General features: G+C 55.3%; 48 protein-coding genes and 3 tRNA genes (2 of these 51 cut by a window edge). 15 read left to right on the plus strand and 36 right to left on the minus strand.

Annotated features, from left to right (window positions below):
- Positions 1-668, minus strand: partial view of a D-alanyl-D-alanine carboxypeptidase family protein gene (locus CBW42_RS07165; RefSeq protein ID WP_087019182.1) — the 5' portion only. Its footprint begins 628 nt before the window's first position; only the first 668 of its 1,296 coding nucleotides appear in the window; the start codon lies at positions 666-668; its stop codon lies beyond the left edge, outside the window.
- A gap of 146 nt (positions 669-814) precedes the next feature.
- Here CBW42_RS07165 and CBW42_RS07170 point away from each other — a divergent pair, with 146 nt between their 5' ends.
- The 4 genes from CBW42_RS07170 to CBW42_RS07185 all read left to right on the plus strand — a co-directional run bounded on the left by CBW42_RS07170 (position 815) and on the right by CBW42_RS07185 (position 5,764).
- Complete coding sequence (locus tag CBW42_RS07170; protein WP_087019184.1) at positions 815-1,081, plus strand: DUF1294 domain-containing protein; 267 nt, start codon at positions 815-817, stop codon at positions 1,079-1,081.
- Positions 1,082-1,239: 158 nt separating this feature from the next.
- Positions 1,240-2,397, plus strand: a complete 1,158-nt coding sequence (locus tag CBW42_RS07175; RefSeq protein ID WP_087019186.1) for a cation diffusion facilitator family transporter — start codon at positions 1,240-1,242, stop codon at positions 2,395-2,397.
- A gap of 74 nt (positions 2,398-2,471) precedes the next feature.
- Positions 2,472-3,740, plus strand: coding sequence for a dihydroorotase (locus tag CBW42_RS07180; RefSeq protein ID WP_205703620.1), 1,269 nt, complete (start codon positions 2,472-2,474; stop codon positions 3,738-3,740).
- A 365-nt stretch (positions 3,741-4,105) separates the two neighbouring features.
- Positions 4,106-5,764 (plus strand): solute:sodium symporter family transporter, encoded by a 1,659-nt coding sequence (locus tag CBW42_RS07185; RefSeq protein WP_087019188.1) that lies wholly within the window; start codon positions 4,106-4,108, stop codon positions 5,762-5,764.
- 152 nt (positions 5,765-5,916) lie between these two features.
- On the opposite strand, the gene rlmH is transcribed toward CBW42_RS07185, so the two are convergent.
- The 17 genes from rlmH to CBW42_RS07270 form a co-directional block, all read right to left on the minus strand.
- Positions 5,917-6,399, minus strand: coding sequence for a 23S rRNA (pseudouridine(1915)-N(3))-methyltransferase RlmH (rlmH, locus tag CBW42_RS07190; RefSeq protein ID WP_087019190.1), 483 nt, complete (start codon positions 6,397-6,399; stop codon positions 5,917-5,919).
- Positions 6,381-7,187: an MBL fold metallo-hydrolase gene (locus CBW42_RS07195; RefSeq protein ID WP_165761098.1), complete on the minus strand. Its 807-nt coding sequence runs from the start codon at positions 7,185-7,187 to the stop codon at positions 6,381-6,383. Before CBW42_RS07195 ends, rlmH begins: the two co-directional genes overlap by 19 nt.
- A 61-nt stretch (positions 7,188-7,248) precedes the next feature.
- On the minus strand, positions 7,249-8,517 hold the full coding sequence (murA, locus tag CBW42_RS07200) for a UDP-N-acetylglucosamine 1-carboxyvinyltransferase (protein ID WP_087019196.1): 1,269 nt from the start codon (positions 8,515-8,517) through the stop codon (positions 7,249-7,251).
- A gap of 230 nt (positions 8,518-8,747) precedes the next feature.
- On the minus strand, positions 8,748-9,863 hold the full coding sequence (locus CBW42_RS07205) for a hypothetical protein (RefSeq protein ID WP_087019199.1): 1,116 nt from the start codon (positions 9,861-9,863) through the stop codon (positions 8,748-8,750).
- Positions 9,860-11,473, minus strand: coding sequence for a hypothetical protein (locus CBW42_RS07210; protein WP_087019201.1), 1,614 nt, complete (start codon positions 11,471-11,473; stop codon positions 9,860-9,862). Before CBW42_RS07210 ends, CBW42_RS07205 begins: the two co-directional genes overlap by 4 nt.
- Positions 11,470-12,480: a hypothetical protein gene (locus CBW42_RS07215; protein ID WP_087019204.1), complete on the minus strand. Its 1,011-nt coding sequence runs from the start codon at positions 12,478-12,480 to the stop codon at positions 11,470-11,472. The genes CBW42_RS07210 and CBW42_RS07215 overlap by 4 nt, the downstream gene beginning before the upstream one ends.
- A 49-nt stretch (positions 12,481-12,529) precedes the next feature.
- Positions 12,530-13,066 carry an NUDIX hydrolase gene (locus tag CBW42_RS07220; protein WP_087019207.1) on the minus strand — a complete coding sequence of 179 codons (537 nt, stop codon included), beginning with the start codon at positions 13,064-13,066 and terminating at the stop codon, positions 12,530-12,532.
- A 312-nt stretch (positions 13,067-13,378) separates the two neighbouring features.
- Positions 13,379-14,818 (minus strand): glycogen synthase GlgA, encoded by a 1,440-nt coding sequence (gene glgA / locus CBW42_RS07225; protein WP_087019210.1) that lies wholly within the window; start codon positions 14,816-14,818, stop codon positions 13,379-13,381.
- Positions 14,819-15,025: 207 nt separating this feature from the next.
- Positions 15,026-16,156 carry a glucose-1-phosphate adenylyltransferase subunit GlgD gene (glgD, locus tag CBW42_RS07230; RefSeq protein WP_087019212.1) on the minus strand — a complete coding sequence of 377 codons (1,131 nt, stop codon included), beginning with the start codon at positions 16,154-16,156 and terminating at the stop codon, positions 15,026-15,028.
- Positions 16,157-16,167: 11 nt separating this feature from the next.
- Positions 16,168-17,379: a glucose-1-phosphate adenylyltransferase gene (locus CBW42_RS07235; RefSeq protein WP_087019215.1), complete on the minus strand. Its 1,212-nt coding sequence runs from the start codon at positions 17,377-17,379 to the stop codon at positions 16,168-16,170.
- A 139-nt stretch (positions 17,380-17,518) separates the two neighbouring features.
- Positions 17,519-19,399 (minus strand): 1,4-alpha-glucan branching protein GlgB, encoded by a 1,881-nt coding sequence (gene glgB, locus CBW42_RS07240; protein WP_165761099.1) that lies wholly within the window; start codon positions 19,397-19,399, stop codon positions 17,519-17,521.
- 201 nt (positions 19,400-19,600) lie between these two features.
- Positions 19,601-20,845 (minus strand): competence/damage-inducible protein A, encoded by a 1,245-nt coding sequence (locus tag CBW42_RS07245; protein WP_087019221.1) that lies wholly within the window; start codon positions 20,843-20,845, stop codon positions 19,601-19,603.
- A 198-nt stretch (positions 20,846-21,043) separates the two neighbouring features.
- On the minus strand, positions 21,044-21,622 hold the full coding sequence (locus CBW42_RS07250; protein ID WP_087019224.1) for a hypothetical protein: 579 nt from the start codon (positions 21,620-21,622) through the stop codon (positions 21,044-21,046).
- A 13-nt stretch (positions 21,623-21,635) separates the two neighbouring features.
- Entirely contained in the window at positions 21,636-22,538 is a 903-nt protein-coding gene (locus CBW42_RS07255) for a hypothetical protein (protein ID WP_087019227.1), read from the minus strand.
- Positions 22,539-22,863: 325 nt separating this feature from the next.
- Positions 22,864-24,027 (minus strand): tRNA uracil 4-sulfurtransferase ThiI, encoded by a 1,164-nt coding sequence (thiI, locus tag CBW42_RS07260; RefSeq protein WP_087019231.1) that lies wholly within the window; start codon positions 24,025-24,027, stop codon positions 22,864-22,866.
- Between the two features lie 118 nt (positions 24,028-24,145).
- The gene (locus CBW42_RS07265; protein WP_087019234.1) at positions 24,146-24,454 is read right to left on the minus strand and encodes a hypothetical protein; all 309 of its coding nucleotides are present in this window, start codon (positions 24,452-24,454) and stop codon (positions 24,146-24,148) included.
- Positions 24,455-24,997: 543 nt separating this feature from the next.
- Positions 24,998-26,125 (minus strand): cysteine desulfurase family protein, encoded by a 1,128-nt coding sequence (locus CBW42_RS07270; RefSeq protein ID WP_087019237.1) that lies wholly within the window; start codon positions 26,123-26,125, stop codon positions 24,998-25,000.
- 515 nt (positions 26,126-26,640) lie between these two features.
- Between CBW42_RS07270 and CBW42_RS15350 the strand changes: the two genes are divergently transcribed.
- A complete protein-coding gene (locus CBW42_RS15350; protein WP_407922957.1) occupies positions 26,641-26,754 on the plus strand; it encodes a hypothetical protein in 114 nt (37 codons plus the stop codon).
- A gap of 222 nt (positions 26,755-26,976) precedes the next feature.
- On the opposite strand, the gene rpsT is transcribed toward CBW42_RS15350, so the two are convergent.
- A complete protein-coding gene (gene rpsT / locus CBW42_RS07275) occupies positions 26,977-27,240 on the minus strand; it encodes a 30S ribosomal protein S20 (RefSeq protein ID WP_087019240.1) in 264 nt (87 codons plus the stop codon).
- 155 nt (positions 27,241-27,395) lie between these two features.
- Between rpsT and gpr the strand changes: the two genes are divergently transcribed.
- The 5 genes from gpr to CBW42_RS07300 all read left to right on the plus strand — a co-directional run bounded on the left by gpr (position 27,396) and on the right by CBW42_RS07300 (position 33,274).
- On the plus strand, positions 27,396-28,268 hold the full coding sequence (gene gpr / locus CBW42_RS07280) for a GPR endopeptidase (RefSeq protein WP_087019243.1): 873 nt from the start codon (positions 27,396-27,398) through the stop codon (positions 28,266-28,268).
- Positions 28,269-28,338: 70 nt separating this feature from the next.
- A complete protein-coding gene (gene spoIIP / locus CBW42_RS07285; protein WP_087019246.1) occupies positions 28,339-29,502 on the plus strand; it encodes a stage II sporulation protein P in 1,164 nt (387 codons plus the stop codon).
- A gap of 255 nt (positions 29,503-29,757) precedes the next feature.
- Complete coding sequence (locus tag CBW42_RS07290) at positions 29,758-31,218, plus strand: spore germination protein (RefSeq protein ID WP_133058279.1); 1,461 nt, start codon at positions 29,758-29,760, stop codon at positions 31,216-31,218.
- Positions 31,215-32,216 (plus strand): Ger(x)C family spore germination protein, encoded by a 1,002-nt coding sequence (locus tag CBW42_RS07295; protein WP_087019253.1) that lies wholly within the window; start codon positions 31,215-31,217, stop codon positions 32,214-32,216. Before CBW42_RS07290 ends, CBW42_RS07295 begins: the two co-directional genes overlap by 4 nt.
- Entirely contained in the window at positions 32,213-33,274 is a 1,062-nt protein-coding gene (locus CBW42_RS07300; RefSeq protein ID WP_087019256.1) for a GerAB/ArcD/ProY family transporter, read from the plus strand. Before CBW42_RS07295 ends, CBW42_RS07300 begins: the two co-directional genes overlap by 4 nt.
- Before the next feature lie 209 nt (positions 33,275-33,483).
- On the opposite strand, the gene CBW42_RS07305 is transcribed toward CBW42_RS07300, so the two are convergent.
- The 3 genes from CBW42_RS07305 to CBW42_RS07315 form a co-directional block, all read right to left on the minus strand.
- Positions 33,484-33,569, minus strand: a tRNA-Leu gene (locus tag CBW42_RS07305).
- A 124-nt stretch (positions 33,570-33,693) separates the two neighbouring features.
- Positions 33,694-33,779, minus strand: a tRNA-Leu gene (locus tag CBW42_RS07310).
- A 4-nt stretch (positions 33,780-33,783) separates the two neighbouring features.
- A tRNA-Leu gene (locus tag CBW42_RS07315) sits at positions 33,784-33,866 on the minus strand.
- Positions 33,867-34,108: 242 nt separating this feature from the next.
- On the opposite strand from CBW42_RS07315, the gene CBW42_RS07320 reads away from it, so the two are divergent.
- On the plus strand, positions 34,109-34,534 hold the full coding sequence (locus tag CBW42_RS07320) for an RrF2 family transcriptional regulator (protein ID WP_087019259.1): 426 nt from the start codon (positions 34,109-34,111) through the stop codon (positions 34,532-34,534).
- Positions 34,535-34,555: 21 nt separating this feature from the next.
- Entirely contained in the window at positions 34,556-35,098 is a 543-nt protein-coding gene (locus tag CBW42_RS07325; RefSeq protein WP_087019262.1) for an NADH peroxidase, read from the plus strand.
- A 765-nt stretch (positions 35,099-35,863) separates the two neighbouring features.
- On the opposite strand, the gene CBW42_RS07335 is transcribed toward CBW42_RS07325, so the two are convergent.
- The 6 genes from CBW42_RS07335 to CBW42_RS07360 all read right to left on the minus strand — a co-directional run bounded on the left by CBW42_RS07335 (position 35,864) and on the right by CBW42_RS07360 (position 41,363).
- Positions 35,864-37,111 (minus strand): RCC1 domain-containing protein, encoded by a 1,248-nt coding sequence (locus CBW42_RS07335; protein ID WP_087019267.1) that lies wholly within the window; start codon positions 37,109-37,111, stop codon positions 35,864-35,866.
- 165 nt (positions 37,112-37,276) lie between these two features.
- Positions 37,277-37,678 (minus strand): VOC family protein, encoded by a 402-nt coding sequence (locus CBW42_RS07340; protein ID WP_087019270.1) that lies wholly within the window; start codon positions 37,676-37,678, stop codon positions 37,277-37,279.
- Between the two features lie 32 nt (positions 37,679-37,710).
- Positions 37,711-38,655, minus strand: a complete 945-nt coding sequence (gluQRS, locus tag CBW42_RS07345; RefSeq protein ID WP_087019273.1) for a tRNA glutamyl-Q(34) synthetase GluQRS — start codon at positions 38,653-38,655, stop codon at positions 37,711-37,713.
- Positions 38,656-38,737: 82 nt separating this feature from the next.
- Positions 38,738-39,163, minus strand: coding sequence for a NifB/NifX family molybdenum-iron cluster-binding protein (locus CBW42_RS07350; RefSeq protein WP_087019276.1), 426 nt, complete (start codon positions 39,161-39,163; stop codon positions 38,738-38,740).
- A 163-nt stretch (positions 39,164-39,326) separates the two neighbouring features.
- Complete coding sequence (ptsP, locus tag CBW42_RS07355; RefSeq protein WP_087019279.1) at positions 39,327-40,994, minus strand: phosphoenolpyruvate--protein phosphotransferase; 1,668 nt, start codon at positions 40,992-40,994, stop codon at positions 39,327-39,329.
- A gap of 111 nt (positions 40,995-41,105) precedes the next feature.
- Complete coding sequence (locus tag CBW42_RS07360; protein WP_087019281.1) at positions 41,106-41,363, minus strand: HPr family phosphocarrier protein; 258 nt, start codon at positions 41,361-41,363, stop codon at positions 41,106-41,108.
- A 598-nt stretch (positions 41,364-41,961) separates the two neighbouring features.
- Here CBW42_RS07360 and CBW42_RS07365 point away from each other — a divergent pair.
- A complete protein-coding gene (locus tag CBW42_RS07365) occupies positions 41,962-42,906 on the plus strand; it encodes a 4Fe-4S dicluster domain-containing protein (protein WP_087019284.1) in 945 nt (314 codons plus the stop codon).
- 57 nt (positions 42,907-42,963) lie between these two features.
- On the opposite strand, the gene CBW42_RS07370 is transcribed toward CBW42_RS07365, so the two are convergent.
- Positions 42,964-44,214, minus strand: coding sequence for a glycoside hydrolase family 3 protein (locus CBW42_RS07370; RefSeq protein WP_087019286.1), 1,251 nt, complete (start codon positions 44,212-44,214; stop codon positions 42,964-42,966).
- A 194-nt stretch (positions 44,215-44,408) separates the two neighbouring features.
- On the opposite strand from CBW42_RS07370, the gene CBW42_RS07375 reads away from it, so the two are divergent.
- Positions 44,409-45,257 carry a Cof-type HAD-IIB family hydrolase gene (locus tag CBW42_RS07375; protein ID WP_087019289.1) on the plus strand — a complete coding sequence of 283 codons (849 nt, stop codon included), beginning with the start codon at positions 44,409-44,411 and terminating at the stop codon, positions 45,255-45,257.
- A gap of 103 nt (positions 45,258-45,360) precedes the next feature.
- Here the strand turns inward: CBW42_RS07375 and CBW42_RS07380 are convergent, their stop codons facing one another.
- The 3 genes from CBW42_RS07380 to CBW42_RS07390 form a co-directional block, all read right to left on the minus strand.
- Complete coding sequence (locus CBW42_RS07380; RefSeq protein ID WP_087019801.1) at positions 45,361-45,849, minus strand: DUF5662 family protein; 489 nt, start codon at positions 45,847-45,849, stop codon at positions 45,361-45,363.
- 106 nt (positions 45,850-45,955) lie between these two features.
- Positions 45,956-46,285, minus strand: a complete 330-nt coding sequence (locus CBW42_RS07385; RefSeq protein WP_087019292.1) for a hypothetical protein — start codon at positions 46,283-46,285, stop codon at positions 45,956-45,958.
- Between the two features lie 27 nt (positions 46,286-46,312).
- The gene (locus tag CBW42_RS07390; protein WP_087019295.1) at positions 46,313-47,206 is read right to left on the minus strand and encodes a DUF445 domain-containing protein; all 894 of its coding nucleotides are present in this window, start codon (positions 47,204-47,206) and stop codon (positions 46,313-46,315) included.
- 479 nt (positions 47,207-47,685) lie between these two features.
- Here CBW42_RS07390 and glmS point away from each other — a divergent pair, with 479 nt between their 5' ends.
- Complete coding sequence (gene glmS / locus CBW42_RS07395) at positions 47,686-49,509, plus strand: glutamine--fructose-6-phosphate transaminase (isomerizing) (protein ID WP_087019297.1); 1,824 nt, start codon at positions 47,686-47,688, stop codon at positions 49,507-49,509.
- Between the two features lie 113 nt (positions 49,510-49,622).
- Here glmS and rpe read toward each other — a convergent pair whose 3' ends face one another.
- From rpe to CBW42_RS07415, 4 genes are all read right to left on the minus strand, one after another.
- Positions 49,623-50,300: a ribulose-phosphate 3-epimerase gene (gene rpe, locus CBW42_RS07400; protein ID WP_087019300.1), complete on the minus strand. Its 678-nt coding sequence runs from the start codon at positions 50,298-50,300 to the stop codon at positions 49,623-49,625.
- Positions 50,301-50,660: 360 nt separating this feature from the next.
- A complete protein-coding gene (locus tag CBW42_RS07405; RefSeq protein WP_087019303.1) occupies positions 50,661-54,392 on the minus strand; it encodes a phosphoribosylformylglycinamidine synthase in 3,732 nt (1,243 codons plus the stop codon).
- Between the two features lie 247 nt (positions 54,393-54,639).
- Positions 54,640-56,112, minus strand: a complete 1,473-nt coding sequence (locus CBW42_RS07410) for a S1C family serine protease (RefSeq protein WP_087019305.1) — start codon at positions 56,110-56,112, stop codon at positions 54,640-54,642.
- A 138-nt stretch (positions 56,113-56,250) separates the two neighbouring features.
- Positions 56,251-57,671: the 3' portion of a HAMP domain-containing sensor histidine kinase gene (locus CBW42_RS07415; protein ID WP_087019308.1), read on the minus strand. Its footprint extends 49 nt past the window's final position; only the last 1,421 of its 1,470 coding nucleotides appear in the window; the start codon falls outside the window, past its right edge; its stop codon occupies positions 56,251-56,253.

Below are 57,671 nucleotides of genomic sequence, written 5' to 3' on the forward strand. Positions count from 1 at the left end.
CGCGCGTCATATGTGGGGTCATCCTTCTTTATCATATTGACCTTTGTCCAGATCTGCCAGCCGGCTGAAATGACGTTGTCCGCCGGCAGCTCATAGTACACAGTGCCGGAATACTTTGCAAATTCCGGATACTGGTTGGCGGCACGCGTGATACGCGCCATATCCTCTGCACACGAGTAATGCCCCTCGGTATCCAGTCCGTTCGGGTTGACAAAGTGCGTATGCGTACAGCCCAGCTCTGCCGCTTTTGCGTTCATCCGATCCACAAACGCCGGCACACTCCCATCGAGATAGCAGGCGAGGATATTCGCGGCGTCATTGGCGGAATACACCAGCATACAATACATCAGCTCATCAATCGTCAACTGCTCTCCCGCTTCAAAGCCGACGCGGGTGGAATCCAGCTCTACGGAATTGATTGCGCCCGCAGATGCCACAGTTGATGCATTCAAATCGCCGTTTTCCATGATGAGCAGCGCCGTCATGGTCTTTGTAATCGATGCCATCGGGCGTTCGGTCTGTGCATCCAGTTCATACAGGAGCTGACCTGTTTCCGCGTCCATCAGGCACGCAGACGGAGATTCCAGCTTCGGAGGCGCCGCCAGCGCGCTCACACTGCCGCACAGCATGAAGGCGGCGAGCAGGCACGCGATGATTTTCTTACCCATTTTTGTTTTCCCACCTTAATTTCTCATAATTTGTATTCTTTTTTCAGTGTATTGGAAAAGCATACGTTTTCACTATACACGATTCGACTCCAAATAACAACCACAGCGGCAAATTTTACCTATTTTTTCATCATCAGGAGGCTTTTATGCTGTATTTCTGGCTGATTGCCATCAATCTTGCGGGCATCGCGGTGACGGCGCATGACAAATCCGCTGCACGCCGCGGCGCATGGCGCGTATCTGAACGCACGCTGTTCGCCCTGTGTATCCTCGGTGCATGCCCCGGCGTCTATCTGACCATGCGCATCATCCATCACAAAACCCGCCACAAGCGGTTTATGCTCGGTATCCCGCTTATTTTGCTTGTACAGTGTACAATCGCAGGTATTTTGTGGTATTATAGTATTTTGTAGCCACCCGGCACATTCCAACTGATTTCCCACCCTGACTTCAGAGGGGGCAAACAGCCGGACCATCCGTCCGGCTGTTTGCTGTGCGCGGGAGCGCACCCGACATTTCTTTTGCCAAGCTTTTCTTTCTGTAAAGAAAAGCGGAAGAGGAGGTTTGTATTTTGACTAATTTACTGATCCGGCTGTTTGTTCCGCGTGCGGAGCGCGCTTCGGAACAGACCATCCGCCTGCGGTACGGCCAGCTCGCAGGCATTGTCGGCATTGCAGCCAATGTGCTGCTCTGCCTCGTCAAGCTGCTGGCAGGCATCGTGACACACAGCATTTCCGTCATGGCGGATGCCGTCAACAACCTGACGGACGCACTGTCTTCCGTCATCTCGCTCATCAGCTTCCACCTGTCCGGCAAGGAGCCTGACAAGGAACATCCCTTCGGCTATGGCCGCACAGAATACATCGCCGGGCTGTTTGTCTCCATGCTGATTATCTTCGTCGGCTTCCAGTTCATCAAAAGCTCGGCAGACCGCATCCTGCATCCGTCTGCTGTCCTGTTCTCGTGGAGCAGCATTCTGTTGCTTGTCGTGTCCATGCTCGTCAAGCTGTGGCTCGGCCTGTTTAACCGCCGCATCGGCAAAGCCATTGATTCCCCTGTACTGATGGCAGCCATGCAGGACAGCCTGAACGATGTCATCACCACCGGTGTCGTTATCCTCGGCATGATTGCATCCCGCTTTACGACGCTGCCAATAGATGGCTATGTCGGCATTGTCGTCGCCGCCTTCATCCTGTACGCGGGCTATGGCCTAGCCAAGGATGCCCTTTCCCCGCTCATCGGCGAAAAGGCTGACCCGGAGCTGGTACAGGAAATTCAGGAGCTTGTCACATCTTATGACAGCATCCTCGGTGTTCATGACCTGATTGCCCACAATTACGGTGCAGGACGCTGGTTTGCATCTGTACACGCTGAAGTGCCGTCGGACGGTGACATGATCGCCATCCATGAAACCATCGATGCCATCGAACAGCAGGCACTCAAATCGCTGCATGTATTCCTCGTCATCCATATGGACCCCATTGAAATCAACAACGAGCGCGTACAGACGGTGCGCTGCCAGACGGAACAAGTCCTGCATGACATCGATCCCTCTCTGTCCATGCATGACTTCCGCATGGTCGACGGAGAACATCAGATCAATCTGATTTTCGATGTCGTTGTCGACCGCGATTTCGTGCCGGAAGAGCTGCGCACACGCATCCGCACGGAGCTGCACGCCATCGACCCGCGTTTCAATCCGGTCATTGTATTCGACCATACCATGTGACCGTGTTTCATGGTATACTAAACCTATCATGTATTCGCTGTAACCCTGACGACTTGTAACAAGGAGGATTTGCCATGCTGCTTATTCAAAACGGAACCCTGCTCGACCCGTATACCGATACCAACGCCCCATCTGACATTCTGATCGGCGACGACGGTATCATTCACCGCATCGCGCCGCATATTGAGGCTTTTGACGGCGTACAGGTTGTCGATGCATCCGGCTGCACCGTATCGCCCGGACTGGTCGATGTCCATGTCCATTTCCGTGATCCCGGTCAGACGGAAAAGGAGGATATCCACACCGGCGCCGCCGCCGCTGCCGCAGGCGGCTATACCACCGTGGTCTGCATGGCAAATACCCTCCCGACCTGCGACAATCTGTCCACGCTGGAATATGTACAGGACAAAACCGCAAAAGAACCAATTAACGTGCTTCAGGCCTGTGCCATCACGCGCGGGCTCGGCGGCAAGGAACTGACCGACTTTGAGACGCTGCACGCCGCAGGCGCGCCCGGCTTCACGGATGACGGCGTCAATCTGACCAGCGGAAGGCTGTGCATGGAAGCCATGCAGCGCGCCAAAGCGCTCGGCGTGCCGCTGTCGTTCCATGAGGAAGACCCCGCCTTTGTCCTCTCTCCCGGCGTCAACTACGGCAGTGAAGCTGCCAGAAAATTCGGCGTACTGGGCGCCATGCGCACCTCAGAGGAAGCCATGATCGCACGCGACATTGAACTCGCATTGCAGACCGGCGCACGCGTCGCATTCCAGCACATCAGCTCCGGCCGTTCGGTCGCACTCATCCGCGAGGGCAAGGCGCGCGGCGCAGACATCCATGCGGAAGCCACACCGCACCATCTCGGCATGACCGAGGACGATGTGCTCACCTTCGGCGTCAATGCGCGCATGAACCCGCCGCTGCGCACCGAATCCGACCGTCAGGCACTGATTGCCGGACTGGTAGACGGCACAATTGACATGATCGCCACCGACCACGCGCCGCACACAGCGGAGCAGAAAAACCGCCCATTCGGGCAGTCAATGTCCGGCATCACCGGTCTGGAAACCGCCTTTTCCGTCTGCAATTCTGCACTCGTTCAGACGGGCCGTGTCACGCCGATGCAGCTGATTCGCGCAATGAGCCAGAATCCGGCACAATTCTATGGTCTGACCGGCAAGGCGGTTGCAGAGGGCAACCGTGCCGAGCTGATGATTGCCGACTGGAATGCCGAAGCCGTCTATACTCAATATAAATCAAAATCGAGCAATACGCCGTTCACCGGCCTGCCGCTGTGCGGCAAAGTTTGCGGAATTGTCTGCGGCACGTACTGTACAGTGAACTGACATTCTTTTCTTCCCAAAGCGCTGTCCGATACCGGGCGGCGCTTTTCTTTTGTCCCCGAAGCACACTTTTCTTTCCGTTTTCCAGCACCGCAGCATATCGTTTTTGCTATTTTATTGCGCGATTTTGCTGTGTGATTTTTTTCACATTTGGCGATTTCTTTACAAAGCAAATTCGCGCAATTATGTGACAACCGCAGACATTGTCCCAGCACCTGCCGATTGTTATAATAGGCACACAAGGAGGAGAGAGCGGAAGGTACGGACAGATTGCATTAAGCTATAAAAATATTATAATTTTGCAATCCATATGTTGTATCTTAAAAAAGAAACGCAAAAAGAGATAAAGAAGGAAGAGTGAGAAAATTATGCTTTGGACGTTAATCACATTCGTCGGCTTCACCATTCTGGTTGCTGTCATCTCTTACCTGAAAACTTCGGGTGATGACCAGACAACAGCTGACGGCTATTTTCTGGCAGGCCGTGGCCTTCCGGGTTTCGTAATTGCAGGATCCTTGCTGCTGACTAACCTGTCGGCAGAGCAGCTGGTCGGCACAAATGGTCAGACCTGGCTGGTCGGCATGAGCCCGATGGCGTTTGAAATCGTCGCAGCTCCGTGCTGCATCATCCTTGCGCTGTATGCGGCGCCGCGCTACCTGAAGAGCGGTATCACCACGATCCCGCAGCTGATCGGTATGCGTTTTGGACGCAGCACCAAGCTGTGGTTCAGCATCGCGTACATCATCCTGTACCTCGTTGTACAGATTCCGGTTATCCTGTATTCCGGCTCTCTTGTATTTGAAAACATCTTCGGTGTTTCCTCCCTGTTCGGCATCACCAAGTTCCAGGCTGTTGTCGTTCTCTGTATCATCATCAGCGTCGTCGGTTCGATCTATGCGATCTTCGGCGGTCTGAAGGCAGTTGCCGTATCGGATACCGTAAACGGTGTCGGTCTGTTAATCGGCGGCTTCATGATCCCGTTCTTTGCCCTGAATGCACTGGGTCATGCATCCGGCGCTGACGGCCTCGCAATTGTCGACGGCTTCAAATACCTCATGCAGAACTATCCGGACAAGCTGAATTCCATTGGTTCCGCAACCGCATCCGCACCGGAAGTTCCGTGGCCGACCGTATTCACCGGCCTGCTGTTCCTCGGACTCCAGTCCTGGTGCACCCATCAGTCGTTCATTCAGCGCGTACTCGCTGCTGAAAACCTGAAGGAAGCACAGAAGGGCGCGCTGTATTGCGCATTCCTGAAGATCATCGGCTTCATGTATCTGGCTCTGCCGGGCGTCATCGCTTACGCACTGTTCGAGCTCCAGGGCGACCAGGTAACCATGATGGACGAAGCATATCCGCAGCTGGTATCTCAGGTCATCCCGGCTCCGCTCATGGGCTTCTTCGCAGCCGTTATGTTCGGCGCAATCCTGTCCTCGTTCAACTCCGTCCTGAACTCGGTTGACACCATGTTCACCATGGATATCTACAAGGAATTCATCAACAAGGACGCTTCGGAAGAGAAGCTGGTCAAGGTCGGCAAGAACATCGGCATCGTGTTCGCTGTCTGCACCACGATTGTCGGCCCGATGGTTTACTTCTTCCCGGCTGGCCTGAAGACCTTCCTCGATTCGTTTGTCATGCTGATCGGCCTGCCGGTTCTGTCCGCTGTTTTCGGTGGTTTCTTCTTCAAGTACCTGCCGAAATATGCCGCAAAGGTCATCATGATTTTCCACATCATCGCTTACGGTTCATTCCTGCTGATCGCTCCGCATTACTCTATCTTGGGCGGTCCGGATTCCGAAATCCATTACCTGTATGCCATCCTCATCCTGTGGCCGATTGAGCTGCTCATCATGGGCATCATGAACCACCTGAACAAGAAGAAGGGTGAAACTGCCTGGGAGCAGCCGGATGTCAAGGCTGTCGACCTGACGCCGTGGAAATACCGCTGGGTTGCCGCTGCTTTCATCATTGTCTGTGTTATCGTCGTTTACGCAGCATTCTCTCCGCTGGGTCTCGGCGCATAAAGCAGATAAGTTCAACATAAATCCGAACGAAGCCGCCGAACGGCGCTTCGCTCAACTCTCTCCCACAACACTCCAAGAAACGCCCGCCGGAATCAGGAACCGGCGGGCGTTTCGCATGCATACAAAAACGTCTCCCGACCGGGAGACGTTTGTTATTTATGATATTTTCCGCCCGCAGCAATGTTGAGGGCGCGATACAGCTGTTCCAGCACCATGACGCGCGCCAGATGATGTGGGAACGTCATGGGGGACATGGACAGCCGCAGCTGTGCGGCGCGCTTGAGCGCTTCATCCAGCCCACAGGAGCCGCCGATGAGCACACTGATGTGCGAAGTACCGCTGCCCATCCAGCCGCTGAGCTTTTGGGCAAACTGCTCGCTCGACAGTTCCCCGCCCTCGATGCACATTGCGATCACCGTGCTGCCCTGCGGGATTTTCGCACGAATCGCATCTGCTTCCTTTGTCAGCGCGACATCTATCTGCGCCTGGGACGGGCGTTCCGGCAGGCGCTGTTCTGCCAGCTCGATGATCTCCAGCCTGCAATAGCCTTTCAGACGCTTCTCATATTCCGCACACGCCTCACGGTAAAATTTCTCCTTGAGCTTGCCCACACAAATCAATCGAACAGAGAGCATTGTGTATCCTCCCCTGCCGCCAGCATGAGCGGCTGCTCCATCGCGCCGCGCGGCGCGACATATAATTCACACTCCGTGCCGTCCAGCACGCGCTGGGTGCAGCGCAGGGCGGTCAGCGGGTTGTTGTTCTTGTCACTCAGATGCGCGAGCACCAGCCGCTTTGCACCCGCCTGCGCGAGCGCTGCCGCGCCGCGCGCACAGTCCTCATTGGACAGGTGGCCGTATTTGCCGCGGATGCGCTGCTTGAGGTACATCGGGTACGGCCCGGTGCGCAGCATGTCCACATCGTGGTTGGATTCCAGCACGACGGTATCACAGCCGGAAATCGTGCTGCGGATGTGATCCGGCAGAAAGCCGACATCGGTCACATATCCCAGCCGGTGTCCGCCGCCGTCGATGCGATACGCGACCGGCTCCGCCGCGTCATGCGGGATGGGCATGGAACGCACCTGCAGCCCGTCTATCTCGAACTGTTCGCCGCCCGCAAAGGTGTGCAGGTTTTTCTCTGCCTGCGGCAGCTTTTGCAGGATGGCAGCTGCGGTGCCAAAGGTCGCATAGACCGGCAAATCATATTTTTTTGTAAATGTCGCCAGTCCCTTGATATGGTCGGTGTGCTCGTGCGTCAGCAGCACGGCGGACAAATCCTCAATCTCCATGTCGATGTCATGCAGCGCCTTTCCCAGCGCACGAACAGACACGCCCAGATCGATGAGTACCGACGTATCGCCCGCCTGCCATACCGCACAGTTGCCGGATGAACCGGATGCAACAGAATAATAAAAGCTCATAGTCTTCCCTCGATAAAAAAGGGAACTGCACATGCAGTCCCCTCTGGTGAATCGTGTGTTATCAATCCTCGACGCGCTCAATCTCGCCGCCGATGCCGCGCAGCTTGCCGACCAGGTCTTCATAGCCGCGCTCGACATAACCGATCTGTGAAACCGTCGTCGTGCCGTGTGCCGCAAGACCTGCGATGACCATCGCCGCGCCTGCGCGCAGGTCATGCGCAACAACATCCGTACCGTTCAGGTCGGGCACGCCGTCGATGACTGCCGTCTCCTTGAACACATTGATGTGCGCGCCCATCTTAATCATTTCCTCCGTATAACGGAAGCGGTTTGCCCACACGCCCTCGGTGACATGGCTCGAACCGTCCGCCAGACACATGACTGCCGCCATCTGCGGCTGCATGTCGGTCGGAAAGCCCGGATACGGCAGGGTCTTGAGATTGGTATGGCGCAGCGGACCCGTGCGTCTGACGCGGACAGAATCGTCATACATATCGATTTTCACGCCCATGTCTTCCAGCTTGCTGCTGATGCATTCCAGATGCTTCGGGATGACATTCTTAATGAGCACATCGCCGCCGCACGCCGCAACAGCCGCCATATATGTACCCGCCTCAATCTGATCCGGGATGATGGAATACGTGCCGCCATGCAGGCGCTCAACGCCATTTACAATAATTTTATCCGTGCCGGCGCCCTTGATATCCGCACCCATCTGGTTGAGGAAGTTCGCCAGATCGACAATATGCGGCTCCTTGGCGACATTTTCCATGACAGTCTGTCCCTTGGCAAAGACTGCCGCCAGCATGACGTTCATCGTTGCGCCGACGGTGACAACATCGAAATAAATATGATTTCCGACCAGACCTTCCGGCGCAATGGCAGAAATAAAGCCCTCGCTCTCCACACGGACAAAGCTGTTGAGCTTTTCAAAGCCCTTGACATGCTGGTCAACCGGGCGAATTCCGCCAAAGTTGCAGCCGCCCGGCATCGCCACACGGGCGCGGCCATAGCGTCCCAGCTCCGCGCCGATGAAATAATACGACGCGCGCAGCTTGGTCATATGCTCAAAGGTCTCCTCGCTTTCGAGGTTGACACCAGTGTTTTCCGTGCGGAAGGTGGTCGCATCGAGCTGCTCGATGTTGACGCCCATCTTTTCCAGAATCTCGAATTGCAGCATGACATCTACAATATTCGGTACATTTTCAATGATACACGGTCCATCGACCATCAGCGCTGCGGGCACAATCGCAACCGCCGCATTTTTCGCGCCGCTGATGGTGACCTCGCCTTCCAGCGGGTGACCTCCGTGGATGATATATTTCTCCAACGAAACCTTCTCCTTAAATACAAATACACATCAGGCTGAACGGTCGTTTCCAGCACTTCTCTGCTGCAAAACGGGTAAACCCGTCCAATATACATGTTTATTATGTTATCACAACTGTGCGCAGAACGCAAACGATTTTTCCCGGTCGGCGGATTTTCGCCCTTGCCGCCAGTTTTCCAGTCCTAGGCAAATGTGATTTGGTACGGATGCACAAACCCTGACACATAAAATCACTCCCGTTCATCCCAGGAAATATCCAAATCGCTGTCGGCGTCCGCACCGGTGCCGACCGTTTCGGTGGTTTCGGGAAGCGAGTCCGTTCCGGTTGCGCCGGTATCCGTACTTTGCTGTCCATCGTCGATAATTCCGTCGTCATAATCGACGTCATCCCAATTGACCGGCTCTGTGGTGTCCGTGCTGCCCGCGTCAATGTCCGCCGATGCGACGACGTCGCCTGTCAGGATATTGAGCACATAATCGCCGTTTTCCGTCGAAAACCGCCAGCACGGAACGGTTGTAAACCGCCCGCCGCTCTTGTCTGACAGCACATAAACCGGCTGTGCGCTGATGATCTGGGCAAACGATATATCTGACCCGAGCAGCTGGAACAGCGCCTGCTCCGCCGAATAGGTCTCAAGTGCGCGCACATTCATGCGCTGCGGGTCTCCGGTGCACCAGATCCCGGTGAGTGTCAGCTCATTGCCCGGCTCCAGCACCGCCGTCAACCCGCAGCCGAGCAGCTGTGTGCCCTCCAGCTCCTGCCGGATGGTGATCGAATAGCCGTTGTTACCGGAGCCTTCCCCGAGCGGTGTGCTCTCCATCCATTTTTCCGGAACGTCAATGCCCGCCTTCGCGAGCACGCGGCGCAGCAGCTTCTGTGCCTGTTCCGCGCTGGCGGGCTCCGGCTCACTGTACAGCCCGACCTGCGCGTCCAGTTCTCCCGACGACGCCCAGCTGACCGAACCGTTTTCGCCTGTCCACACCATGGTGTTGCCCTTTTCCGCACCGGAGGTGACCGTTCCGGTCAGCAGTGCGCGCGCCAGCGCCTCCTGTACTGCGCTGTCCGCATGCATCGTGTATACCTCCGGACAGTCATCCAGCACATGGTACACACTGGAGCCGCACAGGATGCCGCGTTCCGCGAGCATCGCGTCCATATGCGTGCGCGTCCGGTGCGACAGATATGCATCATAGCCCTTCACGCAGCCCAGCACCGCCAGCAGCACCACATTGCACACCAGCAGGATGGCGATACACGTCGTTCGGACGCGGCTCCATACGGGCACCCGTGTCTGCTCCTGTCTTCGTTTGAGGCGGTTCATCTTCGACAGATGGAACTGTTTCATGCTGCACCGCCTCCCTGAATCATGCGGTCAAAATCCGCTTGTACCACAACGATTTCCTCCGGTGAGAGGGTCGGCCCGAAATCAGGCAGATCATCCGCGTCGCCATAACGCAGCACATACCACTGCGGCGACACAGGCGTGCCTGTCGTATCATACCATGCCGTTCCCAGCCCGTCACCGGTCTGGTCGCCCGCAGGCACATCGTTCCAGCCGTCCTCACCGGCCGGGGTATCCTGCCAGCCGTCCGTCTGTTCGTCCTCTGCATTCCAGAGATCATCTGTTGCATCGTCGTACAGCTGCTCCCATGAGCTGTTGGTACCGACCGCCTGGTCGATATACCGCAGGCTGAGCACGGCGTCCTGCGCGGACGACAGGGATGCTGCCGCCTGCCTTTCCGGCATAACTGCAACCGTTTCCCCGGTCGACTGACAGGTGCGCAGCGCAAGATTTGCGTGCACCATCGCGTCGCCTTCAAATTCATAGCGCGCAAAATAGCCCGTGATGGCATTGTCCACCGGAACACCGCCGATCTGCATGCCATAGACCACGATATATCGTCCGGAATCCGGGTCAGTGTACGCCTTAATCAAGGCAGGCGACGCGCCGCAGTCAATCGCTTCCAACGCCGCGCCGGTCAGTTCATAGCCGGTCTGTATGCACTGCATCAGGCGGTCATGCCCGCGCGTGACGGGCAGGCGCACACCCGTGCCGTCATACCGCATCGAACCATCCTCCGCCATGCGCACCGTACTGCCGCCGGAGACATAAACCATCACGCCATCCGTGCCGTAGGCGTGTTCGAGCGCAACCTGTGCGTCCAACCCGAACGCCGTCAGCAGCTCCTCCATGCCGTCTCCGCCGCTGTACGGCTGGAACGACATAACATCAAAGGTCTCACCGCCCGGGAAATACAGCAGATCGGGAGAAACCACGGAGTCTTCCTGATCGGCTGCGAGCGCGCAGTCATTCGACTCGAACCGGCCGAGTGCCGCGGCAAACAGGCTGTCATCAACCGTTGTCTGTGCACACAGCAGCGTGCCGCTTTCGCTGTCGCGCAGCCAGAGTGTGTATCCATCCTCACCGAGGCAAAGCGCCGCTGTGCCCAGCGTACTGTCCGCCAGTGCGCCATTTACTTCACTGCCGAGCCATCCCGCCGCAATGTGCAGCGGGATGCTCCCGTTGTATTCCATCATCAGCAGCTGTCCGTGCAGCGCAGCGCGATACTGTGCGGAAGCCGCTATGACCGGCTCTCCCGCGTGTTCATACGCCTGCGCCCACACATCCGCTGTCTGTTCATATGCCGTTTTCAGGCCCTCTGTGTTGTACTGAATTCCATATAGGCCGTCTGTTCCGCGCGCGGCAAAGCGTACCGGCAGCGCACAGGCGCTGTTGTCGGTATCCCGTCCGCTGTGTGCGGAGGTGGACAGCCGCGTGCGCAGGCTGTCCCATGGGATGCTGTCGCGCGTCAGCACACAGGCCCACAGCGCACCTGCCTGCACCAGCACGCCCGTCGCGAGCAGCACCAGCACGATGCGCTGTAATCCCACATGATGCGCGTGCAGTGCACCGCGCATGCGGCGCACTGCGTTCCGAAGTCCGCGCCGGATCATAGGGCACGCTCCCTGTCTACCGGGCGCAGCACAGCTGCAAACGTGCCGTCACCCAGCGCGGTAAAGACGACATCCAGACGGCGTCCGGCGCGCGTAAACTGCCCATGCACCATGCTCTGGGTTTCATCCGGCATAGGCACGCCCGGAAAGGCGTCCGCAAACGCCAGCCCGTTTTTCGTGTCCATTGTCACGCCAAGCAGATGCTCCGCCACGGTGTTGATCTCTGTAATGATCCCGTCCTCTGCTGTAAATCTCAGATATCCCTCGCGCAGATACGGCATAACGGCATCCAGCATATCGACCGTTTCCGCCTTCCTGCGGCGCTTTGACGAGCCGGACTGGTACAGTGCCAACGCCATTGCTTCCCAGTCGCCCGCAGGCCGGCTGCTGTCGTTTGCATGCTCCCGAATCCCGCGTGCCGTCTCTACCGCAGACGCGGCAAAGGCGCCCGCCAGCGTATGGCTGAGCACCAGACAGGCAACCAGACTGAGAACACACGCCGCGAGCAGCAGCAGCAGGATATTCCAAAGCAGCGTGCGCATGCTGCTGCCGTCGTCCATAATATCCACAACGAGCATGACATCACCGTTTATCGGGATGGCAATATCCATGCGCGACGCGAGCAGCGGGATGGACTGCCCCACCTCGCCGTTCATCGCCGCAACGATGTTATCCGTCACAGCGGCATTTTCCTGCGAGCCGCCAATCCAATCGCCTGTTTCAGCATCCCAGACACTGTATTCGCGTCCCGCGCCGATGCGCAGCACACCGGCATTCGCGTCTATCGCCTGTCCCACGGCTGCCGCGGCGCTCTCGGCAGAGCCGGTTGCCGCCGCATTCATTTCCGTCAGCACATCGGTGGTAAACACCTCTGCGATCTCGTGCGAAAACTGTGCAGCACTGTACCGCACCACCCCCAAAAGCAGGCAGACGGAGACAATCACCAGCGCGGCGGCGACGGTCAGCAGCATACTGCCTGTCAATTTTCTTTTCAGCGTTTTCCGCATTCCGTTCTCCTTTCGCAGGGCTGCACTTCCCCGGTGCCGCCCCGCCGGGTCAGAGACCCATAATCAGTGCTTTGCCGATTGCCGCGACCGTCTTTGCGTCATGGATTTCGCCCGACGCAATGCGCTGGCACAGCTCATCGAACGGCATGCGCACAATTTCGACAAACTCATCGTCATCCGGGTGAGTTTCGCCCTGCGTCAGATCCTTTGCGCAGTACAGGTGCAGGCGCTCGGTCATAAAGCCGGGGGACGGCCAAAGCTCACCCATCGGGATCATCTGTCCTGCACGCAGGCCGGTTTCCTCCGCCAGCTCCCGGCGGCCGCATTCCAGTGCTTCCTCCGGGCCCTGATCCATCTTGCCCGCCGGGATTTCCAGCGTTGTAGTTTCATACGGATAGCGGTATTGCCGTACCAGCGTTACGATGCGGTTTTCATCAATCGGCAGGATGCCGACACCGCCGACATGTTCACATACCTCGCGCTTGCACGGCTTGCCATTTGGCAGCAGTGCATCATCGACGCGGACAGACATAATTTTTCCGTGAAATTTATAATCGCTCTTCACTTTCTTTTCTGTAAAATCCATGAGAAACTCCTTTCGTTGAAAGGCGGCCAAAAATCGCCGCACGCACGGATATATTTCATTCCTTTTTAGTATAAAATCAACCGTGCGCTTTGTCAAACCGGATTGTGTGATTTCCGGTGCCCGCGCAGACTTTTTGCAGATACAGCCCACATCCTTTGACTGTGTCCGGATGCAAAAACAGGGTTCGGCGCATGCCGAACCCTGTCGATTGTGAAATTGTACACCCTGCTGATTTTCGCCCTCGCTGTGCGCGGGAGCGCACCACATGGGTTTTCTTTTGTTTCCTTTTCTTTTTCCCAAAAGAAAAGGAAATTACCAGTTCTTTACGGTATCTTCGTAGACATTCATATAATCCTGTGCGGAATGATCCCAGCTGAAGTCCGAAGTCATGCCCTTGACCTGCATTGCCTTCCATGCTTCCTTGTTATGGCGGAACAAGTAGCAGGCCTTTCCGATGACACCCAGCATCTCATGCGCGTTGTAATTGGTGAACGAGAAGCCGGTGCCCTCGCCGGTGTACTGATTATACGGCTTGACCGTGTCCTTCAGACCGCCGGTCTCACGCACAAGCGGCAGCGTGCCATAGCGCATTGCAATCATCTGCGCCAAGCCACACGGCTCGAACAGCGACGGCATCAGGAACAGATCACAGCCCGCGTAAATCTTGTTCGCCAGATCTGCGGAGAACATAATATTCGTGGAAATCTTGTCCGGGTACTGCCACTTGGCATTGATAAACATCTGCTCATATTCGTAATCGCCGGTTCCCAATACAATCATGCGGACATCCTGCTCCAGAATATCAGACAGTACGCACTGTACCAGATCGAGACCCTTCTGGCTGGTCAGACGGCCAACCATACCGATGACAACGGTATCGTCATCCGCCTGCAAGCCGCACATTTCAAGCAGCTGTCTGCGGTTGACCTTCTTGTCCTCCAGCGTATCGACCGTATAATTCTTGAACAGATGCGGGTCGGTCTCCGGATTGAACGAATCGGTATCAATGCCGTTGACAATGCCGCATACCTTGCCCTGATTCCAGCGCAGGACTGCGTCCAGATGGAACCCATAGAACGGAGTCTGAATTTCGCCCGCATAGGTCGAGGAAACCGTGGTGACACGGTCTGCACAGACAATGGCTGCCTTCATCAGGTTGACGTCACCGTCCTGCTGCATGAAGCCGTTGTCAAAGTGATAATCGTCGATGCCCAGAACATAGGACAGAATCTCACGGCCATACTGTCCCTGGAATTGGATGTTGTGGATGGTGAACACCGTTTTGATGCCCTCATACCACGGACGATAATTGTAATTCAGGTTATAATAAACCGGTACCAGCGCGGACTGCCAGTCGTTGCAGTTGATGACATCCGGACGGAAATTGATGGCTGGCAGCATCTCGAGCACTGCACGGGAGAAGAACGCAAAGCGCTCTGCATCGTCATACTCGCCGTATACCTGATTGCGTGCAAAATAATATTCATTGTCGAGGAAATAGTACTTAACACCGTCCGCCTCATAGACAAAAATGCCGCAGTACTGGTTGCGCCAGGCGAGCTGCACATACATGCTCTTGACAAACGTCATCTTGCTGCGCCAGTCATGGCTGATCTTGCTGTACAACGGGCAAACAACCGCAACCTCTGCACCCTTCGCAGCGAGTGCCTTCGGCAGGGAGCCTGCGACATCGCCCAAACCGCCGGTCTTGATAAACGGCGCGCATTCACTGCTGACATATAAAACCTTCATTGGGAACCCCTCCATACTTTTTTCCGCTGCGGACTGCGCGCCGGGGCGGAAAAGATGCTCTGAATCCATGGCAGATCGGGAACCGCATTGCCGGGTCTCCGATTCCGCCTAAAAGAAAACCGGGAGAGCGAATTGCAGGCAATCCGTCCTCCCGGCTGATTCCGGATTTATGATTCGTCCTTGAATCGTTTCGGAATATAATATCTCTTATACAATCGTGTTCTTTGCGATAGCAATCGGATAGGTTGCATGACCCATCATCTTGCGATCCTCACGGATGGTAACGCCCTTGTCGGTGACGACATAGGACAGCTCAACACCTTCGGAGATAACGCCGCTCTGCATGATGATGGAATCCTTGACAACTGCGCCCTTGGCAATCTTGCAGCCACGGAAGATAATGGAATTTTCAACCGTGCCCTCAATGCGGGAGCCGTCAGCAATCAGGCTGTCGCTGACAACGGCATCTTCACCGTAATAGGTCGGTGCGGAATCGTGAATCTTGGTCAGGATCGGACGGCTCTTCAGGAAGACCTGATCGCGGATATCCTTGTCCAGCATGTCCATCGAAGCGGAGAAGTAGCTCTTGACGTCTTCAATCTTCGCAACATACTTGTCGAATACATAGCCCTGAATCGCATCGCCGCGATTGAATACATGCTGCATCGCATCGCGCTCGAAGGAGGTCAGGTTATGGGTGACACAATCGGACAGCAGATTGATGAGGTACTTGCGCTTCATGATATAGATGCCCAGACCCTTGTACTTGCACTTGCCGCCCATGTTGTCGCCGTTGCGGATGTCGTTGACCTCATGGCGGGGCGAAAGGTTGACAAACATATCCAGCGGGCCGCCCTCGGAGTCCTTGGTGCAGACGATGGTCATGTCAGCGCCGGTCTTCTTGTGCTCGCGCATTGCCTCATCCAGCGGGATGTTTGCAACGATGTCGGCATTCGAGATGACAACATGCTCGCACTTGCTCTTCTGAAGCATGTCGCTGATGGAGCCGAGTGCCTCCAGAGAGGTGTGATAGTTCTCGGTTACCAGCGGGGAAGACTTCGGTGCGAATGCATTCGGCGGGAACAGCATCATGCCGCCGCGCTTGCGGGACAGATCCCAATCCTTGCCGGAGCCCAGATGATCCATCAGGGACTGATACTTATCTCTCATGACAACGCCGACGTTGTAGCAGCCGGAGTTGACAAAGTTGGACAGCATAAAATCTACGACACGATAGCGGCCGCCGAACGGAACCGATGCCACCGGGCGGTGCTCCGTCAGCTCGCGCAGATCGTTGTTGTTATCAAAACCAATGATAATACCAAGTGTGTTTTTCATTTATTTCCACCTCATTCTACGTCCGGAATATTTTCCGCGATCATCTGCTTCGCCGCAACGACAGCCTTCTTGCCGACGACGGTCTTGGAAGCGATAACCGCAACGCCCCACTGGTCTGCCTCGACTTCGCTCGGAGCGTTGCCGACCGTGGCGCCTGCGCAGATATGAGCGTCCTCTGCTACAATGGAATACTTGACAGTTGCACCCTTTTCAACCGTTGCGCCCGGCATAATGATGGAATACTCGATGTTCGCGCCTTCCTCAACCGTGACGTTCGGGAACAGGACAGAATTGTTGACATGGCCTTCTACCTCACAGCCCTCGCTGACGAGCGAATGCTTGACGTCTGCATTGCGGCCGGTGAAGTGCGGAGGAGCACCGGTGGTACGGCCGTAAATGCGCCAGTTCTCGTCGTCGAGGTTCAGGCCGGAATCTGGCGACAGCAGATCCATATTTGCCTCCCACAGAGACTCGATGGTTCCGACATCCTTCCAGTAGCCGTCGAAGCGGTAGGTCTGGAGGTTTTCACCGCGCGCCAGCATAGCCGGGATGATGTTCTTGCCGAAATCGTTGGAAGATTCCGGATTGTTCTCGTCCTCGATGAGGTACTTGCGCAGCTTGGACCAGGTAAAGATGTAGATACCCATGGATGCGAGGGTGCTCTTCGGCTGAGCCGGCTTTTCCTCGAATTCATAGATCGAACCGTCCGGGTTGCAGTTCATGATGCCGAAGCGCTTTGCTTCCTCCAGCGTGACATTGAGAACTGCGATGGTAGCCGCCGCATTCTTTTCCTTGTGCTGGTCGAGCATCTTGTCATAGTCCATCTTATAGATATGGTCGCCGGACAGGATCAGGACATATTCCGGATCATATTCATCGATAAAGCTGATGTTCTGATAGATCGCGTTTGCAGTACCCTTGTACCACTCCGAGCCCTTGCCGCCCTCATACGGAGGCAGGGCATAGACGCCGCCATTCAGGCGGTCAAGATCCCAAGTCTGGCCGTTTGCCAGATACACGTTCAGGACATGCGGCTCATACTGCGTCAGAACACCGACGGTGTCGATGCCGGAATTGACACAGTTGGACAGCGGGAAGTCGATGATACGGTATTTGCCGCCAAACGGCACTGCCGGCTTCGCTACGTCCTGGGTCAGTACATACAATCTGCTGCCACGGCCGCCGGCCAGCAGCATTGCAACGCATTCTTTTTTCCTAGACATTCTTTCTGCTCCAATCTTTCGTTAGATTAAGGAAAGGCTCCCCTCTCCAAACTAAACTTATTTCTCTTGACTTCTCTTGTGTATTCACTTGTGTATGAAAACAATGTCCCTGTGGACAATGCCTTCTGAAAAAAATAGGTTATCCGGACACAGGTTCAAAGAACTGCACGCTGTGTGCCGGAATCGGTATGGTCAGACGGTGTTTTCCGTCTGCGGACTGCGCGGTGCGCCGCACGCCGCCGGTTCGACCGTCGCCGCCGTAGCACACGCATTCAGAGGAAAAGACTTCCTCCCATGCGCCCGGCGCATCCATTCGGAGCGAATAGCCGGAAATGCGCTGTCCGGTGAAATTGACCACTGCCAGAAGCTGCTCTCCCGCCGGGCCGCAGCGCGCAAAGGCGAGCAGTCCGGGCCGAACATCGCCCCGGTCGAGCCAGTGGAAGGCATCGGTGCTTCCGTTCCACTCCCACAGCGCGGGACTGCTTTTGTAGAACAGATTGAGCCCCCGCACATATTCGCGCATCTGCCGGTGTGTCTCATAATCCAGCAGCATCCAGTCCAGCCCGTGGTGGCATGCCCACTCGGTAAACTGTGCGAATTCGCCGCCCATAAACAGCAGCTTTTCGCCCGGATGTGCCATCACAAAGCCGTACAGCGTGCGCAGGCGCGCGAACTTTTCGTTGTATCCGCCGGGCATGCGTGCCAGCAGTGAGCCGTCGCCATGTGACACCGCATCGTGCGACAGCGGCAGAACGTAATGCTCTCCCATGCTGTTCATCAGCGAGACGGTCAGCCAGTCGGAGAACGCCTCCTCGTCATCAGGCAGTCCCTCGGTGTGCTCCAGCAGCTGACGCACCCAGTCGTCATGCCACATGCGCGCGAAGCCCAGACCGCCGAGCGTGGTCGGCTTGGTGACCGAAGGCCACAGGCCGGTGCTGCTCGCAATCAGCATCGCGTGCGGATACTGCTCCTTTACGCTGTCGGTCAGCGTGCGCAGGAATGCCGCGCCCTCAAGGTTGACATTTTCGCCGTACCGGTTGGCTGTCCACTGTCCGTCCCCGCGCTCGTAGTCGAGGAACAGCATCGGCTGTACCGAGCTGACGCGCAGGCCGTCCGCATGGAATTCGGAGAGCCAGAACATGGCGGACGACAGCAAAAACGATACGACCTCGCCCCGGCTGAAATCAAACCGCCGCATACCGAACGGCATCTCGTCATCCGGCGGGGCGCATTCATAGCACGGCGCGCCGTCAAAGCACAGCAGGCCGTGTGCATCGCCCGGGAATCCCGCCGCCGTCCAGTCGAGAATGACGCCGAGACCTGCCTGATGGCACCGGTCGATGAAGTACATCAGGTCGTGCGGCGTGCCGTACCGGCTGGTTGCCGCGAACCATCCAAGTGCCTGATAGCCCCAGGAACCGTCAAACGGGTGTTCCATCAGCGGCAGCAGCTCGAGATGGGTATATCCCATGTCACAGACATATGGAATGAGCCTGTCCGCCATTTCCCGATAGGAATAAAACGAACTGTCCTCCCGCACCTGCCACGAACCGAAATGCACCTCATAGATGTTCATGGGCGCGCTGTCAGGCCTTTTCCGCCGCATCCACTCGCGGTCGTGCCATTCGTAGCCCTTTAGGTCGTACACCTTGGAGGCGGTGTGCGGCCGGGTCTCCGCATGGAACGCAAACGGGTCGGACTTGTCAAACACCTGACCCTCCGGCGTGCGGATGCTGTATTTGTAACTTTCAAACCGGCTTGCTTCTGGCAGGAAGCATGTCCAGACGGACGGGTCTTCCTCCGTCCGCGTCATGGGCGCGAGATCGCGCAGCCATCCGTTTCCCTCACAGATGACAGACACGTCGGCGGCATGCGGCGCCCACAGGCGGAAGACCGTACCCTCACAGTCCCCGCGCTTTTCAATATGTGCGCCAAACCAATCCCAGGCGCGGAACTCTGTCCCGTCGTGAAAACGTCGCAGATGCTCTCTGTCGGAAGGCGCAAGGCGTTCCTTCTCCATCGGCGTCATCTCCTCTCCCCCAGAAAACCGGCTGAACATGAGAAATACCGAAAAAGCCACTGCTTTTTCGGGAATTTTTGTTTTATCCGTACACAGAGCACGAACAACTTTTCTCATTTGTAGGAATATTATACAACATCCGTCCGAACAAGTCCAGAAAAAATGTTGATTTTTACACGAATTTCACGAAGCCAATTTTCCTCAGCCATTCGCTCCCTTTTTCGCTGCCCGCAGGATCATGTCAAGTGCATGGTTTGCGGCGTCGCGGCGCGCATTTTCCCTGCCGCGCGGAGAGCAAATGGTGCGCACCTGCGCTTTTCCCTGGAAACATATACCAATATGAATGGTTCCAACCGGTGTGCCATCCTCACCGCCGTCCGGCCCGGCATAGCCTGTAATGCCGATGCCGATATCCGTGCCATACACCTGCGCGATGCCGCGCGCCATTTCCTCCGCCGTCTGCACAGACACTGCCGTATATCTGTCCAGTGTTTCTTTGCTGACACCGAGGATTTTCCTCTTGATCTCATTGCAGTACGTGCAGGCGCCGCCCTTGTAAAATTTCGATGCACCCGCAACATCGGTGATGCGTTTGGACAGCAGACCCCCTGTGCAGCTCTCTGCGACAGAAAGGGTCAGTCCGCGTGCGGTCAGCTCTCTGGCCGCCGCCTGCTCCAGACTGCCCACATCAACGCCATATACCACATCGCCGAGCCGGTCGCACACCTGCTGTACGGCCGGGGCAAGCAGCTGTTCTGCTTTTTCGGCAGATTCTGCCTTTGCCGTCACGCGCACCAGACATTCGCCGTCCTTCGCATAGGGAGCAAGTGTCGGATTGCGTCCCGCCTCCATCAGGTCGTGCAGCTGATCCTCCATCTGCGACTCACCCATGCCAAAAATATGGATGTTGTGTGACACAATCACACCGCCCGCCAATCTGGCCAGATATGCCATGCCTGCCGTGCGGAACATCGGTGTACACTCGCGCGGAGGGCCGGGCAGCATCAGCACATGTACCCCGTCCGCCTCAAACGCGCAGCCCGGTGCCGTGCCCCAGTCGTTCGGCAATACGGTGCAGCCCGCGGGCAGCATGGCCTGCTTGATGTTGTTCGGCGTCATCTCACGCCCGATGCGGTCAAAAAACGCCGTGATGCGGCGCAATGACGGCTGGTGCAGCACGAGCTCTTTCCCAAATGCATCCGCAATGGTCTCGCGCGTCAGATCATCCAGCGTCGGCCCCAGACCGCCTGTCGTGATAATGAGGTCAGACCTCTCCCGCGCGATATCCAGCACGGCGCGCAGGCGCTCCGGGTTATCCCCGACCACCGTCTGGTAATAGACATCAATCCCCAGCTCATCCAAGCCCAGCGAAATGACCTGTGCGTCCGTGTTCACAATATCGCCCAGCAGAATCTCAGTTCCCACGGCAATGATTTCCGCTTTCATTCCAAACATTCCCTCCTATCGGCAAACAAAACATCTGCGGCGCACGGCATGATTGTACCGCCCCTGCGCCGCGTGTCCTGTCGATTTATGCGTTTTCCTATCGTTTTCAAATAATTGCTATATTTTTATCTTAGCACAGCGCTTCTGCAAGCACAAGAAAAAGCGTGCACATGGCTTTCCCATATGCACGCTCTGCTATTATTTCTGTTTTTGTCTCCTGCGGTACAGCAGCCATATCCCGATGCAGAACACCCATAGGCATACAAGCTGTACTATCCGCGCAGTCCAGCCGTGATTCCGCGCCACGATGGTATTGGTATCCGAAGCGACGGTATACCGATAATGCCGGGCAAAGGTCGACCCGGTGTATCCTATCCCACCCTCCGGGTACACATCCATGTGCAGCTCCCGGTCTTCAATCGATCGGTATGCCAGCTGGTACTTGCCGGTAAACGCCTGTCTGTGCAATGCGCGACGCGAAATAAGTGCTTCCCCATCTTGTTTCGCGGTGACCTCTACCAATGCTGCATCCTCCTCCAATAGGACGACACGGCAGGTGATTTCCTCCGCCTGCTCTCCGACAAAAGTCTCTTCGCCGTCACGCATGCATTCTGTCAAAAAAGCCGGAACCCCGCGCTCAATTTCATCTGCGTCAAAGGCGGCAAGATTGTTCTGTGACCATAGAACATCAACCAGCACAGACACAATGGCGAGCAGGAAACCGATGCATCCCAGCTGCACGACAAATGGCTGTAGGCGTTTTGTTCGATGCTTCATTATCCTCTTCCAATTACCAAACTACGCTAAACGACGAATCAACCCAAAAATCCTGATAAAACCAAGAGGCAACAGAGTTATCCTTTCGGGAGATAAATTCTGGATAATAATTTGCATAAACCGTTTGCCCGCTCTTCCAAACTCCATTCTTTTTAATTTTACCATAATAAGTCTCTCCGCCATGTGTATCGCTCCTGCCATCTGTTGTCTTGGCTGTAACATTATATTCATAACAAGTGCCATTGATAGAAGTTACAAACGCTGACGAAGTCACAGTTCCAACAATATTTCCAGCAACCGCTACTGCTATAGCTTTTGCCATTGTTACTCCTATCCCATAAGAAAAACCTGCGCAAATCGCAGAAAAAATAACTGTCCACGCAGTTCCTGCCCCTTTGTTTACGTCAAAAGAACCAGAAGTCGTACCTACCAAACTAGATGTAAATGAAAGAGTCCGATAAACAGTTCCACTTGTACCTGTCGTTTTATACCGAACGCTTCCCAGCGAACCTTTCTTCGGTGTATATCCTGCACGAGCGCTGCCTGTTACTGCATTACTCGGAATGATAATATCAGAAATTTTATAGATTTCCCTCATTTCTGACTCAGAATCCAAACTGCAATTCTCTTCGTCATTCTGTTCATCTGTTACAAATTTTTCGTAGAGCATTTCATCTTCGCCCATCTGAATGGTTACTCTATCGTAAAGATTACCGTTCACATATGATGACAGCATAAATATTCCATCATCCGTTCGTTCTTCCACATATTCTATATTATCTACACAAAAACTTTGGACAATATCATCAGAGTTTTTGCCTACAATTTCCTCCTTTCCGTCAATAGCTAATGCAGGAGCATACATTGTCATACTAATCGCTCCACAAAGAACAAACGATAAAAATTTTTTCAACATAATCCTCACCTCTCGTTCAATTAAATGTTTGCATGTCTTCCATTTTTAAATATAGTTTCACCTCCATTTATCATAATAAGTCTCTATGATTTATTCATTGTTAATTGTGTTCTCAATTATAACACGGTCATGAACATCTATCAACATGAAATATATACAATTTTGAAAAATATTTTTCTCACAAGTAAACTGTCCATTTTCTACAACTTTCGGACATATAACATTAAGGAAGTATTGCTCTACACAAAAAAGCACACATATCTGCTAAGCGAATATGTGTGCTTCTGATTTTATCTCGTCATCTGATACAAATTTTATTCTGTTTTTACAGCACGACGCTCTCCACGTTTGCCAGTGCACGTTCCACCAGCGCATTGACATCCAGTGCGCGCTCCGCTTCCTCGACCTTGAACTTCTTGGGGCGGGTCAGCGGATGCTTCGGTGTGAATACCGTACAGCAGTCCTCATACGGCAGAATTGACGTCTCAAATGTGCCGATTTTGCGGGAAATCTGTACGATTTCTTCTTTATCCATGCCGATAACCGGACGGAAGACCGGAATGGAGCAGACCGCGCCCGTGACATTCATCGCCTCCATCGTCTGCGAAGCGACCTGTCCCAGGCTTTCACCGGTAATCAGTGCACCCGCTTCATGCTCCAATGCGACCTTTTCCGCAAGGCGCATCATAAACCGACGCATAATCAGCGTGAACATATCTTCCGGGCAGTTGTCGCGGATGGCTTCCTGAATCTCCGTGAACGGGACAACAAAGACCTCCATGCGACCCGCGTAATGCGTCAGCTGCTCCGCCAGCTCCATCACTTTTTCTTTTGCACGCTCAGAGGTATACGGATAGCTGAAGAAATGCACGGCACACAGCTCCAGTCCGCGCTTCGCCATCATATAGCCCGCGACCGGCGAGTCGATGCCGCCGGACAGCAGCAGTGCCGCCTTGCCGTTCGTACCCACCGGCATGCCGCCCGGGCCGGGCATTTTTCCGGCATGAACATACGCCGCCTTGTCGCGGATTTCAATTGTCACGCGCAGGTTGGGATTGTGCATGTCCGGAATCAGGTTGTCATATTTGTCATCCAGATCGCCGCCGATTTTCTGGCAAATCTGAATCGAATTGAGCGGGAATTTTTTATCCGAGCGCTTTGCTTCGACCTTGAAGCGCTCTGCGCTCTCCAGCTCATCCGCGAGATAGGTGTTGACGGTCTCCCAGATGGCGTCCATATCCTTTTCACATACGGCCGCACGGCAGATGGCGACAATGCCAAACACATTGTGCACCGCCTCGAGCACCTCGTCCATGTCCACGCCATCCGCAGGCTCGACATAAATGGTCGACTGCATGGTGTACACGCTGCACTTGCCGACCTTCTCCAGACGGCGGCGCAGGTTGGCAATCAGACGGCTTTCAAACCGGCGGCGGTTCAGACCCTTGAGCACGACCTCGCCGAGCTTTAACAGCAAAACTTCTTTCATATGCAAAACCTCATTCAAGTGATAGATTTTCCGATGATTCATCTGCTATCTTAGCACAGCGCGTGCAGGTTTTCAAGAAAAAGCGCACACCGTACCAGTGTGCGCCGCGCGATTCTGTTTATTTCCGCCCCGGTGGAGTGGAAAACACAAAGCACAGGAGGATCGCCGCAAGCAGGACAACTGCGATGACCGAAAGCGGGATCGGAAAGACCCACGTCGCCTGTGGATTCCACAGGGCAAACCAAACAAAAGAAACTGCAATGTCAATCAGTACAAAGCCTGCTGCCCGCAGGCAGCCATACCGCCGAATCGGATTGCTACGCAGAGCGCCAATGACCAGACAGACAACAGATGACTGATAGAGCAGCAGCGGAGCCAGAAAACCTGCAACTGGGGTGATGCGGATAAAATCTTTCAGGTAAATCAACAAAAGGTAACAAACTATCGGGGAAAATATCAAAATAATGCCCCACGTTGTCCAGTTAAAAGAGCGTTGCCTATTCGCTTTCACGGAAATCCTCTCCTCTGTACACCGGGCCCGGGAGAAGCCGGCAGATATCCCTCACGACTTCTGCAATTTTTATTGTTTTGAAAAAGGGATAGGGCGTATCTGAAAAAGTTAAAAATTTTGACTTTTTCTACAAATACGGACTGCTTCTCCGTTAAAAACACTTGAAATCCGAAAGAATTTCAGCGTGCTTTTGACTTGAACCAATCTCGCCTTTGCGAAATATTCGTTATTTTCTTGGTTTTCAGATAGCGCCTAGTTTTTCTTATACCCTAATTATAGATTTTTCCCTAAAATTTATAAACAGATATAATATACAAAACTTTCCTTAAAAATTTTTTATCCGTTTTTTAAAAAAGTGTCCCAAATCGCCCCGCTCGTTCGTTACTATATATAGATTACTTTGCGCAAAAAAAGCGTGCACCCATCCCATCAGACAGATGCACGCTCGAAAGCCATAGTTTATTCCCGTCTCAGCCGTTTTGTGCCCTCTTCCAGTGCGTTCAGCAGCGCTTCGACATCCTCCGGTGTATTGGACGGCGCAAAGCTGATGCGCAGCGCGCTGTCGATACGCGCGTGATCCAGCTTCATCGCGGCGAGCACATGGCTTGCCTTGCCCTTAGCACATGCCGAACCGGACGAAACATAGACATCATGCATCTCGAGTACGCGCAGCAGCACCTCGCTCTTACAGCCCGGGAACGAGAGATTGACCACATGCGGGATATCGCTTTTTCCGTTATATACCGCCCACGGAAACCGCGCCGCAATCCCTGCTTTGAGCTGTGCACAAAGTGCTGCAACCTTTGCATCATTTTCATCCATCTGCGCCAGACGCAGGCGGCAGGCCTCTCCGAATGCTGCGATATTGGGCAGCGCTTCTGTTCCCGGACGCATGCCGCGTTCCTGTCCGCCGCCGAGCATCAGCGGCTGAATGCGCACGCCCTTTTTAATATACAGTGCGCCGATCCCCTTGGGCGCGCCGATTTTATGCCCGCTGACGCTGATGAAATCCGCATTCCACAGCTTCGGCTTGATCGGCACGCGCGCCAGTCCCTGCACCGCATCGATGTGAAACAGCGCATTTGGCGCTTTTTTCTTCAGGATTTTGCCGAATTCCTTCACCGGCAGCAATGTGCCGACCTCATTGTTCGCCAGCATGCAGGTCAGCAGCACGGTATCCGGCCGAATGGCGGCGCGCAGGTCATCGACAGAAATATGCCCATCGGCATCCGGCTGGAGGTATGTCACCTCGAAGCCCTCCTGCTCCAGACGTCTGACGGTGTTCAACGTCGCAGAATGCTCAATAGCAGTCGTAATGATATGCTTTCCCCGCCCCTTCCGGCGGCAGGCACCGAAGATTGCAGTATTGGTTGCCTCCGTGCCGCAGGAGGTAAACGTAATCTCTGACGGGTCAGCGTTCAGAATTGCGGCGACCTGTTTGCGCGCATGTTCCAAAATGCCGGATGCTTCAATGCCCATTTTATGTACGCTTGACGGATTGCCGAACTGCTCAGTCATCACCTTGCAGGCAATTTCCGCAGCCTCCGGCAGCACGGCGGTCGTCGCCGCATGATCCAGATAATGCATGTATTTGAACTCCTTTGATTGACGGTTTCTGTCGGTTCTGATATGATAGCCATGAGACATACCTTAACGGTGGCGGCTGTCCCCACAGAATTCCTCTGGGGACATTCTCTGCCCCCAAATCTTTTGCAGATCGGGGGTGGATGATATGAGACATGTTACATATTCTGAATTATTTCAGCTTTGCACACTCATTGTATCTATCATCAATCTGGTCATTCTAATCACCAGATAAAAGAGAAGCAACCGCCTGACTTCTCACATAAGGCGATTGCTTCTTAGCGAAAACCATATGGGAGGACAGCCGCTATCGGTATGTCTCCCTTTTTGTTGTATTCAGAATAGCACGAAAGCATATCGCTGTCAAGTATGCGCTGGTTCTGCTATGATCCTGCGCGTTGAATTGACGGTTTCTGTATGTTCTGGTATGATAGCCATGAGACATACCATAACGGTGGCGGCTGTCCCCCTGACTCAAGTTCGGGAGGACACTTCTTGATGTCACTCCCTATTTTTTAATGAAGGGGGTGATATTGGTGAATTATGTTACTTATACCGATCTCTTTGCAATCGGTACATTTATTCTTTCACTGATTAGTCTGATACTTCAGATTCTAAAAGACAAGAAGTAACCGCCTCACTCCTACATAAGGCGGTTACTTCTTTGGTAATCTAAAACTTACGCAGGGGACAGCCGCTATCGGTATGTCTCCTTTTTGTTGTATTCAGAATAGCACGAAAGCATATCGCTGTCAAGTGCGCGCGGGTTAGACCTTCCGGCACCACCTTGACACAATGCAAACAAAAAACGCATCCATCCGGATGCGTTTTCTTTTCACAACTGAAGTAAGAACTTACTTGGACGCGTTCAGCTTGAGGGTCAGTGCGCTCTTCTTGTTCGCAGCCTTGTTCTTATGAATCAGATGACCAGCGGCAGCTTTGTCAAGAGCCTTGACCGCAGTCTTATATGCAGACTCTGCGGCAGCCTTATCTTCACCAGCAACAGCAGTGTCAAACTTCTTCAGAATAGTTCTCAGCTGAGAACGTGCAGCCTGATTGCGTGCATCCTTGACCTTCGTGACCTTTACACGCTTCTTGGCAGACTTGATATTCGGCATTTGTGTCCACCTCCTTACTCCATCTATTAGTCAGTGACTATGATTTTATCATGCCCCGCAATAAAAATCAAGCATATTTTCCGTTTTTCGTCTGATTTTTTCTGCACATAGAATCTGCTCCCACGGAACATACTGGATAAAAGAGGAGGGAAACCATGGCAATCCGAACAGATTTAGCAATAGAAGTGCTGGAAAACAGTGGTCAGACGACGCAAAACGCCGTACAAACGGAGAAAAATCTGGAGGGCTTCCGTCTGACGCAGGTGGAAATCCATCGGGAGGATGAACGCATTGGCAAGCCGCCGGGCAGTTATTATACCCTGTCTGTTGACGCACTGCTGCGTCGAGAGGAAGATGCCTTTCCGCGCGCCTGCCGGGCAGTGGCACATTCACTGGGACAGCTCACGCGGCAGCTCGACCCCCGCGCACCGGTTCTGGTCATCGGCTTGGGCAACCGCGCCGTGACGCCGGACGCCATCGGTCCGCTGTGCTGTCAAAGCGTGCTTGCCACACGGCATCTGGTCGAGCGTTCCCCTGCACAGTTCCGTGCTTTCCGGCCGGTCGCCGTACTGGCGCCGGGCGTGCTCGGCACAACCGGTGTGGAGACAGGCGAAATTGTCATGGGTGTAATGGACCGCATCCGTCCCGGCCTGGTCATTGCGGTTGATGCGCTGGCAGCGCGGCGGCTGTCCCGCCTGATGTGTACCATCCAGATGACGGATACCGGGATTGTTCCCGGTTCCGGTGTCGGCAATGCTCGTGCAGCTTTGACCAGACAGGAGCTCGGCGTACCGGTACTGGCGGTCGGTGTGCCGACCGTGGTGGACGGTGCGACACTTGCAGCTGATATTGCAGAGCAGTCAGGGGCGTCCTGTGAAGCGCTGGACGACCTGCACACGCCGGTACTGGTCACGACACGGGATGTCGACCAGCAGGTCGCCGATGCGGCGCGCGTCATCGGCTACGGCATCAATTTATTCCTGCATCCGACATTGGACATCACAGACATCGACCTGTTCCTGTCCTGAGCGCGCATATCTGTCCGCACCGCCGAATAGGATGTCTTAAACACTTTTTCGGGAAAGCGGCGGAAGAATTATGGCACAAAAACGGGCAAAAAAACGAAAAAGCAGGGGCATTCCGCTGTGGTGTATCCCCTGCCTGCTGATGGCAGGCGGACTGCTGGTAATTGACCGACTGGGCGGAAGTGACACACTCACGGCTGCTCTGTCCCAGCTGGCAGGCAATGCCGATTTTGTACAGGCGGCGCTGTCATCGGAAATCGGCGCGCTCGGCTGGGAATCGGTCTCAACGCATGACCCCGGCGAGGTCAGCATTTCCGAGGTTGTATCCGCACAGCAGCTGCCGGACAATCTGACTGATTCTGACATGAGCTGTGACACAGATGCACAGTCTGCCCTGGTGTATGAAAGCCGGTTCACGCCGCCTGCCAATGTCCAGAAGGCAGTAGATACGTCAGATGCACCCACAGAAACCGCAGACGGTGCACCCATCAAGCAGCTGACCATCACGGGCAAAAGCGGCGGCTATCCCGGGCAGGATGGCGTATATGTCCAAAATGCTTCCGGGCTGTCTTATGACCTTGCCTCCATGCTCGCCGATCCGGTAAAAATCACGAAGAACAAATCCACAGAAGAACCGACCGTGATGATCCTGCACACCCACGCGAGTGAAGCATATGTCGACCAGAAAGGCGGACGTTCCGAAGACCCGGCACACAATGTCGTATATATCGGCGATGTGCTGACAGAGGTGCTCACAGCAAAGGGCATTGGTGTGGTGCACTGCCGTACCATCATTGATTCTCCGAGCTATAACCAATCCTATAACCGGGCGATGGATATTATTGAAAAACAGTTGGAAAAAACGCCGTCAATCAAAGTAATCATCGACCTGCATCGCGATTCTATGATTACCTCTTCAGGGACGGAGTACAAAGTTGTTTCAGAAATTGACGGTGAAACCTGTGCTCAGCTGATGTTTGTCATGGGCACAAATGCGGGCGGCCTGAGCCATCCAAACTGGAAACAGAATTTGAATTTTGCGGTCAACCTGCAAAAGAGCATTCTTTCGGAATATCCGACCCTGATGCGCCCGATCAATCTGCGCAAGCAGCGCTTCAACGAACAGGCAACCACCGGCAGTATGATTCTGGAATGCGGCACGAGCGCCAATACGATACAGGAAGCGGAAGCGGCGATCCGGGCCTTTGGCAAAAAGCTGGCAGAGGAGCTGGCATAAGGGCTTTGCCGCCCGAAGCAGGTTATATTGCGAACAACACGCAGTATACCGGCGCAAAGGAGGGCCCTTGGGCGGGTCCTCCCTTGCATCTCTCCCGCCCTGTCAGATGGAGGGGGGGCGTCCAAAATCCCTTTGACACCAAACAGTTTGGACGCCCGTTTCCCTCTGTGGACTGAGATTGCGGGCCGCAGCGGTCAGTCCGGGCAGCTGGATGGACAGGGCGCAGCAGCCGAGAAAAAAAGAGATGGGAAGTGTATGATGAATCTTTCTGATTTTTCCTTTACCACGGATTTAGACGAAAATGTTGCGCGCATGAAGCAGCTTTTTGCGCATGACAATACCTTTATCTGCCGCGTCGTACAGGGACGCGGCTCACCTGCCCTGCGGGCAGCGCTGTTCTTTTTTGACGGCATGGTGAACAGTGAATCGATCAATGAGAGCATTCTCCGACCGATCAGCCTGTGGGATGGCACGCCGCTGCCGATGGATGCCGTTATACACGAAGTGCTTCACATTGATGACTGCCCGTTTGATCCCGGCATGGACAAGCTGTTTGCGGCATTCCTCTATGGGGATACCATTCTTTTGGTCGATGGCGACAGCCGCCCGGCAGTGGTCAACACCAAGGGCTTCGCCAAGCGCGGACCGGAAGAACCGGACAATGAAAAAGTGCTGCGCGGACCGCGTGAGGGCTTTACCGAGGTATTTATGGGCAATCTGGCACTCATCCGACGCCGTTTGCGCACGCCGCAGCTGTGCTTTGAATTTATGCAGGTCGGTTCGGTATCCCATACGACTGTCTGTGTATGCTATCTGGATGGAATTGCCGACCAGACGATTCTGAAGGTCGTCAAACAGCGGGTACAGGACATTGATCTGGATGCTGTGCTCGATGCGAATTATCTCAATGAAATGATCCGTGACAACCGCACCTCTCCATTCCCCACGGCAGGCTTTACGGAACGGCCGGACATCGTCGCGGCAAAGCTGTTGGAAGGCCGCATTGCGCTCGTCGTGGACGGCACGCCGGTTGTCCTCACGATCCCGCATATTTTACAGGAAACCTTCCAGGCGAATGACGACTACTATATTTCCTATTTGTACACCAATCTGACGCGTTGGCTGCGCATGCTGGGTTTTGTTCTCACGTTGACACTGCCTGCGGTATATGTCTCCCTGCTGACCTGGCATCAGGAGATGATCCCGACCCGCCTGCTGTTTTCCATTGCCGCCTCGCGGCAGGGCGTACCGTTTACAACCTTTACCGAAGCAGTTGGAACGCTGATTGTATTTGAAATTTTGAAAGAAGCCGGAACGCGCACACCGGATACCATCGGGCAGGCGCTGTCCATTGTCGGCGGTCTCGTGCTCGGACAGGCCGCCGTTGAAGCGCGTTTTGTGTCCGCGCCGATGGTGATTGTAATTGCATTTTCCGGTGTGACCGCACTCATCGTGCCCAAGCTGCGCACGGCAACGCTGATTTACCGGTTTTTCCTGCTGGTCTGTGCGGCTGTGCTCGGACTATATGGTGTCCTGCTCGGGTTGGGAATCATCCTTGCGCATGTGTGCCGTCTGACCTCATTCGGCGTGCCGTATTTGACAAATCTCTTGTCTGCGGAAACGCGCAGCCATGACGATGTACTGCTGCGTTTTCCGTGGTTCGCCATGAAGCCCGACCGCCGCTTTCTGGCGGGCTGGAACAGGGTGAACCGATGAAGCGCGCAGGAATTGCCATTTTACTGTGCCTGTCGCTGTGTGGATGCAGCTGGCGCGATGCAGGCGATCTGTCCCCGGTCACGGCGGGAGCCATCACACGGGATAATGGTGCATATCTGCTGACGGCGGAACTGGCCGTTCCCAATCCGGACAGTGCCGTTCCGCAGTCCATCACTGTAACCGGGGCGGCAGACAGCATTGCGCAGGCGATTGACAACGCGGGCGCAGGGCGCGATGCCCAGCTGTACTGGAGTCATGCGCGCGTTCTCCTGCTCGGCACAGATATTCTGCGGAGCGGCATGCGCGAGACAATTCGCGCGCTGACTGTATCCAGCGAGGTGCGCCCATCCGTGCGGCTGTGCGCGGTAAAAAATGCGCAGGCAGATACCGTGCTCACCACCTGCGCCTCCGTGAGCGGCGATCCGCCGGGCTTTGCGCTGGGCGACAGCATTGAGCTTGCAGTGAAGCAGTCACAAGCGCCGGACATGCCGCTGTACCGCGTGCTCGACCGCGTGGAATCCGATGGCATTGACCCGGTGCTGCCTGCGGTGTCCATCGAGGGCGAACAGGCTGTGCTGGACGGCGCAGCACTGTTTTCCGGCGATGTGCTGTGCGGCTGGCTGGACAAGGCACAGACCGGTGTGCTCTGTCTGCTGATGCAGACGGGTGACCGGGCAGCGGTCTACGATACCAGCACACGCTATCCACTGACCGGTATCGATCCTGTGGTGCGTGCGGACGCATCGGCGTTTACCGTAACGATCACAGCGTCGCTCTCGTGTGAGGACAGAACACAGGCGGAACAGGCAGCCGAAGCGCTGCGGGTTCAGTGCGTCCAGGTCATCCGGACTTTGCAGGAGACCGGCTGTGATGCACTCGGCTTCGGACGCACCTGGGCAGAGCAGCACAGCTCCTCCGAAATCGACTGGCGCACCGCACCGGTTACCGTGCGCGTGACGCTGCGCGGCACGCAGAGCGCGGAAGGAGGGAGCCGATGAAGCGAATCAACGGGCGGCAGACAACCTGCCTGCTGCTGGTCGTACTGAGCGGCTGGTCGCTGACCATGACGGCGGAAAACGGGCGCAACGGCTGGATTGCACTCGCGCTCGCCTGTGCATGCAGCCTGCCGCTTGCGGCGCTGTGCTGCCTGCCGTCGGAGCGCATGCCGCAGGCGCAGTGGTTTGATCTGCCTGCAGCGGCGTTTGGCTCTGTCTTTGGCGGGCTGTATCTGACCGTGCTCACCGCACTGGCATTCTGGTCGCTGTGTATGTCCGTGCTGGGTGGTGTGATTTTCCTGCGCACGGTATCCGGCGGGCAGTGGCCGGTCTGGCTGCTGACGGTGGCAGTGCTTTTGTGCGCGGCAGCGGCGGCACAGAGCGGGATCGAACGGCTGGTGCTGTGGACGGAACCGGTCGTCTGGGTGGTTGTGATTGCACTTGCGGTGTCGCTGCTGCTCAGCGTGCGCCAGCTCGACTGGAACCAGCTCTGGCCAATGCTGTCCGGCGGCTGGCAAACCGTACTGCCGCGCGCGTATCTATTGCTGTCTGTGCCGTTTGGCGAGGTATTTTATGCGGCAGCGGCGCTTGGCGGGACAGGAAGCCAGACGCGCACCGGGCTGCTGCGCGCCTGTGTGCTGGCAGGCGTGCTGCTCTGCCTGCTGTATGTGCGCAATATCTGCCTGCTCGGCGAAGCAGGTGCACAGGCGGTATTTTATCCGTCCTATACGGCGGCAAGCGTGCTGGAATTTGGAAAATCCTTTCAACGCGGTGAGGTTCTGATTTCCGGCAGCCTGATTGTCTGCACGGTTGCGCGTGCGGCGCTGCTGCTCGACTTCCTCTCGGGCAGCGTGCAGGCAGTCGCACGGCACGGCTCCGGGCAGCAGATCGTATGGGGCGCGGCAATCCTGACCGGAGTTGTCTGTACAATGGCCGCCGGGACAAACCGTTCGTTTGCAGATGCGCTGCATTTGTACCAGCTGGTGCTGTTTCCAGTTGTACTCGCTGCGGCGGTCTTGCTGGCAATCGGCGTGTGTATCCGGACGAAAAAACAGGGTTAGACGCTATCTGAAAACCTAGAAAATGACGAATATTTCGCAAAGACGAGATCGATTCGAGGCAACAGCATGCGGGAATCCTTCCGGATTTCAAGTGTTGTTCATGATGAAGCGACCCGTATTTGCAGAAATAGTCAAAATGTTCGACTTTTCAGATACGCCCTGGAAACAAAAAAAAAGAACTTCGACCGTTGATCGAAGTTCTTTTTTCATGGTGCAGATGGGGGGACTTGAACCCCCATGTCCTTGCGAACACTAGTACCTGAAACTAGCGCGTCTGCCATTCCGCCACATCTGCATGCTATATTTGATTGGTGTCCCCTATTTTACACGGTGGAGACAGCCGGGCGGGGCATATCGCCTGATCCGCATAACATAAAAAGAAAAGAATATCGGAGCAAAGCGCTTGCCTCGCTCCGATGTGGTGCAGATGGGGGGACTTGAACCCCCATGTCCTTGCGAACACTAGTACCTGAAACTAGCGCGTCTGCCATTCCGCCACATCTGCATATTGGTGCGACTGACCGGACTTGAACCGGTACGGTTGCCCACACGCCCCTCAAACGTGCGCGTCTGCCTATTCCGCCACAGTCGCATGTTGAGTTGTATGAGCAAATCGAGGGGAAAAACCGAATTTACATTCGATTTTGCTGTCGCATCTCTCAGCGACGAATTATATTATAATTGAACATGTTCAAAATGTCAACTGTTTTTTTGCATTTTTTCAAGGTTTTTTCCGCGCAAAAAATTCAAAAATAGTAATGATTATCACTTGACATTCGCGGAGCGCAATTGTATACTATATCCATAGACAAAGGAAAGGTTCGGAGGTTCACCATGCGTATCACGCACGAAGCGGATTATGCAATCCGCATCATGTATTGTCTCGCTGAACATGGCTGCAAAACCAGCGCCAAACAAATATCAGACGAGAGCGGTGTCCCCATCCGGTTCGCGCTGAAAATCCTGCGCCGGCTGACACAGGCCGGGCTGACCGCATCCTATAAAGGCGTCAGCGGCGGATATGAGCTCGCGCGTCCCGCCGGACAGATTTCCCTGGGTGAAATCATCGAGGAAATCGACGGCCCCATCGAAATCAACCATTGTCTCAGCACGGAATTCGACTGCAGCCGCGTGGCGCAGAAGAAGGAGTGCACCTTTCACCGGATATTCGGTACAATCAACCAGGATATCCGCACAAAGTTGTACGAGCTGTCCCTGGAACAGTTTATTCCCGAGACTCAACATTCATCAAAACAATAAGAATTCAGGAGGAACACAATTATGGCAAAGTTTGTATGTTCTGTATGTGGTTATGTTCACGAAGGCGACGCAGCTCCGGCTGAATGCCCGATCTGCCATGCTCCGGCTGAGAAGTTCACCGAGCAGTCCGGCGAGAAGACCTGGGCAGCTGAGCATGTTGTCGGCGTTGCACAGGGCGTAAGCGAAGACATTCTCGCTGACCTGCGCGCAAACTTCGAGGGCGAGTGCTCTGAAGTCGGCATGTACCTGGCTATGGCTCGCGTTGCTCATAGAGAAGGCTATCCGGAAATCGGCCTGTACTGGGAGAAGGCTGCTTACGAAGAGGCAGAGCACGCTGCAAAGTTCGCAGAGCTGCTGGGCGAAGTCGTAACCGACTCCACCAAGAAGAACCTCGAGATGCGTGTTGACGCTGAGAACGGCGCAACCGCTGGCAAGTTCGATCTGGCAAAGCGCGCTAAGGCTGCTAACCTCGACGCAATCCATGACACCGTTCATGAGATGGCACGCGACGAGGCTCGCCATGGCAAGGCTTTCGAGGGCCTGCTGAAGCGTTACTTCGGCTGAGTTTCACTCACATCTGAAAACTGACCTCCCGAGGGGACAGGCATACGCCTGTCCCCTCTTTTTTCTGTCCGGAAAACGCAAAAACCGCAGGTTCCCTTCAGCCTGCGGTTTTCACGGAGAAACTATGTGTATATTCAGAAAAGGTGGTGTTAGCGGTAATCATAGCTGGTGGACTCTGCCGGAATCGCAGGTACCAGGCTGTTGTGTTCTTCAACCATGCCGACAAGCGGCAGAACAATCAGCAGTGCAGTCATCAGAACGGTCATTTTCTTTTCCCTCTTTCTATCAAAATACCAGATAATCGAATTCTTCCTCACAACTCGGAAAACGGGCGGACATATGTGCCGGAATCATGCCGACACACGGTAAAATCATAAGAAGCAGTGTCATAACAGCAGTCATCAGAATCCCTCTTTTCGCATCGGTTCGCTATCGCGGTTTGAGAACTCTTTTTTTGTTCTCTCTTTGTTTGTGGCTTTATTATAGTGCGAAAATCCGATTTTGAATATAAATTTGTTGCGAAAGAATCGGCGTTTTTTCCGGCAATTTTCCGCTGCGGCGTTTCATTCTTTCACTTTCTTGCGATTCTGTTTCGGAACAGTTCCGGGCAGCCTGTTTCCTTCGGTTTCATGCTTTTTTTGAGCAGTTTTTATATGTTTATATGCGCGTTTTTATCCTGAGTACGTTCTGAGCAGATTATGAAAAAAGCCTCCGGCACGCTGCTGCGTGCCGGAGGCCTGCGGATCGGTTCGATTGGTTCTGTCTTTACTTGAGATAAACGGCATGTGCGGTGGAAATCGAGCTTTCCTCCGACCCAATGCCCAGCTGTCCGTACAGATTACAGCCGACGCTGCGCAGGACGCCATCCGCAGAGCGGTACAGACTCATAAATCCGCCCGCCGCAATCGCTTCGACATTCTTTGCGAGCTCCACCGGTGTTGCCTGGCAGTAAATCATTTCCTCGCCGATGGCATACTGGAATTCACCCTTCTTGATGCCGATCTGTCCATAGTTGTTGACACCCCAGGTGTACAGTGTGCCGTCGTTCTTGAGCGCAAGGCTGTGCGCGCTGCCCGCCGAAATTTCCTTGACATCGCTCATGATTTTCAGCGGCTGCGTTTGGATATTATTTTCTGTGTCGTCGACTTGACGCGTGCCGACCGAGCCGACTGTATTTTTACCCCAGCAGTACAGATCGCCGTTTGTCGTCAGTGCAAGCGCCTGATAGCGCACGCCGCACGCGACCTTGCTCACATCGTCCATGACCTTTGCCGGTACGGACTGATACGGCTGACCGTCGGCATTGGTGCTGTCCGTCTTCGCCAGTCCAAGCTGACCTTCGATATTGCTGCCCCATGCATACAGTGTGCCATCGGAGGTGACAGCCATGGAATAATCCAGTCCGGCGGAAAGTTCCGTGACATCGTCCATCAGCTTAACCGCCGTAGACTGGCAGGCATAGCCGTTTTCGTCTTTTTGGTCACAATCGCTCTCGGCAATGCCGAGTGCACCGTCCTTGTTTCTGCCCCAGACATACAGGGCGTTGTCCTCCTTGATTGCCAGCGCATGGTTGCTGCCTGCGGCAATCGCCTTGACATCCTCCATGATCTTTTCCGGTTCCATGCGGCTGATGTTCATGCCGTCACCCATCTGGTAACTCTCGTTGTTGCCCCATGCGTACAGGTCGCCGTTTTTGCACAGCGCAAATGACAGCTCATTGCCCGCCGCAACCTGAATCACCTTGCCCGGCACTTCAATCTTTACCGGCTCGGACTTGTTGTCACAGGTCACATCACCCAGTTCGCCCTTGAGGTTGTGACCCCATGCATAGACATCGCCTGCATCATCGACAACCAGTACATGATCCTCACCGCATGCCATCTCAGCCGATGTCATTTTATCCGTAGCGCCGCTCTTGCTCATACCGATGAACATTGCGACTGCGATGACCGCGACAACCACGACAGCGCCACACAGCACCGCAATTTTCCTGTTTCTTTCTCTTCCTGTCATTGGTTCTCCTCACTTTTCAGAGGGCCAGTTTGGGGGCAGCCCTCTGTGTTATTCGCTTTATTATATCATTGATTGTGCAGAACTGCAAAATATTTGGTCAAATTCACAAAAAAATCACAAGAAAAGCGGCGGCTATCTGGTCAGACAACCGCCGCTTTGGGTTTTTTATGAAAAATGTTCGATCAATTCGATCTGTTCACCGCTCGGTCCGGTAAAGAACCAGTTGCGCAGACCGCCGAACAGCTCCGGCAGCACAACCGGCTCCGGTGTCAGGAACGTATCAATGCCCTGTGCCTTCAGCTCTGCTGCAACCGCAGGCAGATCGGTCACTTCAATCGCAATGTGCGGCAGGACACCGCCCTGCGCAGTCACCGGCGTGCCGTCGCCCGGTTGGATGGCCTCCATCCAGAAGCCGCCCATGTCGATCATCGCCAGCTGGTTGACTCCGGTCGGCTTCTGTACCGACGCGCGCTCCGTGCACGTGCCGCCCAGCAGCTCGTAAAATGCAATCGTCTTCTCCATGTCTTCTGTCAGCACGGCAATATGTGCCAGTCCCTGATGCTTCATGTCCAGTTCCTCCCTGTTTCCTGATGGTATTGCTATCTTTGTAAAATCTCCGATGGAAGTGCGACATCCATCCGGGAGACCTTATCCCATGAAAAATCCGCCGCCAGCTCCGCCAGTGCCACCGGCTCCGCCGTCGGACGCAGCCCGACAGCCGCTGCCAGCATGCCGACAATCGGCTCCGGTCTGCCAAATCTCGCGCGCAGCACGCCCAGATCGAGATCGCCGTCGCGCTTGGACAGCCGTCTGCCGTCCGGTGCGGTCAGCAGCGGGATGTGATAAAATTCCGGAGCAGGCAGCCCCAGTCTTTCATATAAATACAGCTGACGCGGGGTGGATTCCAGCAGGTCGCGCCCGCGCACGACCTCCGTGACGCCCATCTCCGCGTCATCGACGACGACGGCGAGCTGGTAGCCATACACGCCGTCCGACCGCCGGATGATAAAATCCCCGCAGTCGCGTGCGAGGTTCTCGGTATACACACCCTGACAGCCGTCGGAAAACGAAACCGTCCGATCGGGCACACGCACCCGCATGGCAGGCGGACGATGTTTGCGTTTTTCCGCAATCTGCTCCGGTGTCAGCCCGCGGCAGGTGCCCGCATAGACATAGGTTCCGTCCGAGCGGTGCGGTGCCTGTGCAGCATGCAGTTCCGCCCGGCTGCAAAAGCATGGGTACAGCAGCCCCTGCTGCTCCAGCTTTTCAAAATAGCGGTCATAAATCGGGGATCGGGTGCTCTGATACCACGATTCCCCGCCCGCACTGCCGCCGTCATCCCAATCAATACCGAACCACTGCAAATCGTCCTCAATCTGATCTGCCAGTGACCGTGGACAGCGCATGGCATCGAGGTCTTCGATGCGCAGCAGATAGCGTCCGCCCTTCGCGCGCACGGACAGCCACGACAGCATGGCACACAGGATATTGCCCAGATGGATGCGCCCGCTCGGCGTAGGGGCAAACCTCCCGCATACTGCCATCGCTTTCCACTCCCTTTCCTGTCTGAATTCCGAAAAGCAGCCCTCCCTGTCCAGACAGAGAGGGCTGTCGTTTGCTTTGATTTTATGCTTCCGTGCGCTGCACCGGGCGGTCATGGCAGCCCGCCATGCACTTGGCACAGTCGTGCAGGCAGCCCAGCGGGTCGTCCTCATCCTCTTCCGGGACGATGATTTTGGACGGATCTCCGATTTCCTCATGGGTCATGTACGCTGCAATATTCTCCACGGCATCGCCCTCACAGCCGGGCAGCATCTCCACGCCCAGCATGCGCAGCGTGCTTTGCAGCGCCGTGCCGATTTCGCCTGCCAGCAGGATATCAATATTCTGCATCGCCAGCTTGAACAGAACGCTGGTGATCTCATCGTCGCCAATCTGTACCAGTTCCTTGGCTGTCGGAATGCCGTTTTCCTCTGTCACAATCAAAATTTCCGTGCTCTCCGCAATCGTATGGGCAATCTTGCCGTCACGTGTCACCGCTGCAATTTTCATATCTATCTCCTTTCGCAAAATGTATACCACATTTTGCTCATTTTTTTGTCATTATTATACCGCATTTCCCAATCATTATCAATCAATAATCTTGCGAAAAGACACAACTGCAAACAGGGGCCTCCGCTGCAACGCGGAAGCCCCTGCAAAATTGGGTTCAGATTCAGTCAGACAGCAGATCGTCGAGAATCTTCTGGCTGTTCTTGGTCGTGTCAATCGAACGGATGGCCGAGCGCAGCGGCAGAACAGATGCCGGAGAAACACTCAGCTCGTCGATGCCAATTGCCAGGAAGGTCTCCGTCAGGCTGACATCTGCGCCGAGCTCGCCGCAGATACCGATCCAGATCCCCGCCTTGTGCGCGTTTTCCGCCGCCATTTTGAGCATGCGGAGTACCGCCGGATGGTGGGAATCGAAGAACTTGTCGAGATTGTTGCCCTGACGGTCGACCGCCAGTGTATACTGGGTCAGGTCGTTCGTGCCGACGGAGAAGAAATCGACTTCCTTCGCCAGACGGTCGGACATCATAACGGCGGACGGGGTCTCGATCATGATACCCAGCTCGACGTTTTCATTGAACGGGATTTCCTCCGCGCGCAGTTCAGCCTTGACGCCGTCACAGATGCGCTTGATTTCCTGAACCTCCCAGACGGATGTAATCATCGGGAACATGATTGCAATCTTGCCATAGGCGGATGCACGGTACAGGGCACGCAGCTGGGTCTTGAAGACCTCCGGGCGCGTCAGGCAGATACGGATGGCACGCAGACCCATTGCCGGATTTTCTTCCTTGTCCAGCTGGAAATAGTCTGCCTGCTTGTCCGCGCCGATGTCCAGCGTGCGGATGATGACGCGCTTGCCGCCCATGCGCTCCGCAACCGTTTTATATGCCTGGAACTGCTGCTCCTCCGTCGGATAATCGTCATTCTGGAGGTACAGGAACTCAGAGCGGAACAGGCCGATGCCGCCGCCGTCGTTCGCCAGAACCGGGTCAACATCATCCGGGGAACCGATGTTGCAGTATACCATGACCTTGCGGCCGTCGAGCGTGACATTTTCCTTGCCCTTGAGCTGGTCAAGCAGCGCCTTGAGCGCGCGCTCCTCGGCCTGCTTCTTGAGCAGGCGCTGGCTGGTGATCTGATCCGGGTCAATCGCGACCTCGCCGGTCGAGCCGTCGATAATGGCGCTCTTGCCCTCCAGACCTTCCGTCAGCGCATCGCCGATGCCGATGATGGCCGGAATGCCCATGGTGCGTGCGAGAATGGCGGTATGGCTGTTGCCCGAGCCGCCGGAGGTGACAAAGCCCAAAATCTTGGACTTGTCCAGCTGTACAGTCTCAGACGGTGCAAGATCGTCGGACGCCAGGATAACCGGCACATCGGAATCAATACCGCCTGCGACAACACCGCTCAGGATACCGATCACGCGGGTGGAAATGTCCTTGACGTCCGCCGCACGCGCCTGCATATAGGCATCGTCCATGGATGCGAACATTTCTGCGAACTGCTCGGCAATCTGCGAAACGGCATATTCCGCGTTGATGCTCTCGCCTTCAATCATATCATTGATGCCGTCGATGTAATCCAGATCATCCAGCATCATCTGATGCGCCTCGAACAGCGCAGCGCCTTCCTCGCCGACCTCAGCAACTGCCTTGTCATACAGTTCGGCGAGCTGCTGCATCGCGGTCTGGCGCGCGTCCTCAAAGCGCTTCTTTTCCGCTTCCACATCGGAAACTGCGGTCTTTACGACTTCTCCGCCGCCGCGACGGTAGAAATAGATGGGGCCGTCAGCAACGCCCTTGGACACGCCTTTTCCCTGAATGGTGTACATAAGTGTTTTCCTCCCTTACACATCCTGCAAGCGCGCCCTGCACCCCTGCCGGCACGCCTGTCTTTCGGGCGGCGGGATCTCCTGCCTCCCCGCACGCTCTCCTCCTGTTGTTTATAAATGCTCTGCGAAGAAGGCCTTCATCGCCTCAATGGCCTGCGCCTCGTCTTCGCCTTCTGCCTTTACGGTAATTGCCTCGCCACACTTGACGCCGAGACCCATCACGCCCATCATACGGCGGACATCGGCGGACTTTCCGTCCTTCTCGACCTCAATTTTGCTCGAAAACTTCTTTGCTTCCTTCGCCAGCATACCTGCCGGGCGGGCATGGATTCCGATTTCGTCCTTAATGGTGTAAACAAACGACTGCATAACCTGTAACTCCTTTATTTCCTGTTCTGCCCCCTGAGCCACCTGAACGGGGAACCGGGATGGGTGTCCCCGGTTGTCGCCTGCCTGCGTCCGACCGGGCAAATGTTCCCTAAAAATAAAAACACCAAATAAGCACAGCCGGATTTGATACATTCCCTGTGTTATTTGGTTTTGCCTGATCGAACAGTAACAAGCCACTCTATTCTCTTGTATTTTATCTATTCCATATAAATCTTATCCGCTTTTTACAGAGTTGTCAAGAAATTCCCGTGCCCAGATGTATATTTCTACCAATATACACAAATACACCCGAGTTTTTTTATGCAAATTGCGCGCAATCGGAGATATTTTGCGCGATGCCTTCCAAATATATGCAAACCCGCACGCAATATATACATTTTATCCGATACTATACTACGAAATCATAAAATTTACCCCATTTATTTTGTGAGTAATACACGAAAATATTTCATCTTATTCAGTTATAATTGCTAATCGATGATACCTGTGCTACAATACATACAGCAAAAGACTCCGCACGCGGCGGCTGCCAGTCGCCTATATTTTCTGTACGACTGAGAAAGAAGGTTATGAAAAAATGAACATCACCCCGACTCCTCTGGGTCCCGCATCCATTCCGATGGACGAAGTAAAGCGCGTCAAGGCGCTCGGCTTCCTGCACCGCAAGGGGACGGACCTGTTCAACTGCCGCGTCATCACCCGCAACGGCAAGGTAACAGCAGATGAGCTTGTACGCATCACTGAGGCTGCCGCTAAATTCGGCAGCGGCGAGGTCTCCATGACCACCCGCCTGACGCTGGAAATCCAGGGCGTTCCGTATGAAAACATCGACGCCATCCGCGCATTTCTGGCAGAAGCCGGGCTGGAAACCGGCGGCACGGGCGCAAAGGTTCGTCCGGTTGTCTCCTGCAAGGGTACCACCTGCCAGTACGGTCTGCTGGATTCCTATGGCATTGCCGATGAGATCCACGAGCGCTTTTTCAAGGGCTACAGCGATGTAACGCTGCCGCACAAGTTTAAGATTGCAGTCGGCGGCTGCCCGAACAACTGCGTCAAGCCGAACCTGAACGACCTCGGCATTGTCGGTCAGCGCGTGCCGGGCTTTGACGCGGATAAGTGCCGCGGCTGTGGCAAATGCCAAGTCGAAAAGGCCTGTCCGGTCGACGCGGCACATGTCGTCGACGGCAAGCTGTCGGTCGATCCAGAGGTCTGTACCCGCTGCGGACGCTGTGTCGGCAAGTGCCCGTTCCATGCACGTGATAACTCCGTCTACGGCTACCGCGTATACATCGGCGGACGCTGGGGCAAGAAGAGCGCACACGGCATCCCGCTGAAGAAGATCTTCACCTCGAAGGAGGAAGTTCTGGATATCGTGGAGAAGGCAATCCTGTTGTTCCGCGACCAGGGCATCAAGGGCGAGCGCTTCTCGGACACCATTCAGCGCATCGGCTTTGAAAACGTACAGGCGCAGCTGCTCGGCAACGAGCTGCTCGAGCGCAAGGCAGAAATCATCGCGGACTGAGTCCATTTGTGTACAAAATCCCAGCATTTGGAAATCCAAATGCTGGGATTTGCTTTGTCAGTTCATCAGGCCGTATTTGAGCTTTGCCGTCAGAATGCGCATTACGCTCTCATCGATGCGCGCCTCCGTGAGCTCACCGTCCGCGACCGCCTGCGACAGCGCCTCATAGGCGTCATCGATGCTCGGCGGACAGAGCAGCATGTCCACGCCCGCCTGTACCGCCTTCACTGCGGCATCTCCGTTGCTGTAATGCTCCGTGATTGCGCCCATGTCCATGCCGTCAGTGATAACAATGCCGTCATAGCCCATCTCATCGCGCAGCAGATCCGTGATGACCTTTGAGGACAGCGAGCACGGCACGCTGTCCAGCTCGGTCGCGGTCATATGCGACACCAGTACAAATGCCGCGTCCTGATCGATGCCCGCCTCAAACGGCTTGAGGTCGCATTCCTTCAGTTCGTCCAGCGTGCGGTCGGTCTCAGAAGTGCCTTCATGCGAGTTGGTCTCGGTGCTGCCGTGACCCGGAAAATGCTTGAGTGCCGCCATGACGCCGCTTTCCTGCAAGCCCATGACCTCATTCTCCACCATGATAGAAACCGTGCTCGGATCGCTGCCGAACGAACGCGCACCGATTTCCGTATTGTTTTCATTGCTCAGCACATCAGCGACCGGCGCAAAATCTACATTGAAGCCGAAGCCGCTGATATCCGTGGCGAGCGTTTTGCCGATGTCATAGGCTTCCTGTGCATCGCCCCGCGCGCCATAGTCCGCCATATCGTCAAACTTTGTCGTACCGAGCACATCAGCAACCCGCGCTACCGTGCCGCCCTCTTCATCGACTCCCATAAACAACGGGATATTCGCACCGACTGTTCGGGCATATTCCTGCGTGTTGGCGAGCATGGTCGTGGTCTGACTTTTGCTGCGGAAATTCTGTGAAAAATAGATGATGCCGCCGACCGGCATGGTTTCCATCGCCTTGCGTGTCGCATCGCCCGCGCGCACCGCCTTGCCGACGCCTGTCAGCGATTCCGGGCGCACAAACATCATCTGATACAGCTTCTGATCGAGTGTCATGTCGCTCAGAATTTCCTGCGCACGTTTCTGGTCAGCAGTCAGCTCCGCCTGTTCTTCCTGCTGTTCCGGCTGCTCCTGCTGCGCCGCAGATTCCTGCTGTTCCGTCCTGACCAGCACGGACGGTGTGCCTGCCGGCGCCTGTTCCGGGTGGAACTGGACGTATCCCACCGCGGCGGCACAGGCAATCACACAGGCCGCCACCGGAATCAGCAGCAGATATCGTTTCTTCATACGGATATTCCCCTCCTGTCACAGCGTATCGCTTCTCTCCCAGTATACCGCATAAACCGGCAAATTTCTACCAGATTTCACAAAAGACCGTCGGTTTTCGTCCGATTTCTCTGCTTTACACGTTGGAAAGCCCCATGCTATAATGAAGCCGGAACATCCACCCATGATTTCATAAAAAAAGGTGACAGTGAAACATGATCTCTTCTCCCATCAAGCTCATCGGGCTGGATCTGGACGGCACACTGCTCGGCACAGACAGTCAGGTACACGAACCCGAACGCACTGCGCTCCAGCAGGCACGACAGGCCGGCGTTGCCGCCGCCCTGTGCACCGGACGCTCTCCGCTCGACTCCGCCGCACATGCGAAGGCGGCAGGCGGCGTCGACTGGATTATCACAGAAAATGGCGCGCGCATTACCTCTGCGGCCGGTGAAACCATCTATCGCCATACCATGACACCGCAGCACATTGATATCCTGCTGACACTATGTGAAACGCACGGTGTAGAGCCGAGCTTTTACGGCGAACACACGGTCTGGTATGGTGCAAAATGCAAGGCATTTTTTGACGAAATTGCCCGCATCCGCGGCAGTGTCGCCGTTGACCTGAACCATTTTTGCTATGTAGACACCCCAGAGCAGTGGCGCGCCCTGTCCGGCGAGACCATCTTCAAGGCGATTGTATACGGCGATGCGCGCGATCTCGATGCATGGCTGGCTGACATACAGCAGGCTGATATCTTTGAAGCGGAGGCATCTGTATTCTGCGGCCTGAAAAATATCGAAATCAACGCCAAAGGCACGGACAAGGGCACCGCGCTGCTGCATCTGGCAAAGCATCTCGGCCTGACCGCCGGACAGATTATGGCGTGCGGTGACAGTGACAATGACCGCACCATGCTACAGGCCGCCGGGCTGGGCGTCGCCATGGCAAACGCACCGGCACACATCCGCGCAATTGCAGACAGTACAACGGAGACCAACGACAACCACGGCGTCAGCCGGGCAATTGAACGGTATATCTTACAGCAGCCCGGCGCATAAGCGCGCTATACGGTTTGTCCTGTCTCTGCTGTTGCAACGCAAAATCCTCCGATTTTTTCACGAAGAAAGGCACAGGAAATCCCGTGCCTTTCGTTTTTTTCTCTCACTTTTTCAGAATGTGATAGCGGATATAATGGAACGTCCGATTCTCGCCCTGTTCCGCGAGCATCGTGAGCATTTGCTCCAGCAGCGCGCGTGTCTCCGGATGCATGAGGTAATGCGTCTTGGATTTTTCATAATAGGCCAACGGGGCGCCATCGGTATATTGGTCGCCCAGATAGGTCTTGCTCGCCGCGACGCGGTCGCAAAACATCTCTGCGACATATTCCACCGGCATCTTCATGCCGGCAAGCGGGCTTTCCTCACCAAGGGAATAGTCAATCCAGTATTCCAGATGGTGCTTGTTGCGTCCCTTATGGTGCAGCCATGCACTGCTGTAGCCGCGGTCCATGCGCTCGGCATTGTTCGGGCTCTGGAACCCCTGATAATATTTCGCGCCGACAAGAAATTCCACCGGGTTGTATTTGGACAGGTCATGCATCAGCCCCTGCCGGTATAATCCCAGACGGAAGCAGTGGCGGCAGACCAGCATGCGATGATGGTTGACCGTTCCCAGATGTCGCAGCCATTTGGGCTGATTTTCCGGCTCCGCCAGTGCGGGGATATGCAGTTCAACAGATTTCATGGCCGTTCCCCTTTCACGCCCTGCATTCCGCCAGCGCATGGCACTGCTTCTGCATGTCCTCATCATCGACCAGTGCCAGCGTCAGCGGCAGGCGCAGCTCGCCGAGCATCTGTGCATCGGAAATCGGATGCGTCTGTGCGCCCTCCTTCCCGAAGGAACAACGGCACAGTGTCCAGTGCGTACCGGTCAGACCAAACTGCCGTGCGACCGACTGCGCAGTCTGTGCCAGTGTCGCCTGTGGTGCCTGCATCATCATTTCTTCCAGATAATCGGTCTTGAGCACCGGTGCGTTGTCATCCAGCCAGATGAGCACCGCCCGTCCGCGCAGTTCTTCTTCAAACATTTCTCCGTTCCTCCCGTGTCAGAATTTTCAGAAAATCAGGTTGAGCAGTCCGAGAATAAAGCCGACCAGTGCGCCGAGACTGACAACTGCATTCAGCTCCTTTTTCATGACGGACAGTACCAGCCGTTCCAGCTCCTCCGGCTGCATCGCATTCACCTTCTGCTCCGCAATGCCGCCAAGATCGAGGGAATGCAGGATACTTGCCGCCTTTTCTGAAACAGCTGCTTCATATATATGAAGCACAACATCCGTCAGCGAAACACCTGCATCTGTCAACAGTGCATTCACATCACCGATGTTTTTCTGTTCCGCTTCACCCCACAGCTTTGTAACCTGCGGATACAGCAGCGCATATGCATTGCCCTGCAAATAATTGTCCACCCCATCGCGGATCGGGCCTGCAAAGCTGTCCAGCATGTCACCACTGAGCATCATGCCGATGAGCGAACCGGATACCTTCTGTCGGACTGCCTCCAGCACCTGCTGCGCAATGGTGTCGCCCAGCTGCATGTCATTCACATGCTCCGCAAGTGTTTCCGCGAGTTTTTCCTGCATGACTGCGCTGCCCGCATCATATTGTGTCTCATCGACCGCCTTACAGCAGACCTCCCGCAGGGTGGTCTCCGACTTGCTCTCCAGCACGCCGTCAATGCTGCGCCGCAGGCTTTCGGTCACGCTGTCACTCATCAGCGTTTGTTTCAGGTCATCCTCTGTCAGCAGCTGTGTGCCGACAACGCCGCCGATGGCACGCGCCAGCCGCGCCTTCCCCTTGGGGATAATACCCGGCGTAAACGGCAGCTGTCTGCCGAACAGCTTCACCGGACGCAGTGGTCGGAACAGCATCTTTACCGCAATGTAATTGGTACAATAGCCGATGATCGCACCGATAATCGGGCCGGATAAAAGTTTAAGTACTGTCAAAAAAATGTTCCTTCTTTCCGTTTGATTTTATTTGTATCCACAATATACCGCCGCGGGCAAAATGTCAATAGATGTTGAATGTTTGTGGTTCATGTTGGTGGTTTCGATTCGCGTATGGATATATTTTACAAGACTCATACCTGCGCCTGTGGGAAATTGGCAATCATTGCCCTTCCTATTTTTGATATTACATGGTATAATATTGCGGTATAAGAGGGTGGATATTCCCCATCCGGCGCCGCTGCACACGGCGAAATCATTGCGGCAGAGTTGCTTCTGTCCGCCCGGAACCAAGCGCCAGAGCTGCCGTGCAGGGCATGCTGACGAGGTGGAAGTGATCGAAAATTCGGCGGATGCTTCCCGCCCGGCCAGACACGCGGGCGATGGCGTTTCTACAAATCCTGTGGGAAACCACAGGCACAGAAGGAAACGCAACCGTGTCTCAACAAAATCTTAATATACCTCGGAGGTAATGAACTATGTGTGGAATCGTAGGTTATGCAGGCTACAATGAAGCGGCGCCCTTCCTGCTGGAAGGTCTTCAGAAGCTGGAATACCGCGGCTATGACTCTGCCGGAATTGCAGTCTTTTCTGACAAGGTGCGCACCATGAAGTCGCAGGGCCGTCTGGCAACGCTGCGTGAGAAGGTCGATGCGGCAGGCGGCATCCCCGGCACGCTGGGCATCGGCCATACCCGCTGGGCAACCCACGGCGCACCGAATGACATCAATTCGCATCCGCATACCAGCATGAGCGGACGCATCACCGTTGTACACAACGGCATCATTGAAAACTACATCCCGCTGAAGGAAGAGCTGGAATCCCAAGGCGTTGTCTTCCGTTCGGAGACAGACACGGAGGTTGTCGCACAGCTGTTCGATAAGCTGTATGACGGCGACCTGGTCGGCACACTCATCAAGGTTATCGGCCGCATCCGCGGTTCGTATGCACTCGGCATTCTGTGCACCGACTACCCGGACACTCTGCTTGCCGTCCGCAAGGACAGCCCGATGATTATCGGCCTCGGCGAGCATGAGAATTATATCGCATCGGATATCCCTGCGGTACTCGACCATACCCGCAACTATTACCTGCTCAACGATAATGAAATCGCCATCATCAAGGCAGATTCCGTCGAACTGCTGGATACCGACCGCAATCCGATTCACCGCGATATTTATACCGTCGATTACGATATTTCCGCAGCGGAAAAGGGCGGCTATGATTACTTCATGATGAAGGAAATCAAGGAACAGCCGGCTGCTCTGCGCACCTGCATCGGTTCGCGCATTCACGACGGCGATATCCGTCTGGATAAAATCCGCCTGACCGACGATCAGATCCGGAACATTGGCCGCATTCATATTGTTGCCTGCGGTTCCGCCTGGCATGCAGGCATTGTCGGCAAATATGTCATCGAAGAGCTGACCCGCATCCCGGTTGAGGTCGACCTGGCATCCGAATTCCGGTACCGCCGTCCGATTCTCAGACGCAACGATCTGTGCATCACCATCAGCCAGTCGGGTGAAACCGCTGACACGCTGGCGGCACTGCGCGAAGCAAAGGCAAACGATGTCCATGTTCTGTCCATCGTCAATGCGGTTGGCAGCTCGATTGCCCGTGAGAGTGATGACGTCCTGTATACCATGGCAGGCCCGGAAATTGCCGTCGCGACCACCAAGGGCTACAGCACGCAGCTGGCTGTGCTGTATCTGATTGCCCTCAAATTCGGCGAAATCCGTCAGACCATCGCGCCGGCGACCGCTGCAAAGCTGCTCACTGCACTGGAAGCACTGCCGGATCAGTTGGAAAGCCTGTTCGCCGACGAGGATGCGCTCAAGGCTCTGGCCAAGCAGCATGCGGACAAGAACAATGTCTTTGTCATCGGCCGCGGCATCGACTACGGTGCATCGCTGGAAAGCTCCCTGAAGCTGAAGGAAATCTCCTATGTCCATTCCGAAGCCTATGCAGCAGGCGAGCTGAAGCACGGCACCATCTCCCTGATCGAAGAGGGTACGCTGGTTGTCGCCGTTGCAACGCAGGATCAGCTGTATGAAAAGCTGGTCAGCAACGTCAAGGAAGTCAAGGCGCGCGGCGCTTATGTTGTCGCCATTGTCAAGGAAGGCTGCACAGATGTCGAAGGTGTCGCAGACAAGGTCTTCTATATCCCGCAGACAGAGGATATCTTCACCTCTACACTGACGGTCGTTCCGATGCAGCTGTTCGCATACTACACAGCCATTGAGCGCGGATGTGATGTCGACAAGCCGAGAAACCTCGCAAAGTCTGTCACCGTCGAGTAATTATACTACACAATCGCAAAGCGCTGCCTCATCTGGGGCAGCGCTTTTTTGTCAAATACAAAATTCCGCCGCGGGCGCATCCCGCGGCGGAATTGCATTTTATCTGTCAAAAATCAGAACGCAAAGTAATTGTTCTCGAACTCGTCGAAAATCTTCTTGAAGCCCTTTACATTGCCTGCGATATCGCCGCCAAAGACCGCAGAACCTGCGACGATGACATTTGCACCTGCTGCAACGATGTCCGGCGTATTGGTCAGCTTTGCGCCGCCATCAATTTCCAGCTCACACTGGTAACCGTTCTCATCAATCGCCTTGCGGATTGCACGGATTTTATCGGTGCAGGCATCGATGTAGCCCTGACCGCCGAAGCCCGGCTCAACCGTCATAATCAGTACCATATCCAGCTCCGGCAGCAGCGGCAGCAGGACATCTGCCGGTGTGCCCGGCTTGATGGAAACACAGGCGCGAACACCGGCCTCCTTGATCTTGCGCACCTGCGCGAGTGTATCACCGTTGGACTCATAATGTACCGTGATGATATCCGAACCTGCCTTGATGAAATCATCGAGGTATTGATCCGGATTTGCAATCATCAGATGGACATCGAGAACGGCATCCGTCGCCTTGCGCAGCGCCTTGACAACCGGCGCACCGATGGTCAGATTCGGTACAAAATGACCGTCCATGCAGTCGACATGGACATACTCTGCACCGGCATCGACAGCGACAGCGATATCACGCTGCAAATTCGCAAAATCAGCGGACAGAATCGAAGGAGATAACTTAATCATAACAAACTCTTTCCTTTCCCTTGTTGCGGGCGCACGCAATCGCCCTTCTTTTCATATGCTGGAACAGGCGGGAAACCTCTGCGCTGGCCAGTTCCAGCGCCCGTTTGTCGGCGCCGACATCGCCTTTCGCATACGGGAACCGTCCTGCCTTTCCTGTCGGGGCGGTTCCTCCCTGTATGTCCCGCGTTTTCTATCATTATACAACAAACTCAGGAAATATCCAATTGTTTGGCGACAAGTTGAGCGAAAGTTTTCGCAATCTCCCTCCTTCTCCCCCCGTCTTGCGCCGGACACCATGGAAAACGCAAACGAGCGCACCGCAGCTGCCCGCGGTGCGCTCTTCTTATATCCGGCTAAACCTTACTTGAAGTACTTTACGCCGTTTTCAAACAGCGGCTGATACTTTTCGCCAAAAATGTTCTGACCGACATATCTGGTATAGCGCTCGGTGTGACCCATCTTGCCGAGCACACGACCGTCCGGAGAGGTAATGCCCTCAATTGCGCACATCGAACCGTTCGGGTTGAACGCGATGTCCATCGACGGCTCACCGTTAAAGTCTACATACTGGAATGCGACCTGACCGTTTGCAATCAGGCGGTCAATTTCCGCCTGCGGCGCAACGAAGCGGCCTTCGCCGTGGGAAACCGCGATCGAATGCACATCGCCCACCTCACAGGAGGACAGCCACGGGGATTTGACGGACGCAACGCGCGTCTGTACATAGCGCGACTGATGGCGGCCGATCAGGTTGTAGGTCAGCGTCGGGCAGGTGTCATCCAGATCACGGATTTCGCCATACGGCACCAGACCCAGCTTGATGAGTGCCTGGAAGCCGTTGCAGATGCCGAGCATCAGGCCGTCACGGTTGCCCAGCAGATCATGAACTGCATCCTTGATTGCCGGTGCGCGCAGGAACGAAGCGATGAACTTACCGGATCCGTCCGGCTCGTCGCCGCCGGAGAAACCGCCCGGAAGAATCATCATCTGGGACGAGCGGATTGCTGCCTCCAGCTCTTCCGCAGATGCCATCAGTGCATCCTGCGACAGGTTGCGGACAACGACAATCTTTGCCTCGCCGCCTGCGGTTTCGACAGCCTTTGCGGTGTCATATTCGCAGTTGGTGCCCGGGAATACCGGGATGACAGCAGCCGGACGTGCGGTCTTGACTGCCGGTGCCTTGGTGTTGCGCTCGGTGAAGGACGGCTTGACCATCTTGTCGTCAGAAGCAGCGGCACGGGTCGGGAATACCTTCTCCAGCGTGCCTTCGAGTGCATTCTTGACATCATCCAGCGCAATGATTTCGCCGAATGCGTCGATTTCCGGCTTGTCGGTGGTCATACCGACCAGCCACAGCGGCATGTTGTACAGCTCTTCGGTGGCTTCGATCAGGATGCCGCCGTAATTCTTGAGGAACAGCGCATCCGGTGTGAACTCCGGCCCAAAGGTGAAACCGATGTCGTTGCCGATTGCCATCTTCATAATGCCTTCCGCGATGCCGCCGGAAGCCAGTGCCCACGATGCAGCAACCTTCCCCTCGTCGATCAGGCGCTGTACAACCTCCCACGTCGCGCGGATCGCCTGATAATCCGGCGAACCGTCCATATTATACGTCGCGTCGAAGAAGTAAACCGGATGACCTGCCGCCTTGAATTCCGGCGAAACCAGATGGTCTGCCTCCTGCGGTGCAATGGCAAACGAAACCAGCGTGGGCGGTACATGCATATCATCATAGGTACCGGACATGGAATCCTTGCCGCCGATGGCTGCACGACCCAGCGATTCCTGTGCATCATATGCGCCGAGCAGAGCTGCAAGCGGCGTGCCGAACTTCTCCGGATCGCGGTTGAGGTGTTCAAAATATTCCTGGAAGGTCAGGTAAGCGGTGCGGTAATCACAGCCTGCGGCAACCAGACGCGCCATCGATTCGATGACTGCGCAAGATGCGCCGAGGAACGGATTCTGCTCCATGAAATACGGATCAAAACCGAAGCCCATGACAGACGCAGTAGAGCACTGGCCTGCGGTCGGCAATGTTGCTGCCATGACCTGTGTCGGGGTCAGCTGATTCTTGCCGCCATACGGCATGAAGACAGAGCTTGCACCGATGGAGCCGTCAAAGCGCTCTGTCAGGCCGCGCTCGAGGCAGATATTCAGCGTGGATGCCAGATTCAGCATCTTTTCCTTCAGCGTTGCACCCTCTGCCGGGCATTCAATGCTCGGAACAGGCAGCTGGGAAACGTGTGCATCCGCATGCTTGGAAGCGCCATTGGTATTGAGGAAATCGCGGGAAACATCGACAATCGTTTTGCCGTTCCACGTCATGCGCAGGCGGTTGGTGTCGGTGACCGTCGCAACGACAGTCGCCTCGATGTTTTCCTCATTTGCCATTTTGATGAATTTTTCGACATTTTCCGGCGCAACGACAACTGCCATACGCTCCTGAGACTCGGAAATTGCCAGCTCGGTGCCATCCAGGCCGTCATACTTCTTCGGTACGGCGTTCAGGTCGATATCCAGACCATCTGCCAGTTCGCCGATGGCGACGGATACGCCGCCCGCGCCGAAGTCGTTGCAACGGCGGATCATGCGGGTGACCTCCGGATTGCGGAACAGGCGCTGAATCTTGCGCTCCTCCGGCGGATTGCCCTTCTGGACCTCTGCGCCGCAGGTTTCCAGCGACTCTGTGGTGTGGCTCTTGGAGGAACCGGTTGCGCCGCCACAGCCGTCGCGGCCGGTGCGTCCGCCGAGCAGGATGACGATATCGCCCGGATCCGGAACCTCACGGATGACGTTATCAATTGGAGCCGCGCCGACAACTGCGCCGATTTCCATGCGCTTTGCAACGTAGCCCGGATGGTAAATTTCATGGACAAGGCCGGTGGAAAGGCCGATCTGGTTGCCGTAAGACGAATAACCGCCCGCCGCTGTCGTACACAGCTTGCGCTGCGGCAGCTTGTGCTCCAGCGTCTCGTTCAGCGGGACAGTCGGATCGCCTGCACCGGTGACGCGCATCGCCTGATAGACGTAGCTTCTGCCGGACAGCGGGTCACGGATGGCACCGCCAAGGCAGGTTGCCGCGCCGCCGAACGGTTCGATTTCGGTCGGATGGTTGTGCGTCTCATTCTTGAACATCAGCAGCCACGGCTCCTTCTTGCCGTCTACGGTTGCCTGAATGCGGATGGAGCACGCATTGATCTCCTCGCTCTCATCGAGGTTTGCCAGATTGCCGCGCTTCTTGAGCACCTTGCCGGCAGCGGTGCCGACATCCATCAGCGTAATCGGACGCTTTGCCGCCTTCTCCTCGCCATAGACCTCGCGGCGGCCCGCCAGATAGCGGTCAAACGCATCCTTGACCATCTGGTCATCGATGATGCTGTTGTCGATCTCCGTCAGGAAGGTAGTGTGGCGGCAGTGATCCGACCAATAGGTATCGATCATGCGCACCTCAGTGATGGTCGGGTCGCGCTTTTCCTCGCCTGCAAAATAGCTCTGGAGGAACTGCAGGTCGTCCAGCTCCATTGCCAGACCCAGGCTGGTGCGCATCTCTTCCAGCGCTGCGGTATCCATCGAGATAAAGCCCTCAACGGTGTCAACCGCGGTCGGAATCGCATACTTTGCCTCGAGCGTTTCCGGCTTTTCTGCGGAAGCCTCGCGGGAATCCACCGGGTTGATGAGATAGCCGCGGATTTTGTCCAGCTCTGCGTCCGTCAGCTTGCCGCCGAGCACATAGATATGTGCCGCCGCGACCTTCGGGCGCTCGCCCTGCGTCATCAGCTGAATGCACTGCGCGCACGAATCCGAACGCTGGTCATACTGACCCGGCAGCGGCTCGACCGCGAGAATGCGGTAATCACCCTCCGGCATCGGGAACTGCTCGTCATAGCAGTCATCCACCATCGGCTCGGAGAACACAATATTCTTTGCCTTCGCATAGACCTCCGCGTCAATGCCCTCGACATCATAGCGGCACAGCTCGCGCACATAGGTGAGCGCCGGAATCTCCAGCAGCTCACGCATGCTGCTGCACAGCGACTGCGATGCGCTGTCAAATCCGCTGCGTTTTTCAGTATAGCATCTTAATACTGCCATGTTGCACCTCGAAAAAACATAGTATAGTCGTCAAATTTTTACGAATCGCATATTTAATACTATCATACCGTTTTTCCCATCCCTTTGCAAGGGCAGGGCGGCAGAAAAACGGCATTTTGCGCGAAATTTGCGGAACTTTCCCGTTTGTTTGGGTATTTGACCAACACTTTTGTTACAAAAAACATACGAACGCAGAAGCGCTCCCCCTGCGTCGTGCGTGCCGGGAGAGCGCTGTTGTGTATCAAATTTACGGAATGGTATAGCCGTAACCGCCATATGGGCTGGTCTGTCCGTCCTGAGACGAGGAGGACGAATCATTCTGTGTCGCAGAGGTACCTGCCAGATCCGCCTGGTCAACCAACGTGATGCTGACGGTGAGCGTCTTGCCGGAGCGATAGACCGTCAACTCCATTGTGTCGCCCGCCTTCATGTTGTTCTTAACCGAATTGATGTCGCTCATGCAGGTGATTTTCTGCCCGTTGACGCCGGTGATGATATCGCCTTCCTTAATGCCCTTCTGGTAGGCATCGGATGCCGTATCGACACTGGTGACCATGACACCCTGCGGGATTTTGTAATAGGCCGCGCGCATCTCCTCGATGTCATAGCCGCTGATTCCAATCGCCGGACGGCCGGTGACATGACCGTAGGCAATCAGCTGGTCGACAACCTCCTTGACCGTGTTGGTCGGGATGGCGAAGCCCATGCCCTCAATAGAAGCGCTGTCCGAGCTGGTCGCGCTCAGCTTGGAAGAGGTGATTCCGATGACCTGGCCGCTCGTATTGATGAGCGCGCCGCCGGAGTTGCCCGGATTGATCGCAGTGTCCGTCTGAATCAGTGTCATCTCACGGTCATTGATGGTCACATTGCGGTTGATGGCGGAGATAAAGCCGCCGGTAAAGCTGTTCTGGAATTCCACACCGCCGGGCGAACCGATGGCAAATGCACGGTCGCCGACCTTCACGTCGTCCGAATTGCCAAATTCCGCGGCCGTCAGCCCGTCTGCGTCAATCTTGAGCACAGCGAGATCGGTCTGTTCATCCGTGCCGATCAGTTCCGCCTCATAGGTGGTTGAATCGTTCATTACAACGGTGATTTTGTCGCCGTCCTCCACAACATGGTTGTTCGTGATGATATAACCGTCTTCACTCATGATGACGCCCGAGCCGGACGACTCACTGCCCATCTGAATGTCATCGACGACAATGGACACGATAGATGGGGTCACCTTTTCATACACGCCGGAATAGCTCGCCGCGTCATCGCTGCCCGCGCTGGATGTACCGCTGACCTGCATCTTTGTAGAATCGTCCGGCAGGCCGCTGCCGCTGTCCACCGCACTGCTCGAGCTGTCCGCCGTCAGGCCGGACAGGTCAATGCCGCCGCCTGCGAGCATGCCGCCACCAAACGCCACTGCCGCGATGATAACGCCTGCAATAACCGGTTTCCACGGGAATTTCCCGTTTTTGCGCGGTTTTTTATTTCGATTCGGTTTCTGTCCGCCGCTCCACTGCTCATAGGCAGAGGGGCCGCTGGGAGGCGGTGTACTGCCGCCGCCCGTACTTCCGGCAGAAGTATTCTGACTGCCATAGGTATACGACTGATTGCTGCCTGTATTCTGATATGCACTTCCCGGCCGCTCATCTGCGCCGCGCACCGGCGTCTGGAACGGTGTAGTCTGGGGATCTTCGTGCTCGGTATTCCGATTCAACTCGTCCATAAGCGTAGCCTCCTTTGTTATGCTTCTATTGTACGCGCAAAATATGGTTTTTCGTTGTCGCCAATGTTAAGATTTTGTGAATGTCACCCGCTGTGCAAAACAAACGCCTCTGCGCAACTTGCAGAGGCGTTTTCTGTGTTATTTCTGTGTCAGCTGGTGGTCTTCCTTCCCGCCGGAGGATTTCTGCGCAAGCGGAACAGTGAATGCGAACTCGGTTTCGCCGTTCGCTGAGCGCACCGAAATATCACCGCCGTGCAGATTGACGATGGATTTGACGATATACAGGCCGAGACCCGCGCCCGTGCGGTCACGGCTGCGGCTGCGGTCAACCTTGTAAAAGCGGTCGAATACATGCGGCAGATCCTCCGCCGGAATTTCCGAGCCGGTGTTTCGGATAGAGAACAGGCTCATTGTGCCCTCCACCTCCGCGCGGATGGTCAGCGTGCCGCCCTCATTCACGAACTTGACTGCATTGTCCACAAGATTGTAAACCACACGGTAAATATGGTCACTGTCGCCGTTGACAATCAGGCTGTCCTGCAAATCGACATCCATTTCCAACTTTTTGTCGTTGATCTGCTTTTCAAAGCTGATGAGCACACGCGCTGCCATTTCCGTCAGATCAAACGGCGCAGGTGTGATAATCAGCTCGCCTGCCTGAATTTTCGCCGCATCCAGCATGCGCATGACGAGGCGTGACAGGCGGTCGACCTCCTCCGAAATAATTCGCAGGTACTGCGGATGGCGTTCCTGCGGAATCGTGCCGTCCAGCATGCCGTCGACAAAGCCGCGGATGGAGGTCATCGGAGTTTTGAGCTCATGCGAAACATTTGCGACAAAGCCGCGGCTGAGCTCCTCCTGCTGTTGCAGCGATGTCGCCATGTTGTTGAAGCTGACTGCCAGCTCGTCGATTTCATCGCAGTTGTTGTTCTCCGAAACGCGCACGTCAAATTCGCCATGCCCGAACTTTTTCGCCGCGGAAACCAGTCCCTTGAGCGGCCGCGTCAGCATATCCGACAGGAACCAGCTGATAATCAGTGTCAGCACCAGCGTAATCGCAATAATGAACAGATAGCTGCGCATGATGGTATGCATCAGTCCGGTGGTCGAGGCAGACGGGATTGCCGCAATGACCAGCGCGACCGTCTCAGCGGCGTCATCTGTACAGTTTGCGCCCGCAATGAAATAGTTTTCTGAAAACAGACCGCTGACATTGCCGAGTCCAAAGTACGAACCCTTGTCCCGGATGGACTGCACCAGCTTACCGCTGACCGTGCCTTGAATCTGATCCTTTTCGATGCCGTCATCCTTTGGCAGCGAGCAGATCAGCACCTTGCCCTGCGCGTCGGTCAGCAGGATGGTACAGCCGCTGACCGCTGCCTGCTGGTCCAGATAGGTCTTGAGGAATGTATTGTCCTGCGTCTGCAACAGGATGGTGTTGTTTTCGACAATCGCATCGACATAGCTGACGGTTGTTTCCAGCTGCTCCTGCTTTTCCTGCACGGAATAGCGGCTGACCTGCGCCATGAACACGCCGCCCGCAAAGGTAAAGCTGACGA

Source organism: Butyricicoccus porcorum (assembly GCF_002157465.1).
GTDB lineage: Bacteria > Bacillota > Clostridia > Oscillospirales > Butyricicoccaceae > Butyricicoccus_A > Butyricicoccus_A porcorum.

What these genes read in the sequence shown, in the direction of transcription:
- CBW42_RS07320 (WP_087019259.1), top strand. Translation starts at nt 34,109, where the DNA reads ATGCGTATCACGCACGAAGCGGATTATGCAATCCGCATCATGTATTGT.
- CBW42_RS07410 (WP_087019305.1), bottom strand. Translation starts at nt 56,112, where the DNA reads ATGGACGAGTTGAATCGGAATACCGAGCACGAAGATCCCCAGACTACA.
- CBW42_RS07210 (WP_087019201.1), bottom strand. Translation starts at nt 11,473, where the DNA reads ATGATCCGGCGCGGACTTCGGAACGCAGTGCGCCGCATGCGCGGTGCA.
- thiI (WP_087019231.1), bottom strand. Translation starts at nt 24,027, where the DNA reads ATGAAAGAAGTTTTGCTGTTAAAGCTCGGCGAGGTCGTGCTCAAGGGT.
- CBW42_RS07245 (WP_087019221.1), bottom strand. Translation starts at nt 20,845, where the DNA reads ATGAAAGCGGAAATCATTGCCGTGGGAACTGAGATTCTGCTGGGCGAT.
- CBW42_RS07360 (WP_087019281.1), bottom strand. Translation starts at nt 41,363, where the DNA reads ATGCAGTCGTTTGTTTACACCATTAAGGACGAAATCGGAATCCATGCC.
- CBW42_RS07205 (WP_087019199.1), bottom strand. Translation starts at nt 9,863, where the DNA reads ATGAAACAGTTCCATCTGTCGAAGATGAACCGCCTCAAACGAAGACAG.
- CBW42_RS07180 (WP_205703620.1), top strand. Translation starts at nt 2,472, where the DNA reads ATGCTGCTTATTCAAAACGGAACCCTGCTCGACCCGTATACCGATACC.
- gluQRS (WP_087019273.1), bottom strand. Translation starts at nt 38,655, where the DNA reads ATGGCAGTATGCGGGAGGTTTGCCCCTACGCCGAGCGGGCGCATCCAT.
- CBW42_RS07300 (WP_087019256.1), top strand. Translation starts at nt 32,213, where the DNA reads ATGAAGCGAATCAACGGGCGGCAGACAACCTGCCTGCTGCTGGTCGTA.
- CBW42_RS07375 (WP_087019289.1), top strand. Translation starts at nt 44,409, where the DNA reads ATGATCTCTTCTCCCATCAAGCTCATCGGGCTGGATCTGGACGGCACA.
- gpr (WP_087019243.1), top strand. Translation starts at nt 27,396, where the DNA reads ATGGCAATCCGAACAGATTTAGCAATAGAAGTGCTGGAAAACAGTGGT.
- CBW42_RS07195 (WP_165761098.1), bottom strand. Translation starts at nt 7,187, where the DNA reads ATGAGCTTTTATTATTCTGTTGCATCCGGTTCATCCGGCAACTGTGCG.
- glgB (WP_165761099.1), bottom strand. Translation starts at nt 19,399, where the DNA reads ATGGAGAAGGAACGCCTTGCGCCTTCCGACAGAGAGCATCTGCGACGT.
- rlmH (WP_087019190.1), bottom strand. Translation starts at nt 6,399, where the DNA reads ATGCTCTCTGTTCGATTGATTTGTGTGGGCAAGCTCAAGGAGAAATTT.
- CBW42_RS07255 (WP_087019227.1), bottom strand. Translation starts at nt 22,538, where the DNA reads ATGTTGAAAAAATTTTTATCGTTTGTTCTTTGTGGAGCGATTAGTATG.
- glgA (WP_087019210.1), bottom strand. Translation starts at nt 14,818, where the DNA reads ATGAAGGTTTTATATGTCAGCAGTGAATGCGCGCCGTTTATCAAGACC.
- CBW42_RS07335 (WP_087019267.1), bottom strand. Translation starts at nt 37,111, where the DNA reads ATGACAGGAAGAGAAAGAAACAGGAAAATTGCGGTGCTGTGTGGCGCT.
- CBW42_RS07365 (WP_087019284.1), top strand. Translation starts at nt 41,962, where the DNA reads ATGAACATCACCCCGACTCCTCTGGGTCCCGCATCCATTCCGATGGAC.
- CBW42_RS07270 (WP_087019237.1), bottom strand. Translation starts at nt 26,125, where the DNA reads ATGCATTATCTGGATCATGCGGCGACGACCGCCGTGCTGCCGGAGGCT.
- CBW42_RS07250 (WP_087019224.1), bottom strand. Translation starts at nt 21,622, where the DNA reads ATGAAGCATCGAACAAAACGCCTACAGCCATTTGTCGTGCAGCTGGGA.
- CBW42_RS07215 (WP_087019204.1), bottom strand. Translation starts at nt 12,480, where the DNA reads ATGCGGAAAACGCTGAAAAGAAAATTGACAGGCAGTATGCTGCTGACC.
- CBW42_RS07385 (WP_087019292.1), bottom strand. Translation starts at nt 46,285, where the DNA reads ATGTTTGAAGAAGAACTGCGCGGACGGGCGGTGCTCATCTGGCTGGAT.
- glmS (WP_087019297.1), top strand. Translation starts at nt 47,686, where the DNA reads ATGTGTGGAATCGTAGGTTATGCAGGCTACAATGAAGCGGCGCCCTTC.
- CBW42_RS07235 (WP_087019215.1), bottom strand. Translation starts at nt 17,379, where the DNA reads ATGTCTAGGAAAAAAGAATGCGTTGCAATGCTGCTGGCCGGCGGCCGT.
- CBW42_RS07185 (WP_087019188.1), top strand. Translation starts at nt 4,106, where the DNA reads ATGCTTTGGACGTTAATCACATTCGTCGGCTTCACCATTCTGGTTGCT.
- CBW42_RS07325 (WP_087019262.1), top strand. Translation starts at nt 34,556, where the DNA reads ATGGCAAAGTTTGTATGTTCTGTATGTGGTTATGTTCACGAAGGCGAC.
- rpe (WP_087019300.1), bottom strand. Translation starts at nt 50,300, where the DNA reads ATGATTAAGTTATCTCCTTCGATTCTGTCCGCTGATTTTGCGAATTTG.
- CBW42_RS07220 (WP_087019207.1), bottom strand. Translation starts at nt 13,066, where the DNA reads ATGGATTTTACAGAAAAGAAAGTGAAGAGCGATTATAAATTTCACGGA.
- ptsP (WP_087019279.1), bottom strand. Translation starts at nt 40,994, where the DNA reads ATGTACACCATTCAGGGAAAAGGCGTGTCCAAGGGCGTTGCTGACGGC.
- CBW42_RS15350 (WP_407922957.1), top strand. Translation starts at nt 26,641, where the DNA reads ATGAAGGGGGTGATATTGGTGAATTATGTTACTTATACCGATCTCTTT.
- CBW42_RS07380 (WP_087019801.1), bottom strand. Translation starts at nt 45,849, where the DNA reads ATGCTGGTCTGCCGCCACTGCTTCCGTCTGGGATTATACCGGCAGGGG.
- glgD (WP_087019212.1), bottom strand. Translation starts at nt 16,156, where the DNA reads ATGAAAAACACACTTGGTATTATCATTGGTTTTGATAACAACAACGAT.
- CBW42_RS07340 (WP_087019270.1), bottom strand. Translation starts at nt 37,678, where the DNA reads ATGAAGCATCAGGGACTGGCACATATTGCCGTGCTGACAGAAGACATG.
- rpsT (WP_087019240.1), bottom strand. Translation starts at nt 27,240, where the DNA reads ATGCCGAATATCAAGTCTGCCAAGAAGCGTGTAAAGGTCACGAAGGTC.
- CBW42_RS07170 (WP_087019184.1), top strand. Translation starts at nt 815, where the DNA reads ATGCTGTATTTCTGGCTGATTGCCATCAATCTTGCGGGCATCGCGGTG.
- CBW42_RS07295 (WP_087019253.1), top strand. Translation starts at nt 31,215, where the DNA reads ATGAAGCGCGCAGGAATTGCCATTTTACTGTGCCTGTCGCTGTGTGGA.
- CBW42_RS07370 (WP_087019286.1), bottom strand. Translation starts at nt 44,214, where the DNA reads ATGAAGAAACGATATCTGCTGCTGATTCCGGTGGCGGCCTGTGTGATT.
- CBW42_RS07350 (WP_087019276.1), bottom strand. Translation starts at nt 39,163, where the DNA reads ATGAAAATTGCAGCGGTGACACGTGACGGCAAGATTGCCCATACGATT.
- CBW42_RS07290 (WP_133058279.1), top strand. Translation starts at nt 29,758, where the DNA reads ATGATGAATCTTTCTGATTTTTCCTTTACCACGGATTTAGACGAAAAT.
- spoIIP (WP_087019246.1), top strand. Translation starts at nt 28,339, where the DNA reads ATGGCACAAAAACGGGCAAAAAAACGAAAAAGCAGGGGCATTCCGCTG.
- CBW42_RS07405 (WP_087019303.1), bottom strand. Translation starts at nt 54,392, where the DNA reads ATGGCAGTATTAAGATGCTATACTGAAAAACGCAGCGGATTTGACAGC.